Source organism: Streptomyces sp. NPDC020875, from assembly GCF_040641415.1.
Lineage (GTDB): Bacteria > Actinomycetota > Actinomycetes > Streptomycetales > Streptomycetaceae > Streptomyces.
Genome location: NZ_JBFADP010000049.1, coordinates 1 through 55,980 on the forward strand (window position 1 = coordinate 1; position 55,980 = coordinate 55,980).

Consider the following 55,980-nt stretch of genomic DNA (forward strand, 5'->3'; position numbering starts at 1 on the left):
CACCAGGAGGAACCATGACTTCGGCAAAGGAACGGCAAACCCGCCCCTAAAGCGCAGGTCAGAAAGAGTCCCTCCCCACCGCGTGGGGGTGTTCCGCCGGGTGCGGGAGGGCGTGGTGGATCCGGTCCGTCCCTCCCCACCGCGTGGGGGTGTTCCGGGGTCTGAATCCCTCCGTGGCGCACTGCACGCAGTCCCTCCCCACCGCGTGGGGGTGTTCCGCCGGGCCCCGGCCGCCGGACCCCTCGAACCCCGTCCCTCCCCACCGCGTGGGGGTGTTCCGCTGCGATGACCACCGACCCGCCGATGACGAAGGTCCCTCCCCACCGCGTGGGGGTGTTCCGCCACCGTCCCGCCGGAGTCCCGCGTCGTGCTTGTCCCTCCCCACCGCGTGGGGGTGTTCCGCCGACTCCGACTGTCCCGGAGATCCCGGCACCGTCCCTCCCCACCGCGTGGGGGTGTTCCGTCGGGGTCAGTGTCCGGACTCCCGGGGGTGACGTCCCTCCCCACCGCGTGGGGGTGTTCCGCTCCCGGGTCTCGACCGGGCCGCACGCGTATAGTCCCTCCCCACCGCGTGGGGGTGTTCCGTGGAGGTCGAGGACGGTCACGAACTCGTCGCCGTCCCTCCCCACCGCGTGGGGGTGTTCCGTCGGACATCTGGTTGAAAACCTCGTCCGGGCTGTCCCTCCCCACCGCGTGGGGGTGTTCCGGCGGGATCGGATACGTCACCGACCGGCGCCAGGTCCCTCCCCACCGCGTGGGGGTGTTCCGTCGAGTGCAGTAGCCAGCTACACGACCATGGTGTCCCTCCCCACCGCGTGGGGGTGTTCCGCAACTGGAGCGCAAGATCCGTCGTATCGCCCGGTCCCTCCCCACCGCGTGGGGGTGTTCCGCGGGCGTGCTTCCGGGTCAAGGGCGCCTCCTCGTCCCTCCCCACCGCGTGGGGGTGTTCCGATGCGCCAGGTCACGCGGAAGTTGAGGGCCCAGTCCCTCCCCACCGCGTGGGGGTGTTCCGGCGGGCCGGGATCTCTCGCAGGTAAAGCCCAAGTCCCTCCCCACCGCGTGGGGGTGTTCCGTACGGCGACCGCGGGTTCCGGTTGTCGTAGAGGTCCCTCCCCACCGCGTGGGGGTGTTCCGCACGAGGAGCGCGCCAATAAGGCGCCCAGTGCGTCCCTCCCCACCGCGTGGGGGTGTTCCGGTGGCGTGTACCTGGTCGGCGGCGTCGGCGGCGTCCCTCCCCACCGCATGGGGGTGTTCCGCTGGGGCGGCGGGTCGGGCGGCGGGTCGGGGCGTCCCTCCCCACCGCGTGGGGGTGTTCCCGTGGTGGTCTCGGTGGTCATGGCTTCGGGTCCGTCCCTCCCCACCGCGTGGGGGTGTTCCGACGCGGGTGTCGAACGGGTGTTGACGGCTGGTGTCCCTCCCCACCGCGTGGGGGTGTTCCGTCAGTGGAACTCGGGGTCGAGCCTCCCTCAACGTCCCTCCCCACCGCGTGGGGGTGTTCCGTAGGCGTCCAGCAGGCTGAGGCCGACGCGCTTGCCCCTCCCCACCGCGTGGGGGTGTTCCCGCGAATCGCTCCTGGGCCGCGGATGGGTGGCGGGTCCCTCCCCACCGCGTGGGGGTGTTCCGTTTTGACCCTTACTCAGATCGGTGCATCGGTTGTCCCTCCCCACCGCGTGGGGGTGTTCCGACCCGGTGCCCGGCGGAGCTGGCCCCTGGGCGTCCCTCCCCACCGCGTGGGGGTGTTCCGCAGTCCAAGCCCCCGCAGCCGATCGACCGGCCGTCCCTCCCCACCGCGTGGGGGTGTTCCGGAGGAGCGGTGATCCCCGAGCACGGTACGTACGTCCCTCCCCACCGCGTGGGGGTGTTCCGCTGGTGACCGCGGTCGACCGGGACCGGCCGGGGTCCCTCCCCACCGCGTGGGGGTGTTCCGATGCACAGGTCGAACTCCAGGTCGCGGGCTGCGTCCCTCCCCACCGCATGGGGGTGTTCCGTCGACCTGTTCCAAGCTGATCGCCGGACTGTAGTCCATCCCCACCGCGTGGGGGTGTTCCGTATTTGGCCCACTGACCAGCACTGATGCCTACGTCCCTCCCCACCGCGTGGGGGTGTTCCGCAGGCGATCGAGGCGCAGGCCGACTACGCCCGGTCCCTCCCCACCGCGTGGGGGTGTTCCGACGGCCATCGGGATCGGCGCCGCCGTCCTCGCGTCCCTCCCCACCGCGTGGGGGTGTTCCGGTCGGACGCTCCCATGTCACTCTCCGAGGGTGGTCCCTCCCCACCGCGTGGGGGTGTTCCGGCCCTGGCCGACCATGAGGCCCGGCTTGACGCGTCCCTCCCCACCGCGTGGGGGTGTTCCGCTTGGCGTATACGTTAAATGCCTAGGGAGTCGGTCCCTCCCCACCGCATGGGGGTGTTCCGAAAAAGGGCCGCGCCCGCGACTCCTTCGTCCTGTCCCTCCCCACCGCGTGGGGGTGTTCCGCCGCGAGCATCAAGTGGGGCGACGACGGGCTGGTCCCTCCCCACCGCGTGGGGGTGTTCCGCCTCCAGACCGTCGCGTCAGCCCTTGTCGAGGGTCCCTCCCCACCGCGTGGGGGTGTTCCGGCGAAGAAGCCGCCCGAGCCGTAGGTGGTGGTGTCCCTCCCCACCGCGTGGGGGTGTTCCGTCGGTGGCGCCCGACGCGAAAGTGAACCAGCCGTCCCTCCCCACCGCGTGGGGGTGTTCCGCCGCTCCGGCGCCTCAGCTCCATGGCCAACCCGTCCCTCCCCACCGCGTGGGGGTGTTCCGGGCAGCCGATCACGGCCACGGAGTACGAGGGCGTCCCTCCCCACCGCGTGGGGGTGTCCCGCCTCTCCTTCTCCCCGCCCGCCTCCAGCGAGGGTCCCTCCCCACCGCGTGGGGGTGTTCCGACCGTCTGCACCGGATCTGCGGCATCGAGGGAGTCCCTCCCCACCGCATGGGGGTGTTCCGTAGGCGCCCATCTCTACGCAGACGGCGTGGTCGTCCCTCCCCACCGCGTGGGGGCGTTCCGCAGAAGGCCCGCTACGCCACCGCCGAGGCCGCCGTCCCTCCCCACCGCGTGGGGATGTTCCGGACACCGGATGACCACCGCGCAGCCCGTTGACGTCCCTCCCCACCGCGTGGGGTGTTCCGTCCGGAGCCGCCTCTGCCCGTCTGCGTGCCGAGTCCCTCCCCGTACGCCCCCGCCGCAGCCGGCAGGCGGCGGCGCCTCGGGCCCACTGCCCCTCACCGACCAACCGAGCCGGACTCCACACCATCAGGCCAGCCGCGCGGCCCGATGATCCCGGACCCCACCGGGCCCGTGCTCAGTCCGACACCACCTCCAGCACCCGCGCATTCCCCACCGACCGGTCGAACGACTTCTGCGCCGCACCCCCACCCCCGCGCCCGACACCACCTGGTGCGCGAGAAGCCGGCCCTGCGGTGGCCTCAGCCAGCGTCCGGGCCGGGCCCCGGTAGGGCGGTGGTGTGGCGGAGGGCGGAGCGGCGGTAGTCGGTGGGGGAGGTTCCGTAGGCTGTGCGGAAGGACCGGCTGAAATGGGCCGGTGCCGTGAAGCCGGAGCGGGTGGCGATGGTGTGGACCGGGGCGGCGGCGAGGGCCGGGTCGGCGAGGAAGCGTCGTGCCTGCTCCAGCCGCTGGTGGTGGATGAGTCCGGCGACGGTGACGCCCTCCGGCTGGAACAGGCGGTGCAGCTGCCGGGGGGAGACGTGGTGGGCCGCCGCGACGGTGCGGGCCGTGAGACCGGGGTCGCGGAAGTGCCGGCCGACGAAGGAGCGGACGGCCAGGACGAGATGGCGGTCCCGGGTCTGTGGCGGCAGGGCGGCCTGGGAGTCGAGTTCATGGGAGATCGGGCCGGTGACCAGATCGAGCAGAACGCCGTTGAGCCGCGGCGCGTCCGAGGACCGGTAGGTGTCACTCTCCTCGGAGAGCTGGGTGAGGAACCGGGTCAGCAGCCCGCCGAAGCCCCGGCGGCCGGAGATCCGCCGCCCGAGGACACCCGTCAGCGCGCCGTCACCGACGGCGCCGAGCCGGGACCTGGGGATCTCCACCCCCACCCCCACCAGCCGCCGCTCGTCGTCCGAACAGACGTCGTAGGGGCGGGAGGTGTCGAGGAAGTAGAGGTCGTACGGCTCGTTGACACTGCGGTGCCCCGCGTGGTCGACCCGGATCGTGCCACTGCCCGGCAGGACCAGCGTCATATGCAGCAGCCCGGGGTCGGACCGCCGGATCAGCCGGGGTGTGCGGCGGTAGCGCGAAGAGCCGGGATCGGTCGGCCACAGAGTGATGTCGTCCAGGTACAGCAGCCGTTTGCGGGCCCGGAACTCGCCCGGCCGCGGCGCGCTCATCTCCATGGGCGCCATGGTGCGTGTCATGCACTCCTGCCAGAAGGCGAACCGGTCGCGCGGCGGCACGTCGTCGGTCCGGATCACCGCTTGGGTCAGCAACGGCCCTCCCCCTGCTCGTACGTCGGGCCGAGTCTGCCATCCGGTACGAGCCCCGGGCGCGCCGCCCGGCGCGGCCGGGGCCGGGCGCGTCGCACGCCCGGCCCCGAAGAGAGCGTCAGCCGGTCACGGGCTGACGTAGTACGGACCCTTGTTGGTGGTCCAGCCCGTGGTCATCCAGGGGGACCACTTCCCCTTGCCGTCGGCGCGGGCGGTGACGATGTTGTGCCCGTCCCTGCTGACCGTGGCGATCGAGGGCCAGCCGTCCAGCCGGGTGTCCTTGGTCCGGATGGATACCCGGTGCTTGGAGCCCTCCTTGCAGCCCTTGTACTCCGTGATGCCGTAGTCGTCCGAGACCGTACGGACCTCGCAGTCGAACCGCACCCCGACATGCTTCCCCGCGGCAACGGCCGGTCCCGGTACGGCCAGCAGCATGCCGAAGACGGCGCCCGAAAGCCCGGCGACGGCGCCCGCCCTGGTGTTCATACCCATGGTTCCCCTTCCGTCCCGCCCCGGACCGGTCGGCGGACTCGGCCCCGGGCAGAACCGATCATGGCCGAAGCCCCGGGCACGACGATTGACGATCCGCGCCACACCCTTGACCGTACGAGCCGGACCGGACCGGGCAGACCGGGCACCCCTGTTCCCGGTTCGGCCTTCTGCCTGCGGTCACCCGGCGCCGACCTCCGTCCCGCGTAACCGTCGCAAGACCAGTGTGCACGTGTCTGCACAGCCCAATACAAGGCGGAAAGATCATCCATTGGCGCTGGGAGTCACCTGGGACTTTTCTGGGACTTTCGGCTGCATCAACAGACAAGAGCGCGAAACAATCGAAAGAACATTCCCGCAGGTCAGCGCCCCCTGACCACACATCGCGGCAGATCACAAAGCTGGCTGGTCTCTTCCGCGACATCTGATCAGGGCAATCCGACTCCGCTTCATTCCGTATCCCCGACGGCAGGAGGGCGCCACTGCCCACGGTCCGCCCCATTGCGGCGCCCCGCATAGACCCTTCACTCACGGTTAACCCACAGCGCGGCCTAGGTGTATTGCCCCGGGAGGTTGTGGACGGGTGAGCGAGGTCTCGGCTGTGGGGTCTTGAACGGGTGAGGGCCTTCCGGGTTCGGTGTGGATTGCGACATCTCCACCGAACGACAGAAGGCCCTCATGCCCCACCGTAATGCACCCCTGACCGAGACCGGACGGCTGCGGCTGGCCCGGTGCGTGGTCGAGGACGGCTGGCCGCTGCGGCGGGCCGCCGAACGCTTCCAGGTCTCACCGACCACGGCTCAGCGGTGGGCGGCCCGCTACCGGGCCCTGGGCGAGGCCGGGATGAACGACCGCTCCTCCCGCCCGCACCACAGTCCCGGACGGACACCGACACGGACCGAGCGTCGGATCATCAAGGTTCGCCTCGCGCGGCGGTGGGGACCTGCCCGCATCGCGCATCTGCTGGGTCTGGTGCCCTCGACCGTCCATCGCGTCCTGGCCCGGTTCGGCCTGGCCCGGCTCACGCATCTGGACCGGGCCACCGGGACCGTCATACGCCGCTACGAACGCGACCGGCCCGGCGAGCTCGTGCACGTGGACATCAAGAAGCTCGGGAACATCCCCGGCGGCGGCGGCCACAAGGCACTGGGCCGCCAGGCGAGCCGGAAAACCAAGTCCGGCGTCGGCTACCAGTACATCCACACCGCCGTCGACGACCACTCCCGCCTGGCCTACAGCGAGATCCACGCCGATGAGAGGAAGGAAACCGCCACCGCCTTCTGGGCCAGGGCACAGGCCTACTACGCCGGCGTCGGGATCACCGTCGAGCGTGTCCTGACCGACAACGGCTCCTGCTACAAGTCCCACGCCTGGCGCGACCTGCTCACGGCGGCCGGGATCACCCACAAGCGAACCCGGCCCTACCGCCCGCAGACCAACGGCAAAGTCGAACGCCTCAACCGCACCCTCCTGGACGAGTGGGCCTACGCCCGCCCCTACCAGTCAGAAGCAGAACGCCGGGCAGCGTTCCCGCAGTGGCTCCACACCTACAATCACCACCGCGGACACACCGCGCTCGCAGGCAAACCACCCACCAGCCGCGTCCCCAACCTCACAGGGCAATACACCTAGGCCAACCCCTTCCCCATGACGCACCACGTGGAGCAATGACGGCATTACGTGACCGGAGTTAAGTCACGTCGACGGTGCACAACAAGACGGTGAATCAACCATCTTCGCGGGCAGCGGAGCCTTATAGCACGGCTTCCCCTTTTACCGAAATCGGGGATTCCTCGAACACTTGCGAGAAAGAAAGCGCCCTGTCCGGCGCATCCAGCCACCCCCTTCCCGCAAGGAATTCATGCCCCGCCGTTCCACCCCGCCCGCTCCCGACTCATGCCCCGATGGTGATCCGCTGCTCACCGCCGGCTGGTACACCACCGAAGAACTCGCAGCCCTGCTCCGCGTCGATCCGTCCACCCTGCGCCGCTGGCGCACCGCCCGTCCCCGCCAAGGGCCGCCCCATGTCCCTCTGACCGGCCGGGTCACCCTCTACAGCGCCGCGGATGTCGAACGGTGGCTGCGGCAGCGCCGCGTCACCACCGGCACGGGGACCTGATGGCCAACACCGAGAGCATCCCCCTCGGAGTGCGGCTGTCCACCGATGTCGAGCACCGGCCCGACCGCCGCAGCCCCTACCGAGCACGGGTCCGCTGGTCCGACCCCGAAACGGGACGCCGCCGTTCCCTGTCCGTCGGCAAGGACAACCAAGACGAGGCGGACCGCTGGATCAGAGGCATCACCGAAGCCGCCGCCATCGGCATCACACCCGATACGGCGACGACTTCGCTCACCGACTACGGCACAGCCAACATGGACCTGGCCCTGCGCGGCCTGGAACTCAAAACCCACGACCCCTACCTCGCCGGCTGGCGCCGACGGGTCATCCCGTCCCTGGGACACATACCCGTACGCCTGATTACCAACGGGGCAGTCGACCGCACCGTGCACGGCTGGATCGCCGACCAGCAGAGCCGCTCGACGGTGAAGAACAGCCTCGCCGTCCTCGTCCGTGTGATGGAGCAGGCGGTCCGGGACGGGCTCATCACCGTCAACCCGGCCCGGGTCACCGGCTGGCAACGCGAGTACAAGCAGGCCGAGGACGAACTCGACAACCCCCGCGCCCTCGCCCTGCGCGACTGGCCCACCCTGCTCCGCCTCGCCCACGCACTCGTGGAACGTTCCCACGGCAACTACCAGGGGTGGGGAGAGGTCGTCGTCTTCGCCGCCGCGACCGCCGCCCGCATCGGCGAGGTCTCCGGCGTCCGCGTCTGCGACATCGACACCACCAACTGGATCTGGACCGTCCGCCGCCAGACCACCCCCGCACCCGGCGGGCTCATCGACAAAAACACCAAAGGCAAGCGCGCCCGACACGTCCCCATCGTGGAAGACATCCGGCCCCTCGTCGCCGAACGTATCCTCGCCGCCGGTCCCGACCCAAACGCACGGCTCTTCACCGGGCCTCGCGGCGGGCGGATCTCCACCGCCGTGCTGCGCGACGCCACCCACTGGGACGAAGTCGTCACCTCACTCGGCCTCGAACACCTGCGACGCCACGACCTGCGCCACACCGGACTCACCTGGTTCGCCGACGCCGGCGTCCCCGCCCACGTCCTCCGCAAAATCGCCGGACACGGCTCCCTCCTCACCACCCAGCGCTACCTCCACCCCGACATGTCCCAGATCACCGGCGCCGGAACAGCCCTCACCGCCCACCTCAACCCCGTCCACGCACCCCTCAGCCTCACCCTCCAACCCGTCCCCGCAAGACGCCGCTAGACCGTGTGGTCCCCAAATGGTCCCCAAGAAACACCGAAAGGCGGTACCGAAATACTCCGATACCGCCTACGACCTGCGAAAACACAAGTCGGGACGACAGGATTTGAACCTGCGACCCCTTGACCCCCAGTCAAGTGCGCTACCAAGCTGCGCCACGTCCCGTTGTCCGTCTGACCTGGGGTTTCCCCCGGCCTGGTGGACATGAGAACCATACCGCACTCGGGGCCGTGGTCACGAACCGCTTTCGTGGTGCGGCGGGCGGGGGCGAAGGGGTCAGGGGGGTGGCGGGGCGGCAAGGTCGGGGTGGGCCGTGAGGAGTTTGCGCGGGGCCGCCTGGCGCCAGGAGTCGAGCAGGATCGCGTACAGCTCCGCCTCGTCCTCCAGGGCGGCGAGCCGGACCCGTAGCCAGGCGTAGTTGTCGTCGTGGCCGGGGCGGAGGAAGAACTTCGCGGGTTCGGCCGCGATCAGCTCCGCCCGGTCCTCTTTGGGGCATTTCACCCCCATCGACTGATCGTCCTCGCCGAGGGCCGCGAAGATCCGGCCGCCGCCGTCGATACGGAAGGTCGGCATGCCCCAGGCGAGCTTCTCCACGGCGCCGGGGAGGGAGAGCGCGACCCGGCGGACGTCGTCGGCGGTGGCCATGGCACGACGGTACGACGGCCCGCGCCCGGCCGCCCGGAATATCACCCGGTGCGACCGGGGAATCACGGCGCACTACCGCCGTACCGGGGTCGGAGCAGGCCGTCCTCCCGGCGGTGGATGTCGTCCACCAGCTCTCCCGCGAGCGCCTTGATGTGTTCGAGGCCCGCCCGGCCCCATGGTCGCGGCTCGGTGTCGAAGACGCAGATCGTGCCGAGGGCCGTGCCGGTGCGGTCGATCAGCGGCGCGCCCAGGTAGGAGCGGACCCCGATCTCGTCGACGACGGGGTTCCCCGCGAACCGGGGGTAGTCGCAGACGTCCTCCAGGACGAGCGCCTTGCGGCGGACCACCACATGGGGGCAGTAGCCGTGGTCGCGGGCGACCACGCGGGCCGCCGGGCCCGGTGACCCGGCCGCAGCGGCGGCCGTGGCCGTCAGATGGCGGCCGGTGTGGGTGCCCGCGGGGGTGTGGAGCCCGGCGAAGTACTGCCGGTTCTCGTCGATGAAGTTGACGATGGAGTACGGCACCGCGAAGACATCGGCCAGCCGGTCGGCGAAGGCGTCGAAGCCGGTGTCGGGGCGGTCCCCGAAGCCGAGGGCCCGCAGCCGCCGGGAGCGCTCGGGGGCCTCCCGGTCCAGCGGGGTCAGCAGCAGGGTGCTGGTCGGCTGGTAGCTCACGACGGCACTCCGCGGCTCGGCCGGGGGGCCGGGACGGCGGCCGTGGTCAGCAGGTACTGGACCAGGGTGACCAGGGCTCCGATCCCCGAGCTGGCGATCCGGGCGTCGCACCGTACGACCGGTACGTCGGGTTTGAGGTCCATGGCGGTCCGCACCTCGTCGGGGTCGTACCGGAACGCCCCGTCGAACTCGTTCACGGCGACGGCGAACCCGATGCCCCGGGCCTCGAAGAAGTCGACCGCGGAGAAGGAGTCCTCCAGCCGCCGGGTGTCGGCGAGGACGACCGCGCCGAGCGCGCCCTCGCACAGCTCGTCCCACATGAACCAGAACCGTTCCTGGCCGGGGGTGCCGAAGAGGTAGAGGACGTGGTGGGCGTCGAGGGTGATCCGGCCGAAGTCCATGGCGACGGTGGTGGTGGTCTTGGACTCGACCCCGTCGAGGCGGTCGGTGGCCACTCCGGCCTGGCTGAGCAGTTCCTCGGTGCTCAGTGGGTCGATCTCGCTGACCGCGCCGACGAAGGTGGTCTTGCCGACGCCGAAGCCGCCCGCGACAAGGATCTTGAGCGCGGTGGGGAAGGGGTCGCCGGGCCCGGTGTCGCGGGCCGTCCCGCTCCGGGCGGCGGGCGCGTCCGGGCCGGGGGCCGGGGGGTACGGCACGGGGTACGGCGTCGCGGGGTCGGTCAGGACCGGCGGGACGGCCGTCTCCGGTGGTCGTCCGTCCGGTTCACAGCCGTCGTCGTAGGCCATCGAGCACTGCCTCCAGCAGGGAACGGTCGGTGGGGTTGTCGTAGTGGCTGGGCGCCCGGACGGTGACCGCGCCGGCTTCCACCAGGTCGGAGACGACGACCTTGGTGACGGCCACGGGCAGCCGCAGATGGGCGGAGAGCTCGGCGACCGACAGCGGGCCCCGGCAGAGCGCGAGGGCGTGGGTGTGTTCGGGTCCCGCCCGGTCGCCGGGAGCGGCCCCGGTGGCCATGACCAGGGTGAGCAGATCCAGGGCGGCCGTCGGGCGGGTCCGTCCGCCGCTGACGGTGTACGGACGGATCAGCCGGCCCGCGGCATCGTCCAGCAGCGGGCCTTCGAGGGGCAGCGGCACGGTCAGCGCCCCGGTGTACCGACGGCCCCGGCGATCCCGGTGCGCTGCCGGGCCGGGGTGACGAGATAGGGCCGTACGCTCTTGACCAGCATCGCCATCTCGTAGCCGAGGACGGCGGCGTCCGCCTCCCGGCCCGCGAGTACGGCGATACAGGTCCCGGATCCGGCGGTGGAGACGAACAGCAAGGTGGAGTCCAGCTCCACCACCACCTGGCGGACCTCTCCCCCGTCGCCGAACCGCGCCCCGGCGCTGCGGCCGAGGGAGTAGAGGCCGGAGGCGAGTGCCGCCATGTGGTCGGCGGCGTCCGGGTCGAGGCCGTGGACGGACCGCACCAGCCCGTCGGAGGAGAGCAGGACCGCGTTCCGGGTGTACGGCACGCGCTGGACGAGGCCGCTGAGCAGCCAGTCGAGATCCGGGACGGGGCCGTTCGCCGCATCGCTCGCCATGGTGCATCTACTCCTTGGTCGTGGTGTCGTGGCGCCGCGGTTCGGCGGTCGCGCCGGGGGCGTGCGAGGTGCTGGGGTGGTCGTCGGGCGGCGCGGCGGGGCGCTGCTGGGTCTCGGCCGACTCGGCGAGGGTGATGCCGCGCCGGAAGGCGGCCATCAGTCCGGGGTCGTGGACGGTGTTCTCGCCGGGTTCCCGGGGGGTCGGGGGCGTCCGCAGCTGGGGTACCAGGTGTTCCTGGACGCGGCGGCGGGGCAGCAGCGGCCGGTCGGGGTCGGCCGGTGCGGCGTGGCGGGGCGCGGGCCGGGGTTCGTACGACCCGGGGGTGCGGTACGGCTCCGGGTCCGGCTCGGGCAGCCGGGGGCGGGGTGTCGTCCTCGGCAGGGCGGCGGTGGCCGGATTGGGCCGCCCGGGGTCGTCGGAGCGGACCGGCAGGGGTCCGGGGGGCTGGGGGCCGGGGCGGGCGGGCCGCCGGTATCCCGGTCCGGCGGTCCGGGCGGGCGCCGGAACGGTCGCGGGCGGTACGGCTCCGGGCGCGGGCTCGGTTCCCGGCCCCCGTACGGCCCCGGGGCGTACGACCCCGGGGGCCGGGGTGTCCGGAGCCGTACGGGCGCGGCGGGTGCGGCCGGAGGCGGCGGGGTCCAGGGCGCCGGTCACCCCCAGTCCCTCGGGGTCGGTGCCGAGCAGGCCCCGGGGCAGCACGAGCACGGCCTGGACGCCTCCGTAGATATTGCTCCGCAGGCGTACGGCGATGCCGTGGCGGCGGGCCAGGGCGGACACGACGAAGAGGCCGATCCGGCCGTCCTGGAGGAGATGGGCCACATTGACCTGGTCGGGGTCGGCGAGCAGGGCGTTCATCGCGGCCTGTTCGTCGGCGGGCATACCGAGCCCGCGGTCCTCGACCTCGACGGCGAGCCCCGCGGTGACGTACTGGGCGCGGAGCAGTACCTGGGTGTGGGGGGCGGAGAAGAGGGTCGCGTTCTCCACGAGTTCGGCCAGCAGATGGATCACGTCGGCGACGGCGTGGCCCCGGAGGGTGCCGTCGACCGGGGGGACCAGTTTGACCCGGGGGTACTGCTCGACCTCGGCGATCGCGGACCGCAGGACCTCGGTCATGGTGACGGGGTTGGACCACTGGCGGCGGGAGACCGCGCCGCCGAGGACGGCCAGGTTCTCGGCGTGGCGCCGGATGCGGGTGGCGAGGTGGTCGACGTGGAAGAGGCCCTTGAGGAGTTCGGGGTCCTCGACCTCGTTCTCCAGCTCGTCGAGGAGCTGGATCTCGCGGTGGACGAGGGACTGGAGCCGCCGGGCGAGATTGACGAAGACCTCGACCTTCTGTTCGTTGCCGACGCTGGTGGAGAGCCGGGACGCCTGGACGACGGCGGCGACGGCGTGCTCGCGGAACCGGCCGAGTTCGCGGGCGAGCAGATCCAGCTCGTCCCCGTCGGGCGGGTCGGCGTCCGCCGGGGCGCGGGCTGGGGCCGGTCCCTCGCCCCGCCGGATGGCCTCGACCACGGCCGCCAGCTCGGCCCGCTCCCGTTCGACGGCCCGGCGCAGCCGGGCGGTACGGGACAGGACCGTTCCGGCCAGCCGGTCGGCGCAGATGGCCGCGGTGGCGACGGAGGCCATGGCCAGGACGGCGGAGGCGGCGAGGACGGCCCACAGGACGGTGGAGCGGTGGGGGCCGGTGGTCTGGACGGTGAAGGCGACGGCGGTGGCGCCGCTCAGCGCGGCGGTGAGGGTGGGGAGGACCGCGGTGCGCAGCAGCCGGGGGCGGAGCCGGACGCCGGGGCGGGGCCGCTTCCCGCGCGCCGGACGCCGTCCGCCGGCCGGTGGTACCGGCCGGTCGTCCGGCCCGCCGGGCCGCCCGCCGTCGGTGGGGCGGTCGGGCCGGGAGGCGGGTGCGCGTAGTTGAGACATCGGTGGTCCTCGGTGCGTGGTTCCCCAGGGCCCGGCGTACCGCGTTCTGGGAGCTGTGTGCGGTGGTCCGGTCCCGGGTGCGGCCGTTCGGCGGGGTGGGGCACCCCGGGTCGGTCGGCACACGGTGTTGATCACCGGCCACACACGGTAGTCGCCATGAAGGCGGGCGCGACGGGCAGTTGCCGAACTTGCCCGGCTTTCGTCCCGCTCCTGGATGAGGGCTCGCACCCCAGCCCGATTCCGGGCGCGGGGACGTGAGGGGGGCGGCGCCCGGCGCGCGGGGCACATGCCGAGGGCATGGGCGCGCGGGGCGGCCCGTGGGGGTGCCGGGGGTCGCGCGCCCATCCGGGTACGCGGAAGCCCGGCATCGCGGGGCCGGTGCGATGCCCCTCGGCGACGGGAGACACCGCCGCCGGGACGCGGGGTGCGGGCGGTGGGGGCGCGTACGCCCGGGGCCGCCGCCGGGGGCTCGGGCCGTACGGCCACCATCCGGGGTCATCCCTGACGGCCCGGCGCTCGGGCCCGGCGTTCGTCACGGAGCGTGACTCACTCGGACGAGGCGGAGGCCGCACCCGGGCGACCGTACGGCGGGACGGAAACGCCCGGCGGCCGAGGGCCCGGCGGCGGGGCCGGGCAGCCGGGCGGGGAACCGGGGCCGGGGCGGCGTCGCGGCTCAGGCGGTGGGGGCGACCTCGGGGCTGTCCGCGCCCGGCGTACGGCCTCCGGGGGCCGGGCTTCGCACCGGATCGGGCAGCCCGGCCTCGGCGGCGGAACGGGCCTCGGCGGAGAGCCGGGCGACGGGTCGCCACCAGGGCTCGTCCGGCACATCGGCACCGGTCGGCTCGAAGGGGCGGCCGGGCACCGGCAGGGCGAGCCGAGCGCCCTCGCGGGCGGCGACGCTCACGGTCCCCTCACCGGGTTCCGACCAGGGGTGCGGGGCGAGATTGAAGGTGGCCCAGTGGATCGGGAGCATCACACCGGCGGGTTCGCCCCGCTGGAGGTCGAGATGGGCGCGCATACCCTCGTCGGGAGTCATATGGATATCAGGCCAATGCTCCGAATATGCCCCGATTTGAATCATGGTGGCGTCGAAGGGGCCGTGTTCGGTACCGATATCGCGGAAGCCGTCGAAGTAGCCCGTGTCCCCGCTGTGATAGATCCGGTGCTCCGGTCCGGCGACCACCCAGGACGCCCAGAGGGTGTGCTGCTGATTGCGCAGACCGCGACCGCAGAAGTGCCGGGCGGGTGTGGCGGTCAGCCGGACTCCGGCGATCTCGGTCGACTCGTGCCAGTCCAGCTCCCGCAGCCGGGCGGCCGGGACGCCCCAGCGCTCCAGATGGGCACCGACCCCGAGAGGTACCGCGAAGACGGTATCGGTCGAAGCCAGCGCCTTGATCGTGGGCAGATCCAGATGGTCGTAGTGATCGTGGGAGATCACGACGGCGTCCACCGGGCCGAGCGCGGCGAGCGGCAGCGGCACCGGGTGCAGCCGCCGGGGTCCGACGAAGGCGAAGGGGGAGCAGCGGTCGCCCCAGACGGGGTCGAAGAGGATCCGGCGGCCGTCGATCTCGGCGAGGACGCTGGAGTGTCCCATCCAGGTCAGCCGGAGCCCGGTCGCGGGCGGGCGGGCCAGGTCGGCGGCGGTCGCGGGATGGAGCGGGATCGGCCCGGCGGGGGCCCGGCGGGCCCGCGACTCCTTGTCGAAGTAGATCTTGGCCATTTCCCTCATGGAGGCGCCGGACGGCCGGGTTCTCGCTCCCACGGGGTTGCGGAAGGACCCGTTCTCGAAGTGGGGCGAGCGATGGATCCGCTCAAGCCGTGCTCCGGCGGGGTCCGCGCCGAACGCTTCGGTGCGCAGCGCGCGCAGCCGGGTTCGCAGCGTACGGGGTGAGCCGGCTCCGGACACGGCACCTCCTGGTCTCGGGATCCTCTTCATTATGTGCCGAGGGGACGACAGCGGGGGGTGGGAATCCGCCGCACGGGCGGCCCTTACGGCGCCGGGCCCGGCGAATCCGCTGGTGAGGCGGGGGGTCGTGATTTTCCCCGGGGTTCCGGGGAACCGGGGCGGGAGCGGCCCGGGCCCGGTGGCGGGCGGGCTGCCGGGCACGTGCGGCCGGGGCCGCCGGGGCCCCGCGCCGGGCCGGGCGCACCACCCGCCACCCCCGTCCCGTCGCCCTCTCACGGTGGAGCCGCGATCGCATTGACACGCGTCGACCTGGCTTCCGATACTGAACGGCGATTCAGTCGGGTGGTTGTGCGGCCACCCGGCGTCCCGCCGTCACTGGAGCCCTCACCATGACCGAAAACCCCTTCCTGTCGCTGACCTGGACCGACCCGGTGACGGGGCGGCAGGGGCATCTCGTCGTCGACCGGCTCGTCCGCGGCGTGGCCAGCGGCGGACTGCGGATGCGGCAGGGCTGCACCTTGCGGGAGGTGGCGGGGCTGGCCCGGGGGATGACCATGAAAGAGGCCCTCCACTACGACCCCGACGCCCCCGCGGGCCGGTACATTCCGCTGGGCGGCGCGAAGGGCGGCGTGGACTGCGATCCCCGGGATCCGGCGGCGTACGGGATCCTGGTCCGCTTTCTGCGGGCCGTCCGGCCCTACGTGGCGACGATGTGGGCCACCGGGGAGGATCTGGGGCTGACCCAGGACACCGTCGACCGGGCCGCCCGTGAGGCGGGCCTGGTCTCCACGATCCAGTCCGTCTATCCGCTCCTCGACGACGAGGCGGAGGCCAGGCGGCGGCTCGCGGCGGCCTTCGCCGTGGAGGTCGACGGCATCGGTCTCGACGAACTGGCGGGCGGCTGCGGAGTCGCCGAGGCCGTACTGACGGCCCTCGACCGGGCGGGCACCGGCCACGCGGGGACCCGGGTATCGATCCAGGGCCTGGGCACGATGGGCGGCGCGACGGCCCGCTTCCTGGCCCGCGCGGGGCTGCGGATCGTCGCGGTCGCCGATGTGAAGGGCACCGTCGCCAATCCGCGCGGCCTCGACGTGGAGACCCTGCTGGCGGCCCGGGACGGACACGGCACGATCGACCGGTCGGCGCTCCGCCCGGACGACACCGAACTGCCGGGCGACGCCTGGCTGTCGGTTCCGGCCGAGGTCCTCGTACCGGCGGCGGTGTCGTACGCGATCGATCCGGACGACGCGGCCCGGATCGGGGCCCGCTGGGTCGTCGAGGCCGCCAATATGCCGGTTCTGCCGGAGGCGGAGGCGCTGCTCACCCGGCGCGGGGTGACCGTTCTGCCGGACGTGGTGGTCAACTCCGGGACGAACGCCTGGTGGTGGTGGACCCTCTTCGGCGACATCGGCGCGGACGCGGACCAGGCGTTCACCCGCCTGCGCGGCTCGATGCGGGAGCTGGTGGGCGCGATACTCGCCCGGGCCGAGGCCGACGGCACGACGCCGCGCGCGGCGGCCCACGCGATCGTCGCGGAGCGCCTGCCACTGATCGCGGAGCGCTTCGGCGGCACCTGCTGACATCCGGGACCGGCCGGGGTACGGGTCGCCCCGGCCCCGTCGTGACGGCGGGAGTCGCCCCCGGAGCCGAGGCTTCCGCGAATGGCCGGAGGGCGACCCGTACCCCGGCCGGGGCAAGATCCGCTGTGTAGGCTGAGCCCGTGGCAAGAGTCCGGTTGAGCGTGGCGCAGCGGCGTGAGGACCTCCTCAACGCCGCGGTCGAGCAGATTCAGCGACGGGGCGCCGCGGAGGTGCGGATCGCCGATGTCGCCGCCGCCCTCGGGGTGAGCAACGCCCTGGTCCTGTACCACTTCTCCACCAAGGAGAAGCTCGTCGCGGCGGCGTTCACCCACGCCGCCGACGCCGATCTCGCCCATCTGCGCAAGCTGCTGGGCCGCCGGACGTCGGCGGTACGGCGGCTGCGGACCGCGGTCCGCTGGTACGCGCCCACCGGGCCCGCCAAGGGCTGGCGGCTCTGGATCGAGGGCTGGGCGGTGTCGCTGCGGGAGCCCGCCCTGCGCGAGGTCGCCCGCGATCTCGACCAGCAGTGGAAGGCCGCGCTCACGGAGGTCATCGCCGAAGGGGCGGCCGCGGGCGAGTTCCCGTGCCCCGACCCGGCCGCCGCGGCCTGGCGGCTGACGGCCTTTCTGGACGGACTCGCCGTCCAGATGACCTCGTACGCGGGCTCGCTCTCCCGGGCGGCGATGCTGGAGTGGACGGACGAGGCGCTCGCCCGTGAACTCGGTCTTGAGCGCGCGGCGCTGACCGAAGCCCTCCACTGACCGCCTCTCCGGCTCCCCCTGTTCATGTCCCGCGGGCACTGTTCTTGCTTGTCATGTGCCTGACATGCCGTCGTCCCACCCGCTTGAGCGATCGCTCAAACCCCGCTACGGTCCTTTTGAGCACTCGCTCAAACGACTCCTTGACGAGGGGAGAACGGCCATGGGTCTCTATGTCGAGACACTGATCCGGACCGATATGGAGACACTCTGGGACCGGACCCAGGAACCGGACGAACATCGGCGCTGGGACGTACGGTTCACCCGGATCGACCCGCTGCCCGGACCGCCGGACGCGCCCCGGCGCTTCCGGTACGCCACCCGCGTCCTGCCCTTCCTCACCATCAGCGGTACCGGCGTCAGCGCCGGCGAACGGACCCGCCCCGACGGAGGACGGGTCTCGGCGCTCCGGTTCGCCTCCCCGCATCCGCTCTCGCCGATCCGGGAGGGCAGCGGGTACTGGCGTTACGTCCCCACGCCGGACGGCATCCGCTTCCTCACCGGCTACGACTACCGGCCGCCCCGGGGCCGGTTCGGGCGGGTGGTCGACCGGCTGCTCTGGCGGCCCCTGCTCGGCCGGGCCACCGCATGGTCCTTCGACCGGCTCAGGCTCTGGTGCGAACGGGGCGTCAGCCCCGAACACGCCCTGGCCCGCTCGGTCGCCGACGCCCTCGTCCGGCTGGGCGCCGTCGCCCTCACTGCTGTCTTCATCGGTGTCTTCGCCCTGCCCGCCGCGATCGCGGCGGCCCTGCTGATCCCGCCACCGCCCGGTACGCCGTCGGCCCGCCGCTGCCGACGCGTCCCGCCCGCCCCGATCCGCGACCCCGCCCTGCTCACCTCATTGGAGCGCCATGACCTCGATCTTCCGGACCGCCATGGGGGACGCCGCCTTCGAACGGCTCCATCCCGCCCTGCGCCGCCGGTTCTCCGTCGGACTCGACAGCGGCGAGTCCTGCACCGGCCGGGGTGTCATGGACCGGATCTGGCACGGCGGCTCCCCGCTGATCGCACCTCTGCTGAAGCCGTTCCTCGCCCTGGGGGCGAGCCGTCACATCCTGCTGCCGCGCACCGGCCGCCGGATCCCGTTCGTGATCGAGAACGTGCCGTACCTCGATTCCTTCGGCCGTGAGACCGTCACCTTCGTCCGGACCTTCGCCTTCCCCGGCGGGCCCCGCAGATTCGACGCCACCATGGTCCTCGACCCCCGGGGCGACCGGGTCCTGGACTATCTCGGCACCCATCAGCATCTCGCCTCCGAACTGCTGCCCAGCGCCGAACCGGACGGCTCCCTGCTGATCCGCGCCTGGTCCCACCGCTTCCGCGAGGGACCGGTGGACGTCCGGGTACCCGAGCTGATCGGCGCCGACGCCGAGGTGAGGGAGTCGTACGACGACACCACGGACCGGTTCCGGATCCGGGTCCGGGTGACCAACCGGCGATTCGGACCCCTCTTCGGCTACGAGGGCTCGTTCACGGCCACCTATCAGGACATAGGCTCGTCCGGGGTGCGCGCCGGGCTGCGCCCGGTACGCGAGGAGATACGGGCGTGAGCCAGGAGACCAGGGTGAAGCTGCTGGAGGGCGCGCTGCGCACCCTCACGGAACACGGCATCGCCAAGGCGTCGGCCCGGAACATCGCCGCCGCCGCGGGGGTCAACCAGGCCCTGGTCTTCTACCACTTCGGCTCCGTGGACGAACTGCTGGCGGAGGCGTGCCGACACGGCGCCCGGCAGCGCGTCGAGCGCTACCGGCCCCGGCTCGACTCCGTCGGCTCCCTCGCCGAACTGCTCGCCTTCGGGCGGGAGATGCACCGGGAGGAGCGGGAGCACGGCGGTGTCGCCGCCCTCGCCCAGCTGCTCGCCGGTGCCCAGACCCAGCCCCGGCTCGGCCCCGCCACCTCGGCCGGTCTGGAGCTGTGGATCAACGAGATCGAGAAGGTGCTCGTCCGGGTACTGGGCGAGACGCCGCTCGGCGAGTTCGCCGACCCGCCCGGACTGGCCCGGGCGGTCTCGGCCGCCTTCGTCGGTCTGGAGCTCTACGAGGGCGTCGATCCGGACGGCGCGGACCGGGCGCTCGACGCGCTGGCCGGGCTCGCGGAACTCGCCGCCGTCCTCGACGAGCTGGGCCCGCTGGGCCAGCGCGCGGTACGCCACCGGCTCCGGCGGCACACCTCCGGCTGACGCCCCGCCCGCCTCGCGCACCCGGCTCGTCGCCCCCGGCCCGCCGCCGGGCGAGCCGGAACCCGGCCGGGCCCTCAGGTCTGGCGCAGCGGCTCGTACTCCCCCTCCTCCAGACCGAAGGTCCAGGCGACGCCCTCCTTGGCGGTCGCGGTGCGCGGGGGCACCCGCAGCCAGTACGTCTTGTGGCTGCCGTCCGGCTCCGGGGTGCTGTTGACCACCTCGACCATGGCCACGTCCTCGTCGCCGGTCATCGGGATCCGCCACAGGACACCCGTCTCGTCGCGGTGCACGGGGCGGGCACCGGACTCGGCGAGATAGCGGTCGTACCCGTAGAACTCCAGCATGACGCGGCGCAGCTCGGCGTTCTCCTCGTCCCGTATCCGGGCCGGGTCGAGCGACGTCAGTTCGTCCAGGAAGGCGGCGGGCACGGGCATGCCGCGCCAGGCGTGCAGGGCGAATCCGTCGGGGAAGAGCAGGGCGGGCCCGGAGCCGCTGTCGAGCCGTCCGGCCTCGTCACGGTGGAGCTCGACGGGCCGCTCGCAGATCACCGCCGTCTTCTCGTACGGCCACCACCAGCCGGCGGCGGCGGCGATGTCCGCCAGCGGGGCGAGCCGGTCGCTGCGGCCGTCGAAGGCGGCCAGCCAGGCGGCGTCGTGCTGGCCGAGCACCGCGTCGAGGAGGATCTGGCGCAGTTCGGTCTCCAGCTCCCGGAGGGCCTCCTGAAGGGCGGCCTCCTCGTCGCCGGGGATCCCCTCCGCGAGCCGCTCCAGGATCCCGGCCCGGATGCGGTCGGCGAGGGCGCGGGTGGTGTCCCAGAGCCGGGCGCCGGTCGCGCTCCACAGCTCGGTCCAGCCACCGGGGCCCAGTTCGTCGTGGACCCGGCGGCGCTCATCGGCCCAGGGCCGGGTGCGGACCCGGTCCCGTACCGATAGGCCCGGCTCGTCGCCGAGGGTCCGGAGCAGGACCACCGCCTCCAGCGGTGATCCCGCCCAGACGATCCGCTCCGGCGCGGTCAGCCCGGCGTCGCGGTAGGCGCGGCGCACGCCGTCCTCGGCCGCGGCCCGGTCCGCGGGTCCGGTCGCCGCCGCGATCGCCCGCCACTTGCCCATGATGTCGACATCCTCGACCTGAAGCATCGGTCTCTCCCCGTCCCTGTCGCCCGGCCCCGGCCCGGGACCGACTCTCGTTCGCTCCGCTGTTCCTGTGTTTCCGCTACCGCGTGTGGTGCTGTCGTACTGATGGCGCTGTGCTGTCGCGCTCCGGCCCTCCCGGCGAACCGCCGTCGTGCGCCGTGCCGGTGTCCCGGGGTGCCGCGCGGGTGGATCGTGGTCCGGCGGCGCGAGGTCAGTCCGCGACGATGCGCACCGCGCCCGGCAGATACTCGCGCTGGCGCACGACCCGGTACCAGCCGCGGGGGAGGTCGATGGCGGCATGCTCCTCGTGGACGACCTTGCCGCCCTGGGGCAGATGGAGCACCAGCGGCCCGAACGGCCCCGGCTCGCGGACCAGCCGTCCGCCGCCCAGCACCGCGTGGGCGTGGCCCGTGACCTCGCCCAGCGCCAGCACCATCCGGCCGCGAGGGTCCCGCGGTTCGGCCGGGGCATCGGCGAGATGGGACGGGACGGACTCCTCCGCGACGGGCGCGATCAGCACGTCTCCTTGCCGGTACATGGCTCTCCCCTCGTCGTTCGGCGCCGAGTGCGGCGAACTGAGTTGAACGCTAAGGGGAGGGTCTGACAATCGCCCCGGACGACGGCCCGGCCCCGGCCCGGCCCACCGCCGGGTGCTCGTACCGGCTCCGGGCCGGGCGACGGTGCGACCACCCCCGTCGGCCGGTTGTCAGTGGCGCTTGGTACAACTTCTCCCCATCGAACCGATCACGCGATCGACCACCCTCGGTGTCTGGAGTTCTTCCATGAGCGATTTGCAGGAGTTGTTCGGCCTGCCCGTCTTCGACTTCCCCGACGCGGGCACCGAGGTCGCGTTGCCGCCGGTCGAATCGGTGGCCTGGCGCGTCGCCGTGGAAGCCTACGAGAGCAAGGTGGAGTGGGAGGACGAGTTCGCCCGCTTTCTGACGGTCGTCGATCCGTCCCGGGTCCGCGCCCTGATCGTGGGCGCCTGGTCGGACGTCTACGACACGGACCCGGGCCCGGTCGTGGAGGCGCTGGTCGGGGCGGTGGACCGGTTCCCGGAGCTGCGGTCGCTCTTCGTCGGCGACATATCGTCCGACCAGTGCGAGATCTCCTGGATCAACCAGGGTTCGCTCACCCCGCTGCTGACGGCCTTCCCCGGGCTGGAGCAGTTCGGGGCGCGCGGCGGTCAGGGCCTGGAGCTGAAGCCCGTCCGGCACGAGTCGCTGCGGCGGCTGGAGATCGAGACGGGCGGCCTCGACGCCCAGGTCGTCCGGGACATCGCCGCCTCGGACTTCCCTGCGCTGGAGACGCTGGACCTCTGGCTGGGGACGTCGGAGTACGGGGCGACGTCCGCGATCGAGGACCTGGAGCCGTTCCTGACCGGGGCCCGGCTGCCGAAGCTGCGCCATCTGGCGCTCCACAACAGCGATATGCAGGACCAGATCGCGGCGGCCTTCGCGGGCGCGCCCGTGGTCGCCCGGCTGGAGGTGCTCGATCTGTCGATGGGCACCCTCAGCGACGAGGGCGCCCAGGCCCTGCTGGAGGGGCAGCCGCTGACCCATCTGAAGCGGCTCGACCTCTCCTACCACTATCTCTCCGAGCCGATGGCGCAGCGGGTGGCCGCCGCCCTGGAGGGCACCGGCGTCGAGGTGAACCTCGACGAGAGCATGTTCGACGAGTGGGAGCAGGACGGGGACTGGGACAACCGCTACGTCTCCGTGGGCGAATGACGCCATGACCGCGACGACGTCCGCCCCGGCGCCCCGGCTCGCCGTGGTCGCCCATGCCGAGAGCCGCCGGGCGGGTCTCTTCTCGGCGGCGGCCCGGGCCGCCGGGCTGCCGCCGGTCCGGGTGGTGCCCTGGATCCTGGTACTGCGCGGCCGGGCCGAGTTCCTGCGCGGCGAGTGGGTGCGGATCGACTCGCCCGGCGAGGACCCCTATGTGGACGGGGTGCTGCGCGGCGGAGACGATCCGGCCCGGGTGGAGGGGACGGCCCGCTGGTACGGGCGGTTCGTCGGCGCGGTCCGTGAGGTGTCCGCCGCCGTGACGGCGGCGGGTGCCGTCCCGCTGGACGATCCGGCCGAGCTGGCCGTCCTGTTCGACAAGCGGCTCTGCCACGGGGTGCTGCGGGAGGCCGGGATACCGGTGCCCGAGTCCCCGACGTCGGGGCCAAAGGCTCCGCAGGTGCACGGCTGGGACGATGTGCGGGCACTGGCCCGGGACGCCGGTATGCACCGGGTCTTCGTCAAACTGGCGCACGGCTCGTCGGCCTCGGGGGTGCTCGCGGTGGAGACCGCGAGCGGGGGCCGGGTCCGGGCGACGACGTCCGTCGAGCGCGACGAGCGGGGCAGGCTCTTCAACTCCCTGCGGGTGCGGCGGTACACCGACGAGGCCGAGATCGCGGCGATCGTGGACACCCTCGCCCCGGACGGACTGCATATCGAGCGGTGGCTGCCGAAGGCGACCCAGGACCGGCGGAGCGCCGATCTGCGGATCGTCGTCACCGACGGCCGGGCCGGTCACGCGGTCCTGCGGACCAGCCGCTCCCCGATGACCAATCTCCATCTGGGCGGTGCCCGGGGCGATCTGGCGGCGGCCCGGGCCGCGATCGGGCGCGCGGGCGGCGACTGGGACGAGGCACTGGCGATCTGCGAGCGGGCCGCGGCCCTGTTCCCCGCGGCGCTGCGGGTCGGGGTCGATCTGCTGCCGCTGCGGGACTGGCGGCGGTTCGCCGTCGGGGAGGTGAACGCCTTCGGCGATCTGCTGCCGGGGCTCACCGGGCTGCCCGGTGGCGGGGCCGAGGGTTTGGACACCTACGGGGCGCAGATAGCCGCCGTCCGGGCCCGGGCCTCGCGGGGCGTCCCGCCTCCGGCCGCCCGTACCGCATCGCCGTCGGCGACGGTCGCACCACCGAGTACAGCACCGAGAGCAAGGAACGAACGTGCCGAAGCCTGACACCGCCCCCGGGCCGTCGCGAACCGCCGGGCTCCCGGAGCCTGTGCCCGGGTCCGCCGGGTCCCGCGAGCCCGGCTCCGGAGTGCCCGGTTCCGAGGGGTTCCCGGAGCCGGATATGAACGAGGTGGTCGGCCGGGACGATCTGCTGATGGTCACCCTCGACACCCTGCGGTACGACGTGGCCCAGGAACTGGCGGAGCAGGGCAGGATCCCGCATCTGGCCCGTCATCTGCCCGGGGGCCGCTGGGAGCGGCGGCACGCGCCCGGCAGCTTCACCTACGCCTCCCATCAGGCGATGTTCGCGGGCTTTCTGCCCACCCCGGCGGCCCCGGGTCCGCATCCCCGGCTGTTCGCGGCCCGGTTCGCGGGCAGCGAGACGACCGCCGGGGACACCTATGTCTTCGACACCCCCGATCTGGTGTCGGGTCTGGCCGCCGCCGGATACCGCACGGTCTGTATCGGCGGGGTCGGCTTCTTCAACCGGCAGGGGCCGCTCGGTTCCGTACTGCCCGGCCTCTTCCAGGAGAGCCACTGGGAGCCCGAGTTCGGGGTGGCCTCGCCGACCTCGTTCGCGTCGCAGGTGGACCGGGCGGCGGAGATCGTCGCCGGACTCCCCCGCGAGCGGCGGCTCTTCCTCTTCGTCAACGTCCCGTCGCTGCACCAGCCGAACTGGTTCCATCTGCCCGGTGCCACCCGGGAGGCCGGTGACTCGCGCGCCACGCACGCGGCGGCGCTGGAGTACGTGGACCGGCACATCGGCCGGCTGTTCGCCGCCGCCGCGAGCCGTCGCCGCTGTTTCGCGATCGTCTGCTCCGACCACGGCACCACCTACGGGGATGACGGCTACACCGGTCACCGGCTGGGGCACGAGGCCGTGTGGACCGTGCCGTACGCCCATTTCTTCCTGGAGCCCCCGGCCCGCGCGGCCGCTCTCCCCGCACCGCTGGAGACCGCCGTATGACTCTCGCACCGGCCGCGCACCCCCGGCCGTACCAGCACTACGTCTATGCGTATCCCCATAAAACCGCTTACCGCCCGCTGGGCGACGACCGTCCGGCGCTGCGCGAGCTGTGGGCCGGGGAGCGCAAGGACGCCCTTTCCCTCTATCTCCACATACCGTTCTGCGAGATCCGCTGCGGATTCTGCAATCTCTTCACCCGGATCGGCGCCCCCGACGAGCTGACCACCCGCTATCTGGACGCCCTGGACCGGCAGGCGACAGCGGTACGGGACGCGCTCGGGGACGACGGTCCGGTCCGGTTCGCAGCCGCCGCGTTCGGCGGCGGTACGCCGACGTTCCTCACCGCCGACGAACTGGAACGGCTCTGCGACATCGCCGAGAAGCGGATGGGCGCCGATCTGGCGGCGGTCCCGCTCGCGGTGGAGACCTCCCCGTCGACGGCGACCGCCGACCGGCTCGCGGTACTCGCCGCCCGGGGGACGACCCGGCTCTCCATCGGGGTGCAGAGCTTTGTCGCACAGGAGGCCAGGGCGGCGGTCCGCCCCCAGCGGACGGCCGAGGTGGAGGCGGCGCTGGGGCGGATCCGGGAGAGCCGGATCCCGGTCCTCAACATCGATCTGATCTACGGGATCGACGGCCAGACCGAACGCAGCTGGCGCTACTCCCTGGAGACGGCCCTCGCCTGGCGGCCGGAGGAGCTGTATCTCTACCCCCTGTACGTCCGGCCGCTCACCGGTCTCGACCGGCGGGCCCGGGAGAGCGACCGGGAGTGGGACGCCCGGCGGCTGGCGCTCTACCGCCGGGGCCGGGATCTGCTGCTCGGCCAGGGGTACGAACAGGTGTCGATGCGGATGTTCCGGCGGACCGACGCCCCGGGCGCCGGGGCGGCGCGCGGCCCCGACGACTACGCCTGCCAGACCGACGGGATGATCGGCCTGGGCTGCGGGGCCCGTTCCTACACCTCCGGGCTGCACTACTCGTTCGACTACGCGGTGGCCGCGTCCGAGGTCCGGGGCATCATCGACGACTACACCGGGACCGAGGACTTCGGCCGGGCCGAGGTCGGTTTCGCGATGGACCCGGCGGAGTCCCGCCGGCGCCATCTGCTGCAGTCGCTGCTCCAGGCGCGGGGCCTGGCCGTGGCCGAGTACCGGGAGCGCTTCGGCCGGGACCCCGGGGACGACTTCGGTCCCGAGCTGGCCCGGTTCACGGCCCTGGGCTGGCTGGACGGGTCGGCGCCCGCCGGTCTGCTGCGGCTGAGCCCCGAGGGGCTGGCGCACTCGGACGCGCTGGGCCCCGAGCTGTTCTCCCCCGCCGTACGGGCGCGGATGACCGCGTACGAGCCGAAGTGAGGCCGTCGTCATGGATCTGACGCTGCTCTACCGGGGGCCGCTGGCCTCCTGCGACTACGACTGTCCCTACTGCCCCTTCGCCAAGCGCCGGGACACCCCGGACCAGCTCCGGGCCGACCGGGCGGCGCTGGAACGTTTCTCCAACTGGGCCGCCGCACAGACCGGGGACCGGCTCTCGGTCCTCTTCACCCCCTGGGGGGAGGGTCTGGTCCGGTCCTGGTACCGGCGGACCCTGGTGGAGCTGTCCCGGCTGCCGCATATCCGCCGGGTGGCGATCCAGACCAACCTCAGCTGCCGTACGGAGTGGCTCGCCGACGCCGACCCGGCGAAGCTGGCCCTCTGGTGTACGTACCATCCGGGCGAGACGCCGTACGACCGGTTCCTGGCCCGGACCCGTGAACTGGCCGACCGGGGCATCCGGTTCAGTGTCGGGATCGTGGGGCTGCCCGAGCACCGCGAGGACGCCCTGCGGCTCCGCGCCGACCTTCCGGAGCAGGTCTATCTCTGGGTCAACGCGGCGGAGGGCCGGACTTACGAGGACGCGGAGGCCGACGCCTGGACGGCGGTCGACCCGCTGTTCCCGTACAGCAGACGCCCCCACCGCTCGGCGGGGCTGCCGTGCCGGACGGGCGAGTCGGTGATCTCCGTCGACGGCGAGGGGACGGTCCGGCGCTGTCATTTCGTCCGGGCCGAGCTGGGCAATCTGTACGACGGCTCCTACCGGGCGGCGCTCCGGCCGAGGGCCTGTCCGCTGGCGCTCTGCGACTGCCATATCGGCTATGTCCATCTGGAGTCTCTGCCGCTGTACGACGTCTTCGCCGGTGGCGTACTCGAACGGATCCCGGCCCCGGGGATCTCACCATCCGGGACATAACCCCCGGAAGCGTGGCCCGATTTCCGGCCATGTTCCGATCATGGGCGGGACCTCCGGCATCGCCTCACCACCGAAGGATCTTCATATTTGCCCCGCCTTCACGACAGAATCTTCACCACAGTGGGCGACGGCTCCTGGCGCCGGGCACCGAGAAGCACCGGCTGCAACGCGATGACCTGCGAAGACATGACCCAATGGCAGCCAACCGACCTCGGCGGCCTACTGCGAAGCCGAAGGCCCGGGTAGTCATGGCCGCGGCGCTTCCGGGACATCCCCGGGGCCGCCCTCCACCACCATTCCAGGAGGTCGTTTCGTCATGTCCAGATTCACCCGACGCCAGGTCATCGGGGCCGCCGCAGGCGCCGCCGCGGGCACGGCACTGATCGGGGTCGCCACCGCGACCGCCGTCGGTTCCTCCGGCGGCCACGGCTCGCACGACGTCGCCAAGGGACTCGGCTCCTTCGACGAGGTCTTCCAGGGCCGCCGGATCCAGGGGCTGCCCGCCGAGGGACACGCCGCCAAGTCCCATGCCGCCCACGGCGGCTACCGGGTTCTGATCGACGGCCGTGAGCTCCACATCATGAAGCACGACAAGTTCGGCTGGAGCAGCGCGATCAACCACTACTCACGGTTCAAGACCCCGCTCGACGCCGCGCGGGCCGCGGTCGAGAGCCTCAAGGGCGCCCAGGTCGTGCCGTTCATGTCCGCCGTCTGAGCCGGGAGCCCCTGAGATGACCGTACGGAAGAACCAGGCGAGCCTCACCACCGCCGAGAAGAAGAAGTTCACCGACGCCGTGCTGGAGGTGAAGCGAATAGGCGTCTACGACCAGTTCGTCGAGGCCCACCGGCTCCGCTTCGCCCTCGATATGAACACCAGCGTCTACGTGGGCCACTTCGGCGCGTCGTTCCTGCCCTGGCACCGCAAGTACTTGATCGACTTCGAGTCCGAACTGCAGAAGGTCGACCCGACGGTGTCGATCCCCTACTGGGACTGGACGGTCGACAACACGGCCTCCTCGTCGCTCTGGGCCCCGGACTTCCTCGGCGGCACCGGCCGTGCCCAGGACGATCAGGTCATGGACGGCCCGTTCGCCCACTCCGGCGGCAAGTGGAACATCACCGTCGGGGTCGACACCGGGGTGTACCTCCGGCGCGCCCTCGGGTTCTTCGTACCGACCCTGCCCACCGCGGCGCAGGTCGCCGACGCGCTGACCCTGACCACCTACGACTCCGCCCCGTTCCGGGACGGTTCGACGGGCTTCCGGGCCCGGCTGGAGGGCACGGACGGCTACTACAGCATGCACAACCGGGTCCACAGCTGGGTCCGGGGTCATATGGAGGGCGCCACGTCCCCCAACGACCCGGTGTTCTGGCTGCACCACGCCTATGTCGACAAGCTCTGGGCCGACTGGCACGCGCTCCACCCGACCAGCGCCGAGTACCTGCCCAGCACCAGCACCACGGGGGCGGTCGCCCTCAACGAGAACATGGCGCCGTGGACCAACACCACACCGGCCAGCCTGCTGGACCACACCCAGTGGTACACCTACGCCTGACGGTCCCGGCGTGACCGGATGACGGGATGACCGTGTCCGAGGGCCCGCTCCCGGTACGGGCGGGCCCTCGGACACGGCGTCACAGCGGCAGCAGATCGGGCCGCTTGGCCTCCACATGGTCGCCGGAGCTCTCGCCCCGCAGTCGCCGCCCGATCCACGGCGCCAGATACTCCCGGGCCCAGTGGATGTCGTCGCGCCGTACCTCCAGCGTGCCCCGCAGCGGGGTCGGCGGCCACGGCTGGTCGGGGTCGGCCGGGATGTCGAGCCCCAGTACCTGACCCGCCCGCAGGGCGACCCGGGTATGCCCCTCCGGCGACAGATGGAGCCGGTCGGGGTCCCAGGCCCGGCGGTCCTGCACGGACCGGAGCGACCACAGGTCCAGCACCGGACAGTCGTAGCGGTCGGCGATGGCCCGGACATGAGCCGTATAGGTCGCGATCTTGCCGCGCAGATGGCGCAGTACCGGGATGTCACGGGTGTCGAAGCCGGTGGTGACCAGGACGGTGCCGACGGCCCCGGTCAGTTCGGCGACGGCCCGTTCGAACCGCTCCGCCACGTCGTCCGGGTCGCTGCCCGGGCGGATGATGTCATTGCCCCCGGCGCAGAACGACACCAGGTCCGGGGCGAGCGCCCGCGCCCTGGGCACCTGCTCCGCCACGATCTGGTCGAGGAGTCGGCCGCGTACGGCCAGATTGGCGTACCGGAAGGTGCCTTCCGGTACGCGGTCGGCGAGCAGTACCGCGAAGCGGTCCGCCCAGCCGACGTAGGTTCCATCGGGTCCCGGGTCCCCCACGCCCTCGGTGAAGCTGTCACCGATCGCCGCGTACGACCCGATCCCGCCGGTCATCACTGTGCTCGAATCGTCTGCCACGGCAACCATCCTCCCCTCGGGGATGTGACCTACGCGACCGTAGGGAGGGGTTGACGGGCCGTGATCTATCACACCGTGATCCCGCGACCGGCCGGGAATACACCGCGTCCCCCACGACAGGGGTGTCGTGGGGGACGCGGTGGCCGCTCCGGACGGGCGGTCCGGGGCGCGGGACGAGCCGGGTTCAACGCGCTCGGCGGGCTCAGAGGTTGACGCCGTGGCTCCGCAGATGGGCGACGGGGTCGATGTCGGAGCCGTAGCCCGGTCCGGTACGGACCTCCAGGTGCAGATGCGGGCCGCTGGAGTTGCCGGTGGAACCGGCGAGGCCGATCTGCTGTCCGCCGCTGACGGTCTGGCCCGCGGCGACGGAGAGGGAGGAGAGATGGGCGTACTGCGAGTAGGTGCCGTCGGTGTGCTTGATGACGACCTCGTTGCCGTACGCGCCGGCCCAGCCGGCGGAGACGACGGTGCCGGGGCCGATGGACTTGATGCCGGTCCCGGTGGGCACCGCGAAGTCGACACCGGTGTGGTAGCCGCTGGACCACATGGCGCCGGAGGCGCGGTACGGGGTGCTGACGGCGCCGTCGACCGGGGCGGACCAGCCGCCGGTGGCCGGGGCGGACTCGGGGGCGGGCTCCGCGGCGGCGGGCTCGGCGGCCGGGGCGGCCTGCTTCGCCGGGGCGGGCTCGGCGGCGGGGGCCGGGGCGGTGGCCCGGGCGCCGTCGCGGGAGGCGCGGTCGGCCTTGCCGGTCTCCGCCTTCTTCTCGGCCTTCGCCGGCTTCTCGCCGGTCCCGGACTGCGGGCGCTCGGCACCCTCGCCGTTCAGGGTGAGCTTCAGACCGGGGTGGATCAGGGACGGGTCGTCGCCGACGGCCGTACGGTTGTCGGCGTACAGCTGCTGCCAGCCGCCCTCGACATCGCGCTCGACGGCGATCTTGGACAGGTGGTCACCGGCGACGACGACATAGGTCGTGGCTCCGGCGGCGGTCTTCTCGGCGGCGGCCGGGGTCACCTGGGCGGCCGGGGCGACGGCGGCGGTCACCGGGGCGGCGGGTTCGGCGGCGTGGGCGCCGGTGGCCCCGATCAGGGGCAGGGCGATGGCGGCTCCGCCGGTACCGGCGGCGACGATGCCGCGTGTGATGACCGTCGTCCGGGGACGGCGGTGCTTACCCTTTCCGGGCATGGCGCGTTTCCTCTCCGGCGCCTGCGAGGTGAGCTGTCGGGTTCGGGCTGGAGTTGCCCGGCCGCGCCCGTCGGGCACGGCTTCACCCCGAGCCGTCCGGTCGCCCGGATCGGCGTACTACCTGGGTCCCCCGCTCCTGCCACGTGGTTCGGGTGAAGGAAAGTCCGGGCGGCGGCAGGATTCGGCGGTCCGTCCGGAGTTCGGCGACCGTAAACCGGCCATGTCGCCAGGAACAAGCCAAGCGGTACGGCAGCGACCGGGGTCGATCTTGCGGGGGCGCCGGAGCCGGTCACCCTCCGTGGAGACCCCCGGGCCAACTCCCCACCGCCGGGGGCGTCCCGCCCGGCGGCCCCCGCCACACAACGTCACGATTGTGATCCTGCTCATGAGGAGCGCCCATCTACCCATGAGGCGGGGCATGTTCGACGAAGCACCTATTGGGCATGAATACGGACAGAACCCTACGATCCTCTGCCGGTTCGGCCGTTCTCCGGCCCGGCTCCGGCACCCTCGCGGCACCACTCAGGACCGGTCCGACAAGAAGATCGCCCGACGGAACCGATGTCGTATCGTCGGGTTCACGCCACCGTCGGCGTCCGGGCCGACGGCAGTGACGCCTCAGGGAGCCCTCAGTGACGCAGCAGGTGCCGCAGGTTCCGTCCACCGAGCCCGAGCTGGCCGGGGTCCGCAACTTCCGCGACGTCGGCGGCATGCCGACCGGCGACGGGCGGACGGTGCGCCACGGACGGCTCTACCGCAGCGGCCATCTGGCTCATGCCACCGGAAGCGACACCGCCTTCCTCGCCGGTCTCGGCCTCCATACGATCTTCGACTTCCGCAACGCGGCCGACATCCGGATCGAGGGCCCGGACGTGACCCTGCCGGGGGTGCGGAATCTCAATCTGCCGCTGAGCGATCCGGCCGACGGCGCCGAGTTCTGGCAGGTGGTCCACCGGGGCGATCTGCCCCAGCTGCGGTCCCTGCTGGCGGACGGCCGGGCGGCGGACCGGATGGTGGAGTCGTACCGGACCCTGATCACGGGCCGGACCGGCGAGCACGGGCGGGTCCTGAGGGCCCTGGCCGAGGACAGCGTCCCGGCCTTGATGCACTGCGCGGCGGGCAAGGACCGGGCGGGTCTTTCGATCGCGGTGGCGCTGCTGGCGGTCGGGGTGGAGCGGGAGGCGATCGAGGCCGACTATCTGAAGTCCAACGACCCGCACCGCCGCTATCTGGTCCGGCGGGCCGACGACGCGCCCGCCGGGACGTCCGGCGAGGTGATGGAGCTGCTGAGCCCGCTGTTCGACGCGCGTCCGGCGTATCTGCGGGCCGCTTTCGACACCATCGACTCGACCTGGGGCGGGACCGAGGAGTATCTGTCCCGGGGGCTGGGCCTGGCCCCGGAGACCCGGGACCGGCTGCGGGAGCGGCTGCTCACCACGGCCTGACCGGCGGCGCGGCGGCGCCCCCGACCGGGGCCCGCGACTACTTCGCGCCGACCTCGAAGAGGAGATAGAGGAAGCCCGCGAAGACATGTCCGGCGACGAGATAGGCGAAGAGCCGGATCCAGATCCCCTTGGGGAACTTGCCCTCCTCCTTGCGCTCCCGGACGGGACGGTCGGCGGGGAGTGCCGCACCCTCGCCCGCGGTGGGGTTCTCGACCATGACGGCCTCTGCTTTCTCCGGCCCGGGGCCGGGGCTGTCCCCCGGCCGGGCCGGGAGGGGTTCCCGGCCGGTCACCGGGACCGGTCGGGCGGTTCTGACGGTCGTCGGGGGCCGGGCGGCGAAGCCGGACCGGCACGGGGCGCCGTCAGAAGTGCGGATGGAAGATATCGGGGCTCTGGAGCAGCGTATGGACGAAGATCATCTCTGCTCCGTCCCTGGTCGCGGCGGTGATCCGGTGCGGGGTGAGGGAGTCGTAGTGCGCGCTGTCACCGGGTCCCAGCTCGTGCACGGTGTCGCCGAGCGACAGCCGGACCCGGCCGTCGAGGACATAGAGCCACTCCTCGCCGGGGTGCTGGCGGACCAGCTCGCCCTGGGCGCCGTAGGGCACGATCAGCCGTAGCGACTGCATCGCCCGGCCCGGCCCGCCGACCTGGTGGTACGTCCACCCGTCGGCCTGGGACGGCTCCCGGCTCCCGGCCCTGATCACCGGGTCGTGCTCCGGCGACGACTCCCCCAGCAGCTCGGAGACTGTCGTACCGTAGATCCTGGCGAGACCGAGCAGCATCGGCAGCGACGGCTGGCGCCGGCCGGTCTCCAGCCGGGAGAGATGCGCGGGCGAGAGCCCCGCGCGATGGGCCGCGGCCTCCAGGGTCAGTCCGCGCCTGCGGCGCAGATCGCGGAGCCTGGGCGCCACGTCGGGCAGCGACTCCGGCTCGTCCGGCGGCCCGCCGGGCGCCGTGGATCGGGGGTCCGGGGGGTGGCCCCCGGGAGGACTCTGCATGAGTCCATTGCGCCAGGAAAATGCCTCTGAGGCAACTTTCTTGCCCCAGAGGCAAAAACTTCTCGGACGTATGGCCTTCGAACTGATGGTCAGCGCTGTGCCATGGCCTGTTTGACCAGGGTTTTCCCGAAGTCCCAGAGCAATCCGCCCCCGCTGTGGGCCTCGTCCATGACCGCAGTGAAGGCGGTGACGAAGCGGTCCACCTCCGGCTCGCCGATGATCAGTGGCGGAATCAGCTTGATCACTTCCAGATGATCGCCGGAGACCTGGGTGAGGATCCGGTGCTTGTGCAGCAGCGGTACCACCACCATCTGAGCGAAGAGTCCCTTGCGGGCGGTCTGGAGCATCGCCCAGCGGCCCCGCAGGGCGAGCGACGAGGGGCGGCCGAATTCGATCCCGGTCATCAGGCCCCGGCCGCGGACATCGGCCAGGAACTCGTACCGGTCCACCAGCCCGGCCAGCCGGGTACGCAGCAGATCGCCGGTGGTCCGGGCCCTGGCCACCAGCTTCTCGTCCTCGATCACCGAGAGCACCGCGAGCCCGGCGGCCATGGCCTGGGCGTTGGAGCCGAAGCTCGCGGAGTGCACCAGGACCCGGTCCATGGCGGAGTAGACCTTCTGGAAGATCCAGTCCTTGCCGAGGGTGGCGCCGACCGGGACGTAGCCGCCGGAGAGCGCCTTGGCGACACAGATCAGATCGGGTTCTACCCCGGGTTCGTGCTGATGGGCGTAGAAGTCGCCGGTCCGGCCGAGGCCGGTCTGCACCTCGTCGGCGATCAGCAGCGCCTTGTGCCGGTGGAGCAGTTCCGCGGCGGCCGGCAGATAGCCGGGCGGGGCCTCGTACACGCCCTTGCCCTGGACGGGTTCCACCACGAGGGCGGCCACATCGCCCCGGCGCAGCTCCCGCTTCAGCGCGTCGAGGTCGCCGAGGGGGACGGCGGTGTCGGGGAGGAGCGGGGCGAAGCCGTCGCGGAAGCCCGCCTCGCCGTTGACGGAGAGGGAGCCGGTGGTCAGCCCGTGGAAGGCGTGGTCGCAGTAGAGGACCCTGGGTCTGCCGGTGGCGCAGCGGGCGAATTTCAGCGCCGTCTCCACGGCTTCCGTACCGCTGTTGGAGAAGAACACCCGGTCCAGATGGGGGCTGTACGCGAGCAGTCGCTCGGCGAGCAGTCCGGGCAGCGGCTGGCAGTCGAAGCGGGTGAGGTCGGCCAGGGACGCGTCGAGTACGTCGTGCAGGGCCTTGCGGACGACGGGGTGGTGGCGGCCGAGGCCCATCACGCCGAAGCCCGCGAGCATATCGAGATAGTCGTGGCCGTCGGCGTCCCAGAAGTAGGCGCCTTCGGCGCGTTCGTAGACCCGGTCGAAGCCGATGGTACGGAGCATCCGGGGCAGTTGGTGGTTGAGGTGCCGGGTGTGCAGGGCGTATCGCTCGCCCCCGCGTTCGGCGAGCAGCCGGTTCAGGTCGAAGCCGCCGTCCGGGTGCGGGGGGTCGGCGGCCGTCCGGTGCTGCGGTGGCTGGGTCATGTCGTTTCGGCTCTCCTCGGCTGCCGGTGCGGTGTCGGCGCGGCGCGCGCCGGTCCCGGTGTCGTTCGGTCCCGGCCGGATCCGGTCCGGGTGTCCGCCCCGGGTCGGCACGGCCGTCCTGTCGGCGTACGGCGGTCCGGTCGGCGGTGGCGGCGGGGGTACGGGCCGTACGCCGGTCCCGCCGCCACCCGCCGCTCCGGGCCACCCGGGCCCGGGGCGGGTGTGCCGGTCAGCCCCGGTTGCCGGTGACGGTCTCCCGGGCGGCCCGCAGCGACTCCTTGAGGGAGCCCATGGTGGCCAGGACGGCGGTCGGTTCGTAGCCGCAGTGGGCCATGCAGTTGGCGCACCGCGGGTCCTTGCCCCGGCCGTACTTCTCCCAGTCGGTCTCCTCAATCAGCTGGCGGTAGCTGGGGACGTATCCGTCGCTCATCAGATAGCAGGGCCGCTGCCAGCCGAAGAGGGAGTAGTTGGGGATCGCCCAGGCGGTGCAGGGGAAGTCCGCCTTGCCTTCGAGGAAGTCGAGGAAGAGCGGGGAGTGATTGAGCCGCCAGCGGGCCCGGTTGCCGCCGGAGAACGCCTTGCGGAACAGCTCCCGGGTCTGTTCGACGCCGAGAAAGTGCTCCTGGTCGGGCGCCTTCTCGTAGGCGTAGGCCGGGGAGATCATCATCTCGTCGACCCGGAGGTCGTCATTGAGGTAGTTCAGGACCTCGATCACGGTCTGCGGGGTGTCGGTGTTGAAGAAGGTGGAGTTGGTGGTGACCCGGAAGCCGCGCCGCTTGGCCTCCTCGATCGCCGCCACGGCCTCGTCGAACACCCCCTCCTTGGCCACGGACTCGTCGTGCCGTTCGCGCAGTCCGTCGATGTGCACGGCGAAGGCGAAGTAGCGGGAGGGGGTGAACTTCTCGATCTTCTTCCGGAGCAGCAGGGCGTTGGTGCAGAGGAAGACGTACTTCCGGCGGGCCACCAACTGCCGGACGATCTCGTCGATCTGCGGATGCATCAGCGGTTCGCCGCCCGCGATGGAGACCATCGGGGCACCGGACTCCAGGACCGCCCCGACGGCCTGGGCGACCGGCATCCGCTGCTTGAGCACCCCGGCCGGGTGCTGGATCTTGCCGCAGCCCTCGCACTTGAGATTGCAGGCGTAGAGCGGCTCCAACTCGACGATGAGGGGGAACTTCTCCCGCCGGCGGAGCTTCTGTTCGAAGAGATAGGTCCCGACCCTGATGGACTGACGGAGCGGCATGACCATCTGGCTCACCTCCTGGGGAGCGACAAAGAACGGTGCCATTCATGAAAAGCGGGAAGTACGGCACGAAGAACACGGATGGCTGATATTCCACCGCGTACCGTGCCAATACGGACTAGTTCATGCTCCGGGGCGTCCACGACCACCCGGACGGCGGCAACCGGACGGGGCCCGGCCGCCAGCGCGCCCCGCAGGGTGGCCGCCGACTCCATGTCGACGGCGATCGCGCCGGTGGCCCGCAGTTCGGCCCGCTCGGGGCCCCGGACGACATGGTCGGATCCGGTCAGCGGGCCGGTGTGCACCCGGCGGCCCGGCAGGGCCCTGGCGACCGCGTCGGCCAGCCGGGCGGTATCCGTACAGGGCGTCGCCGTGCCGTCGATCCTGGTCTCGTCGGCGATCACCAGATCACCGGGGTGCATCCCGGCGGCGAGACCGGCGCAGAACCCGGACGCCACCACGGCGGCGTCCCGCAGCGGGCCGCCGTCCAACGCGGCCCGGACCGCGCGTTCCGCGTTGACCGGGCCCATCCGGGTCCGCAGTACGGTCACCGGGCCCCGGGCGCCCCCGTGGTCGCCGCCGCGCAGGGCCAGCCGCTCGATGCCGAGCGCACAGGCGATCAGCAGCGGCGCCCCGGGGCCTTCCGGGGCCGCCGGGCGGGCCATCAGCTCCCCTCGCCGCCGGTCGGGGCACCGGCCGTCACCGGCCGCGCGCCGGTGGCCGCCCGGCCCGGGACCGGCTCGCCGTGGAGATAGCGCCCCAGGGCGGTCAGCGGGAACACCTGCCGGTACAGGTGGTAGTTGATCGAGAAGTCCCAGGGGAAGCCGGTACCGGTGAAGTACGGCTCGTCCCAGCCGCCGTCCTCCCGCTGGGTCCCGGCCAGCCAGCGCACCCCGCGCGCCACGGACTCGCTCTCCCGCTCCCCCGCCGCCAGCAGCGCCAGCAGCGCCCAGCCGGTCTGGGAGGCGGTCGATGCGCCCTTGCCGACCCAGTCGTCGTGGTCGTACGAGCGCAGGTCCTCGCCCCAGCCGCCGTCCGGGTTCTGGACGGACCGCAGCCACGCGACGGCCCGCCGGACCGCCGGATGGGACGCCGGGATCCCGGCGGCGATCAGGGCCGGGACCACGGAACCGGTGCCGTAGAGGTGATTGACGCCCCACCGGCCGAACCAGGCGCCGCTGGGCTCCTGGTGGGAGAGCAGCCAGTCGATGCCGCGCCGGGCCCTGGGGTGGTTCGCCCGGCCCTCGTACGCCAGCATCTCCACCACGTGCGCGGTGACATCGGCCGACGGCGGGTCGATCACCTCGCCGAAGTCGCAGAACGGCAGCCGGTTGGGGAAGGGGCTGGTGTTGTCGGCGTCGAAGGCGCCCCAGGCACCGTCCCGGGACTGCATGCCGAGGGTCCACCGCCCGGCCCTGGCCACCGCCGCGTCGACCCGGGCCGGATCGGGATGCCGGACCCGGCGCAGCGCCAGGATCACCTCGGCGGTGTCGTCGATATCGGGGTAGACGTCGTTGTGGAACTCGAACGCCCAGCCGCCCGGGGGCAGGCCCGGCCGCCGCACCAGCCAGTCACCGGTCCTGACGACCTCCTCGCCGAGCATCCAGTCGGCGGCCCGGACCAGCGCCGGATGGTCGGCCGGGAGCCCGGCGTCGGCGAGGGCGATGGTGGCGAGACAGGTGTCCCATACCGGGGACTGGCACGCCTCGATCATCCGGACCGGCGCGCCGGTCTCCGTGGCGTCCCAGACCGCGAACCGGTCCAGCGACTCCAGACCGGCCTTCATCACGGGGTGGTCCAGGTCGTAGCCCAGCAGATGGAGGGCGATCAGGGAGTAGACGGCGGGCGGCTGGATCCCGCCCCAGCAGCCGTCCTTCTCCTGCCGCTCCACGATCCACCGCGACGCCTCCTTGATCGCGGCCTCCCGCAGCGGCCGCACGGCCAGCCGGTGGTAGCGGTGCAGCATCCGGTCCGCGCGCTGGAAGAGACCGCCCCAGGTGTGCGGGGGCGCCAGGCGCCGGGGCGGACTGGGCACCCGGGGGTCGGTGTGCAGTTCGTCCAGGGGAAACGGCGCCGGGCGCACCGGGCGGCGGGCCGAGACGATGGTGAGCGGCACGATGGTCTGCCGGGCCCAGCAGCCGAAGTCGTAGATATTGAGCGGGAACCACTTGGGCAGGAAGACCAGCTCGGGCGGGACGACCGGCAGGTCCTCCCACCGCCACCAGCCGAACAGCGCCAGCCAGATCCGGGTGAAGACCCGGGTCGCGGCGATGCCCCCCTGGTCCCGGATCCAGGCGGCGGCCCTGGCCATATGGGGGTCCTCGGGCAGATCACCGGCGAGCCGGAGGGCGACGTACGCCTCGACGGTGGTGGAGAGTTCGCCGGGGCCGCCGTAGAAACTGGCCCAGGTGCCGTCGGCGCGCTGCTGCCCCCGGACGAACCGGGCCGACGCCTCGGTGGTCGCCCGGTCCTCGATCCCGAGGAACTGCCGCAGCAGCAGGTCCTCGGCGTCCATCGTCACATTGGTCTCGAGATCGCCCTTCCACCAGCCCTCGGCGTCCTGCCGGGCCAGCAGATGGGCCACGGAGCGTTCGACGGCCCGGTGGGCCAGGGCGGGCGGCCCGTCCGCGAGGTGCTCCCCCACGGCCGTACTCCCCGGGGCGAGTCCGTTCGCCGGGGGGAGGGCCGTCGCTGTCTCGGTCTCCGCGGTGGTACGGGCCCGGGCGGGCCCGCCGCTTCCGTCGGTCGTCGCTGTCATGGCTTCCCCTTCGGTGCAGTGATTCGTCTGCGCTGTGCTGGGGTATGCCGTCGGCGGGTGAACGGGTACTCAGGTCACCTGCCGGCGACTGCGATGCGTATCGGCGTGTAGGTGATGGCGATCATCTCTTCCATGGATTTTCCGTCATAGTTGCCCGGGGCGGGATTGTCGAGGCTTTCGCCGGGTGGATTGACCACCTATCAGCCCTCTCGCCCCGGTGAGCGGGCCCGGCCACCGGGCCGGTGCGGTCGGCCGCGCCGCGGGCCCGGCGCCGACGGGCCGTACGGCCGGATCGCGGTCGCGGACCGGCCGGGGGCGCCCGCTCCGGCTGCCGCCGTCGGCGCCCGCGGTCAGCGCTTGCGGACGACCACGAAGTCGGCGAGGGCGACGAGCTGCTCCCGCACCGGGCCCGGCATGTCGACCGCGTCCAGCGCCTCGACGGCGATGGTGTGCTGACGACGGGCCTCCTGCGAGGTCCACTCCCGGCCGCCCGCCTCCTCGATCAGCGCCGCGCGGGTGGCGAACTCCTCCTCCGAGAACGAGTCGAAGTCGGAACTCTTGGCGTCGGCCGCGAGCAGTTCGCCGAGCCGCCGGGACGCGGGGCCGCCCTCGGCGAGCGCCGCCACGACCGGCAGGGACTTCTTCCGCTGCCGCAGATCGCTCCAGGTCTGCTTGCCGGTGGTGACCGGGTCGCCCCAGATCCCGAGCAGATCGTCGACGGCCTGGAAGGCGAGGCCGAGGTGGTAGCCGTACCGCTCCAGGACGTCGGCGGTCCGGTCGTCGGCCCCGCCGAGTACGGCGCCGATGGAGACGGCGCAGGCCAGCAGCGCTCCGGTCTTGTTGCCCTCCATCTCCAGGCACTCCTCGACGCTGACGCGCTCGCGGTGCTCGTAGGAGATGTCCTGGGCCTGGCCGTCGATCAGTTTGCGGGTGGCGGTGGTCAGCCGCCGGGTGGCCCGGCCCGCCTCCACCGTGCCCAGCTCCAGCAGCACCTCGTTGGCGAGCGCGAAGAGCGCGTCGCCGACCAGGATGGCCTGGGCGGGCCCGTGCACCTTCCAGACGGTGTCCCGGTGGCGGCGCTGCTCGTCGCCGTCCATCAGATCGTCGTGCAGCAGGGAGAAGTTGTGCACCAGCTCGACGGCGACCGCGCCCGGGACGCCGACCTCGGGCCGGGCGCCCGCCGCCTCGGCGGAGAGCAGGGCGAGCGCCGGGCGGACGGCCTTGCCGCCGTCTCCGTCGGCGGGCCGCCCCTCGACGTCGATCCAGCCGAAGTGATAGGCCGCGACGGTGTCCATGGGCGGGGCCAGCCGTCCCACGGCGGCCCGCAGCTCCGGTGCCGACATCTCCCGGCCGCGCTCCAGCAGTGCGGCGATGTCCACACCGCCGGTGCCGCCCGCGCCCGGCGCGCCGCCGGGCGCTTGGTCTTCCGCCGGGTTCGCCGAGGGCACTGTCGGCACGGTCTCTCCCCTGAGTTCGGTGGGTTCTGTCGGTTCGGTCGTCGCGGTGACGAGGCTCACGCCGTCTCCTTGAGCGGATGTTCGTGGGGGCGGCCCAGTTCGGTGAGGGCGGCGCCCGCGGCGGTCAGTCCGCTGCGTACGGCGCCCTCCATGGTGGCGGGCCAGCCGGTGGCGGTCCACGCACCGGCCAGATAGAGGCCGGGCGCGCGGGTGCGGGGGCCGGGGCGCAGCCGTCCGACGCCCGGCGTGGGGGCGAAGGTGGCGGTGCGCTCCCGGGTGACGAAGAAGTCGCGGACCTCGGCGTCCCGGGAGAGCGGCAGCAGCCGGGCCAATTCGGGCAGATAGCGGGCGCGCAGTTCGGCGACGGGCGCGTCGATCTCGTGCTCGACGGCGGACTGGGAGAGCGCCAGGTACTGGCCGCCGTCGGTCAGCCCGGACGCCTCCGTACGGTCGAAGACCCACTGCACGGGGGAGCCGACGGCGGCGAAGAAAGGCTGGCGGAGCACCGGGCGGTCGTAGACCACATGGATGTTGAGGATCGGCGCGGTGCCGATGTCGAGCAGCCGGTCCGGGGCGTCCAGGGCGCCCTCCGGGAGCAGGGCGTGGGTCTCCCGCTGGGCGGTGGCGAGGACGACGGTGTCGGCGTCCAGGGTCTCGGTCTCGGTCCCGACCCGCCAGCGGCCCCCGCCGGCCCGGGTGACGTCCTTGACCCGGGTACCGGTCTCGGTCCGTACCCCGGCCGCCGCGAGCCGCTCGCGGACCAGGGTGTCGTGGAGCTGGCCGAGCGGTACCCGGGCCCAGCCGATGTCGGCGGCGCCGGGCTCGGAGAGCAGCCCGGTCTTGAAGACCATGGCGGCCAGGCCCAGGGAGGCGTCGGCGGCGCGGGCGTTGAGGGTGGCCACGCCGACCAGGTCCCAGAGCGCGGCGACGGTACGCGGCGACTGCCCGTGGCGGGCGAGCCAGCTCGCGAAGTCGACTCCGTCCAGCGCCGGGTCGGCCGGGTCGAGGGCGCGCAGCGCGAGGGCGGCCCGTCCGACGGAGGCGCGCTCCGCGAGGGAGAGATGCGGGTACGTGGCGAGGCTGGCGGCGAGATGGAGGGGTACGGGCAGCGCGGCGCGCCGCAGCCGTCCCAGCCGCCTGCCCTCGGGGCGCGCGGGATCCACCACGGGTACGTCCAGCCGGTCCTGCACCGGGGCGAGATCCGTACCGCCGATCCGGTCCAGGAACCAGCGGTAGGCGGTACAGCAGCGGAGATAGACGTGCTGGCCGTTGTCGACGGTCAGCCCGCCGCGCTGGAAGGAGAAGGCGAGGCCGCCCAGCCGGGGCCGCCCTTCGAGCAGGGTGACGCGTACCCCCGCGTCGGCCAGCCGGAGCGCGGCGGTGGCCCCGGCGAGCCCGCCGCCGACGACGACCGCGTCGCCCGTTCCGTCTCGCCGGATGTCGTGGTCGCTCATCCGGCCTCCCCTCGGGTCGTCGAGCACAGTGACGCGCCGCGGGTACCGGCGGTTGCCCGCGGCGCGGGCGCGTGCGGAGCGGATGCCGTACGCGCCGCCGCGAGCGCGCCGGGTCGGGTCCGGAAAGTCGCGCCGTCCGCTCGAAGGGCGGTGCCCGCGGCGTCCGGTGCCCGCCGTCGCGACGGCGGTGGGGGTCCCTCCGTGCCCGAAGGGCTACGGGGGAGAGCGCGCGGGCCGGGCGTCGCGGGCCGGGCGAGACTCTCCGGACCCGGCTTACGGCCCCGGCGCTCGCCTCGTACGGGCTCGGGGAACCATCCCCGCGGACGCGGGGAACACGGCGAGTACGAGGACACGACCGATCCGGCCGCTGGACCGTCCCCGCACGCGCGGGGACCGCGACGGCCCGGCCACCCGGCACACGTACCGGCGGGGACCACCCCCGCCCACGCGGGGACCACGTCCTCGAAGACGTCGTCTCCGGCATCAGCCGGGGACCATCCCCGCTCGCGCGGGGAGCGCGCCACGGCGGGTGTCGCTGCGCCTGGACACACCGACGGGCGCGAGAACGACGACAGGTCGCCGCCGGTGCGGAAGGCCGGGGCCGGACCTTCCCCGCACGCGCGGGGAAGGGACATCGGGCAGGTCGAGCCCGTAGCCGCCGGCCGCACCGTCCCCACGCGCGGGACGCGGGCGGACGTGCTGGCCTGGGCGGAGACGAGGGCTTCGGGGTGATGGGGCATCAGGCGCGTCCCCTCGGGATGCGGCGGCCGACCGTACGGGTGTCCAGGCCCGACAGGCCGCGGACCGCGACGTACGCCTTCTCCCGGCCGGGGAGCGAGACGCGGCCGCGGAGGACCGCCTCGGGGTCGCGTTCGATCCGGTCCAGCAGCCGTCGGTAGATCCCGGCCATGGCGGCCACACAGGCGCCGCTGCGGCGGTCGAGCATCGGCAGCAGCCGGTAGCCCTCGGCGAAGAGGGCCCGGGCCCGGCGTACTTCGAAGTGGACCAGGCCGGTGAAGTCGGCGCCGGGCGCCGGGGTGGCCGCGTGGAAGCCCGCGGAGCAGCCGAACTTGGCCAGGTCGTCGGCGGGGAGATAGACCCGCCCGTTGGCCGCGTCCTCCCGTACGTCCCGCAGGATGTTGGTGAGTTGCAGGGCGAGGCCCAGGGTGTCGGCGTACTCGGCGGCCCGTTCGGTGCCGGGCGCGCCGGGCTGGGTGCCGAAGACGCCGAGGGAGAGCCGTCCGATGGCACCGGCCACACAGCGGCAGTACGCCCGCAGATCGTCCCAGGTCTCGTAGGTGCGTCCGCGGACGTCCATCAGGACGCCGTCGATCAGTTCGTCGAGGGCGTCGAGGGGGATCGGGAAGCGCCGGGCGGCGTCGGCGAGCGCGACGGCGACCGGATCGGTGTCGTCGTCGGGTACGTCGCCGCGCCGGATCCGGTCGAGTACGGCCCGGGTGGCCTCCAGCCGGTCCCGCTTCTCGTCGGCCGCGAGCGGCCCGTCGCCGATGTCGTCCACCCGCCGGGAGAACGCGTACAACGCGCTCATCGCCTGGCGCTTGTCGGCCGGCAGGAGCCTGATGCCGTAGGCGAAGTTACGCGCCTGGGCTCCCGTGACCGCCTCGCAGTAGCTGTACGCGGCCCGCACCGCCGCCGACACGCCGGTCGGTCCTTCCATCGTCCTGCTCACCCCTCTCCTCGTGCTCGATGCAACACGGCCCCCACGGAGCGCAGCAACCGCGGTTTCGCGGGCTTGGGCGGTCCGGGCAGAACGTCGAATCCGGCGGCGGCGATCGCGTCCACGGCGGCGAGTCCGCCGCCGACGAAACCGGCGAGCAGCAGCCGTAGCCTGCCGTGCACACCGCCGACCAGCGGAATGCCCTCTTCCAGCAGTCGCCGGGCCCGGTCGGCCTGGTAGGCGAGGAGGCTGCGGACGGAGGCCGAGGCCGTCGGTGCGGCCAGATCGGCCTCGGTGACATGGAAGCGGCGCATGTCGTCGGCGGGCAGATAGATCCGGTCCCGGCCGAGGTCCTCGCGGACGTCCTGGAGGTGCTCGACGATCTGGAGGCCGGTGCAGACGGCGTCGGAGCGGCGCAGCCGTTCGGGGGTCAGTGTGCCGCTGACCTGGAGGACGAGGTTGCCGACGGGGTTGGCGGAGAGTTCGCAGTAGTCGGCGAGGGCCCGGTAGTCGGGGTAGCGGCCGACGGTCTGGTCCTGCCGGTTGGCGGCGATCAGGCCGAGGAAGGGCTCGGGGGTCAGTTCGTGGCGACGGATGACGGGGACCAGGGCGCGCAGCAGCGGATGGCGCGGCGGTCCGGCCACCGGGTCGCCGGGGCCGGAATCGGAATCCGACGCGGGTACGGGCGCGGGCAGCGGGCGGCCCGACGCGGCGAAGGCGCGTCGCAGATCGGTCTCGAACGCGTCGAGTACGGCGATCCGGTCGTCCCGGTCGCCGGGGGCCAGGCCGAGGGCGCGCAGGTCCGCGCCGCCCGGGTCGAGGTCCCCGTCGCCGATGTCGTCGACCAGGCGGGCGTAGCCGTAGAGCGCCATCAGGTCGTCACGCCAGGCGGCGGGCAGGAAGAAGGGCGCCACGGGGAAGTTCTCGGCCGCGGCCTTGTCGAGGGTGGAGCGGGTGACGGAGGCGGTACGGGTGACGCGGGCCGGGTCCGCCGGACGGGGCACGCGGTGGCGCGGGCGGCCGGTCATCCGGGACTGCCCGGTGCGGGGACGGCGAAAGCCTTACGGAGCTGGACATCGTCGATCATTGCCGTCACATCCCCCGTTCTACACTGCCGATCCAATCCATCCTATTTCGGACACGCCGCCGGGATTCGCTCCCACGCGGTGACCGCCCTCCCGAAGGGGCGCCGGGGACGGATCGCCCCACTTGCCGTGATTCGGCACCGGTCCAGCTTACGTCGTACAACACGGGGCGCCGAGCCGGGGCCCCGTGGTCACCGTCATCACACCGCACCGGTGATCGACCATCCTCTCACCACCACATGTCGAAACCGGTCCGGCCGTGGTCGGCGGGACCGGGAAGGCGGGCCGCACGGGGCTCGCCGGACGCGTCCGGGCAGGTCCGGACGCGCGAATCCGGGCCCCGGAGACATAGACGCGGGACGACCCCCGTCCGGATGTCACAGCGGGGGGCCGGGCCGCGTCGGACGTGTCCCGCCGGGGTCAGGCGCCCGTCTCGGCCTCGTACGCCGCCAGGACCCGCTCGGTGGGCCCGTCCATCGTCAGTACGCCCCGCTCCAGCCAGAGCACCCGGTCGCAGGTGTCCCGGACGGAGTCGAGGCTGTGCGAGACCAGGAAGACCGTACCGGCCTGTTCCCGCAGCTCACGGATGCGTTCCTCGGAGCGGATCCGGAACCTGCGGTCACCGGTGGCCAGCGCCTCGTCGATCATCAGCACGTCATGACTCTCGGCGGCGGCGATGGAGAACCGCAGCCGGGCGCCCATCCCCGAGGAATAGGTACGCATCGGCAGACTGATGAAGTCGCCCTTCTCGTTGATCCCGGAGAAGTCGACGATGTCCTGGTAGCGCTCCCGGACCCGGCGCCGGGACATCCCCGCCGCCAGCCCGCCGAGCACCACGTTCCGCTCCCCCGTCAGATCGCTCATCAGGGCCGCGTTCACCCCGAGCAGCGTCGGAGCGCCGTCCGTGTAGACCCGGCCCCGCTCGGTCGGCAGCAGTCCGGCGATCGCCCGCAGCAGGGTCGACTTGCCGGAGCCGTTGGAGCCGATCAGACCGATCGCCTCACCCCGGTAGGCGGTGAAGCTGACCCCGCGGACGGCGTGCACCGTACGCACCCCGCGCGCCTCGTCCCGGCCGCGGCCGAGCATCCGGCTCAGGGCGGCGGTGGCGCCGCCCCGGCCGGATGCCGCGCCGCGGACCCGGTAGACGATGTGCACGTCGTCGGCGACGACGGTGGGTACGCGCCCGCAGGGGCCGTCAGCCACGGCCGTAGCGCTCCTCGGCCTTCCAGAAGTAGACGAACCCGGCGACTCCGAAGAGGACCGCCCAGCCGAGGGCGAAGGCCCAGATGTGCGGCGGCAGGTACTGCGAGCCGTAGCCGTCGATCAGGGCGAACCGGATCAGGTCCATGTACACGGCGGCCGGGTTCCACTGGAGCAGCTCGGCGATCCAGGCGGGGTGGTCCTCCAGCATCACCGGGATGGAGAACATCACGCCGGAGGCGTACATCCAGGTCCGCATGATGAACGGCATCAGCTGCGCCAGGTCGGGGGTCTTCGCCCCGGCCCGCGCCATCATCAGCGCCAGACCGGTGTTGAAGAAGAACTGGAGCACCAGGGCGGGCACGATCAGCAGCCACGACAGCGACGGGTAGCTGCCGAACGCCACCGCGACCAGGGCCAGCACGATCATCGAGACCAGCAGCTGCTGGAGCTGCTGGAGCGCGAGGGAGATGGGGAGGGACGCCCGCGGGAAGTGCAGCGCCCGGACCAGGCCGATGTTGCCGGAGATCGACCGGACGCCCGCCATCACCGAGCTCTGGGTGAAGGTGAAGACGAAGAGACCCGTGACCAGGAAGGGAATGAAGACCTCACTGGTCATGCCCCGGCCGGAGTCCAGGATCAGCCCGAAGATCAGGTAGTAGACGACGGCGTTCAGCAGCGGGGTCACGACCTGCCACAGCTGCCCCAGCTTCGCCTGGCTGTACTGCGCGGTCAGCTTGGCCTGCGCGAACGCCATGATGAAGTGGCGCCGGCCCCACAGCTGCCGGATGTACTGGACCAGGGTGGGCCGCGCGCCGCTGACCGAGAGGCCGTACTTGGCGGCGAGCTGCGCCGGGGACAGTCCGTCGTCGACGGACGTACGACCGGTCGCCGTCGCGCCGGCGGGGGTTGTGTCGCTCACGAGGGGAACTCTCTCTTCGAGGTGCGGCGGGTGGGGCGCGGCCACGGGGCGGCCGGTACGGGTCCGGCGCGCCCGGGATCCTCCGGGCCCCCAGCTTGTCAGATCGCGGCGGGGCGGGCGGCCCGGCCGGGACGGCGGCCCCGGGCCCCGGCCCGGGATCGCTCACCAGTTCGGCCGTACGGGGCGGCCGGAGCCCGCTCCCCCGGGCGGGGGAGCGGGCCGGAGATCACTTCAGCCGGCTGGAGGCGAGGATCGAGACCAGGTGCAGCAGGGTCTGGACGACGGCGATCCCGGCGAGGATCGCGATCCCGAGGCGGGTGAAGAAGAGGTCGCCCTGGATCAGGTCGAGTACCGCGGCCGCCAGAATGAAGAGGCTGGCCTCGATTCCGCCGACGAGCCGGTGGAACTTGAGCGCCGCCGCCGCGCGGCGGGCCAGTGCCAGGCCCGAGGAGCGGGGCACGGACGCCTCGTCCTTGACCGCGGCGAGTCCGCTGCGGGTCCGGGCCACGTCGACCAGGTCCGTCTCGGCCTTGATCAGGATGGCGCCGAGCGCGGCGACCGTACCGAGGAACGCCCAGAGCCATTCGGCCCGGCCGTCGCCGAACACGTCGGCGCCCCGGATACCGAAGCCGACCAGCAGGGCGGCCTCGCACAGGTAGTGGCCGATCCGGTCCAGGTAGACCCCGGTGACGGAGGTCTGCTTGCGCCAGCGGGCCACCTCGCCGTCGACACAGTCGAGCAGCAGGTAGATCTGGAAGAGCACGGCCGCGAGGATCGCCCCGGTGAGTCCGGGGATCAGCAGCGCGGCACCGCCTATCACTCCCACCACGACCATGAGGTACGTGAGCTGGTTGGGGGTGATCCGGGTGTTGACCACATAGCGGTCGACCCGCAGGGACAGCTCCCGCATGTAGAGGCGGCCGGCCCAGTGCTCTCCGCTGCGCCGGTCCTTCACACCCTCCGGGTGCACGACCGGGCGGAGCTCAGCTACGGATGGTCTTGGCATAGTCGGCGTACGCGTCCCTGATCTGGTCGGTGGCGAGGTCGAGGTGTTCGAGGATGGTGAAGCGGCCCGGCCGGGTCTGCGGCGCGTACGCCACCGCCTCGACGAACTCGTCGACGCCGAACCCGATGTCCTCGGGGCGGACCGGAAGCTCGTGGCGGCGGAGCACCTCGGCGAAGAGACCGGCCCGCTCGTGGTCGCCGCGGAGATACATCGCGAAGGCGGCGCCGAGGCCGACCTGCTCGCCGTGGCTGGCGGCCCGCTGCGGGAACAGCAGGTCGAAGGCGTGGCTGATCTCGTGGCAGGCGCCGGAGGCCGGACGGGTGTCGCCGCTGATCGAGATGGCGATCCCGGTCAGGACGAGGGCTTCGGCGAGGGTGGTCAGGAACTCGTCGTCGCCGATGCCGCCGGGGTGGCGCAGTACGGACTCGCCCCCGGTCCTGGCCATGGCGGCGGCCAGTCCGTCGACCTTCTCGCCGTTGATCCGCTGGGACAGTTCCCAGTCGGCGATGGCGGAGATGTTGGAGACCGCGTCGCCGATGCCGGAGCGGATGTAGCGGGCCGGGGCGTTCCGGATGACATCGAGGTCGATCACGATCGCGATCGGGGTGGGCAGCCCGTAGGAGCCCCGCCCGTTGTCGTTGTCGAGGGTGGCGACCGGGGAGCAGATGCCGTCGTGGGCGAGGTTGGTGGCGACCGCGACCATCGGCAGGCCGACCCGGGCCGCCGCGTACTTGGCTACGTCGAGGATCTTCCCGCCGCCGAGGCCGACGACCGCGTCGTACCGCTTGCCCTTGATCTCGTCGGCCAGCTTGACGGCCGCGTCGATGGTGCCGCCCGCGACCTCGTACCAGTGGGCGCCGGGCAGCGCCGGTTCCAGCCGCTCCCGCAGGGCCCGCCCGGAGCCGCCGCTGATGGCGACCGCGAGCGTGCCGGAGGACGAGATCCGCTGATCGGCGAGGATGACCGCCAGCTCGTTGAGGGCCCCCGGCCGGATGTCGACGACGACCGGCGAGGGGATGAGCCGGGTCAGTACTGGCACGCGATCTCACGGCCCTTCGCGAGGTCGTCGTGGTTGTCGATCTCGACCCAGGTGACGTCCCCGATGGGGGCGACGTCGACGGTGAAGCCGCGGTTCACCAGCTCCTGGTAGCCGTCCTCGTAGTAGAGGTCGGGGTCGCGCTCGAAGGTGGTCTTCAGCGCGTCGGCCAGCTCCTCGGCGGCCTCGGGCTCGATCAGGGTGACGCCGATGTACTCGCCGGTTGCGGTCGCCGGGTCCATCAGCTTGGTGATCCGGCGGACGCCGAGGCCGTCCTCGGTGACGACCTTCATCTCCTCGTCGGCGAGGTTCTTCACCGTGTCGAGGGCGAGGATGATCTTCTGTCCGTTGCCCCGGGCGGCCAGCAGCGTACGCTCGACCGAGACGGGGTGGACGGTGTCGCCGTTGGCCAGGATCACGCCCTGCTTCAGCACGTCACGGGCGCACCAGAGGGAGTAGGCGTTGTTCCACTCCTCGGCCTTGTCGTTCTCGATCAGGGTGAGCTTCAGGCCGTACTTCGCCTCCAGCGCCTCCTTGCGCTCGTACACGGCCTCCTTGCGGTAGCCGACGACGATCGCGACCTCGGTGAGACCGATCTCGGCGAAGTTGGCCAGGGTGAGGTCGAGGACGGCGCGCTCGCCGTCGACCGGCACGAGGGCCTTCGGGAGGGTGTCGGTGTAGGGGCGCAGACGCCGTCCGGCGCCGGCTGCCAGTACGAGGCCGATCATGCGGGTTCTCCTTCGTCGTGTACTGCGGGCGCCGCGGAGGACACCCAGAAGCGGATGCTCTCCACCAGCACCACAAGGGCGACGGCGACCGCGAACGCCGTCAGCGCGATGGTGAGGTCTGTGGCCGTCAGCAGGGCTGCCAGCAACGTGGTGACCAGGGTCCGGCCCTCGTGCCCGGCGGTCAGCCGGACCAGCAGGCGCGGGGGCGCGCCGGAGCCGCCACGGATGCGGTACACCGTGTCGTAGTGATGGTAGGCGACCGCCGCGACCAGGCCGAAGGCCGCGGGCAGCGCCCCGGGGGCGTCGGCGCGGACGGCGACGGCGAGGATCGTGCCGTACTCGGCGGCCCGGAAGACCGGGGGGACCAGCCAGTCGAGGGAGCCTTTGAGGGGGCGGGCGACGGCGAGGCCGGAGGTCAGTACGTAGAGCCCGGCCGCGGCGACGGGGGCCCAGGAGCCGTAGTCGGCGAGGGCCGCGGTGGTGACCACGGCGGCGCCGCCGAGCAGGGCGAGCACCGGAGCGGCGAGGGCGGGCAGCTTGGCGACGACGGCCCGCCCGGCGCGGGCCACGGCCTCGGCCAGCGGCCCGGAGTCGGCGAGGTCGGCCAGCGCCTGAGCGGCCCGGTCGGTGCGGTGCGCCTTACGGGTCACCGAGCGCAGCAGCCGTCCCGCCGTGGTGTAGCAGGCGGCGAGCGCGCAGCCGATCAGCAGGGCGTAGAAGACGATCCGGGGGGTGGTGACGGCGGTGAGGACGGCGATCATGGCCCAGCGCTCACCGATCGGCAGCACGATCATCCGGCGGACCCAGACGGTCCAGCCGACGCTGTCGAGCCGGTCGGAGAGCGCGGCGGTGGGGCTGGTGTTGGAGACCGCGTCGTGGTTGGCCTCGTTGAAGGAGAAGTCGACCACATGGCGGACGGTCTGGAGGACCATGGCGGCCAGGGCCAGCGCCCAGACGTCGTCGCCGCCGCGGGCGGCGCCGAGGGCGAGCCCGGCGTAGTACGCGTACTCCTTGGCCCGGTCGAAGGTGGCGTCGAGCCAGGCGCCCATCGTGGAGTACTGGAGGGAGTACCGGGCGAGCTGTCCGTCGGCACAGTCCAGGACGAAGGAGAGCAGCAGCAGTACTCCGGCGGCGACGAAGCCGCCGCGGGTGCCGGTGGCCGCGGCCCCGGCCGCGATCAGGGCGGTGATCAGGGACGCGGTGGTGACCTGGTTGGGCGTGAGGCCCCGGCGGGCGCACCAGCGGGCCACATACTTGGAGTACGGGCTGATCGCGTACGTGGTGAAGAAGCCGTCCCTGGCCTTGACCGCCGAGCGCAGCCGGACGGCCTCGTCGTCGACGGAGGCGACGGCCTGCCGGGCCTCGTTGCGGGCCTGCGGGTCCTCGGGGACGGTGGCGACCAGCGAGCCCAGCTCGGGCCGGTGGACGGCGGTACCGGACTCCTCGATCGCGGCCGCGAGGGCGTCGGGGAGCGTACCGGCCCGTTCCGAGGTGCGTACGGCTCCGTCGGCGGCCGGGGTGTCTCCGGCGGCGGGCCCGGTGGTCAGGGCCCCGGTCAGCGCGGCCCGGGCCTCGGCCTGCGCCGTGACGGCTCCGGGGACGGCGGCGACGGGGAAGCGGGGGTCCGTGAGCGCGAGGCGCAGGGAGTGGACGTGCCCGACGAAGCGGGAGTCCACGACCGCGACCCGGTCGGCGGAGGGGACGGCGGCCAGCAGCGCGGCCGTCTCGTCGGGTCCCGGCGAGACCCGGACGTCGAAGCCCAGCGACCGCAGATCGCCCTCGAGCGACGATCCGGGCACGGGCGGACCGGTGAGGATGGCGGTCGACAGACGAACTCACTCCTTGGAACCGAGGGTGTGGTTGCGCGGCGGCTCGGCCCGTGACGCACGGGCGGCGGCTCGTCGGCAGAGGCTATCGGATGTACGGGAACGGGAGTTCACCCGGCCGCTCGCGCCCCGCGCGGTACGTACCGGCCCCCCGCGGACCCCGTCCGGAGATCATCATTGTCGATCCCGGCCGCCGCGACAAACCGTGGCCCCCTCCTTCTTCACGCACCGGACACAAGAGGGCGTCAACGGGTGTGCCGGACAGCCGGGAGAAGCCCTCGGCGGAATGCCGCGGCGGACCCGGAACCATCCCCTCCGCCACCGTGGCCTGGGATCTTCCGCCAAGCCGTACTGAACATCATTTCCGCAGGTCAGGGGAATGACAACGGTGTTCAGTGCCGTGTTGCCCGATACCCCCCACCCGTAGTTCACTGAGGTTCGGCAGGGCGATTCCCACCACGATCTGGAGGCCGTTTTCATGGGGGCTGGGCACGATCACGGACATACCCACGGCGGGCCGCCGCCGACCGGGACGGCCGCGGCCGCCTACAAGGGGCGGCTACGGATCGCGCTGACCATCACCCTCAGCGTGATGGTCCTGGAGATCATCGGCGGCATCGTCACCGGCTCGCTCGCCCTGGTCGCGGACGCCGCGCACATGGCGACCGACGGCATCGGGCTGACCATGGCCCTGCTGGCGATCCACTTCGCGAACCGGCCCCCGAGCACCAATCGCACCTTCGGACTGGCCCGGGCCGAGATCCTGGCGGCGCTGGCCAACAGTCTGCTGCTGCTCGGCGTGGGCGCCTTCCTGCTCTACGAGGCGATCCAGCGGTTCATCACCCCGGCCGAGACCAAGAGCGGCCTCACCATCGCCTTCGCCCTGGTGGGCCTGATCGCCAACATCATCTCCCTCTCCCTGCTGATGCGCGGCCAGAAGGACAGCCTCAATGTCCGCGGCGCCTATCTGGAGGTACTGAACGACGCCCTGGGCTCCGTAGCGGTCCTGGTGTCGGCCGTGATCATCCTGACCACCGGCTGGCAGGCCGCCGACCCGATCGCGTCGCTGGCGATCGGGCTGATGATCGTGCCCAGGACCGTGAAGCTGCTCCGGGAGACCGTGAACGTCCTGTTGGAGGCGGCGCCCAAGGACGTCGACATGGCCGAGGTACGCCGCCACATCCTGGAGCTGCCCGGGGTGGAGGACGTCCACGATCTGCACGCCTGGACCATCACCTCCGGGATGCCGGTCCTCTCGGCGCATGTCGTCGTCTCCCAGGACACCCTGGACGCGGTGGGGCACGAGCGGATGCTCCATGATCTCCAGGGCTGCCTGGGTGATCACTTCGACGTGGAACACTGCACCTTCCAGCTCGAACCGGTCGGGCACGCGGAACACGAGGCCAAGCTCTGCCACTGACCCCCCGGCGGACCCCGGGCGGTGCGCCGGTCGGATGATCGGTTCATCAGTTCGACATCCGTCCCGGGGTTCCGGCGGGCCGGGCCGGGGCACGATCCGGTTTCCGGGGGTCGCGGGCGCGCCCCGTACGGGCCCCGCGCGCCCGGCGCGGGTGCGCCGACAGGGACATGCCCGGTCGGCCGAAGTGCGGACAAGCCGCTTTTGTACGGCAGACTGGGCGGGCCTCCAGGGCCGAGCACCGATGCGAAGGATGGTTATGCCGACCTCACCAGCCACCGCCCCGAACAGCGCGTCTCCGGGAGCGTCGCCCGACGCGTCCGACGCGTCACCGGCGATCATGCTCGAACTGGTCGACGAAGACGGCACCACCATCGGCACCGCGGAGAAGCTCTCCGCGCACCAGCCGCCGGGCAGGCTGCACCGGGCGTTCTCCGTCTTCCTCTTCGACGAGCGGGGACGGCTGCTGATCCAGCGCCGGGCGCTGGGGAAGTACCACTCCCCCGGTGTCTGGTCCAACACCTGCTGCGGGCACCCCTACCCCGGCGAGGCGCCGTTCGCCGCCGCCGCCCGGCGCACCCACGAGGAGCTGGGGGTCTCGCCGTCGCTCATGGCCGAGGCCGGGACCGTGCGCTACAACCACCCCGACCCGGCGTCGGGCCTGGTGGAGCAGGAGTACAACCACCTCTTCGTCGGCATGGTGCAGTCGGCACCGGACCCGGACCCGGAGGAGGTCGGCGAGACGGTCTTCGTCACCCCGGCCGAACTGGCCGAGCGGCATGCCGCGGCGCCCTTCTCCGCCTGGTTCATGACGGTCCTGGACGCGGCCCGCCCGGCGATCCGCGAGCTGACGGGACCGGCCGGGGGCTGGTGACGCGGGGGCGGTCGCCCGCCGGGATCCACGAGACCCGGCCGTGCCCTCCGTTCAGCCGCAGCCCGCCTGTGACTGGTCGCGCAGTTCCGCCCCCTATGCCTTCGGCGATGGGGGGGACCCCCAGCGCCGCCTAGTGCTCTCCCAAGCACCGCCCCTGAAAGGGCCTCGCCTCCGGTGAGAGGGGCCTGCCTCTTTCGGAGGGCGGCCAGCAGGGCAACCAGGGGCGCGGGGAACTGCGCGACCAGCCACGACGGTGGTACAGACCGCCGACAACATCAGGCTGCCGGGCGCGGCCCGGGTCTTTCGGCGACGCCGTGGAGGGCCAAGGCGCTGTGGCCCCCATCGCCGAAGGCATAGGGGGCGGAACCGCGCGGCCGGGTCGCGGACCACGAACAACACCAGGCCGCCGGGCGCAGCCCACGGCGCGGCTCCGTACCGGCGGCGGCCGACGACGGTCCTTACCCTGGGGCCGTGCCCGAATCCCCTCTGCACCGCGTCGCCGTCCTCGTACTCGACGGTGCGAAACCGCTCGACGTGGGCATCCCCGCACAGGTGTTCACGACCCGGGCGAGCATGCCGTACGAAGTACGGGTCTGCGCCGCCGCCCCCGGCCTCGTCACCGGCGGCGACGGTCTCTCGTACGCCGTCGCCCATGGTCTGGAAGCGCTGGCCTGGGCCGATCTGGTCTTCGTCCCCGGCTACCGGTTCCCGGACCGCGACGACCCGCCGCCCCGGGTCGTGGCGGCGCTGGTCGCCGCCCATGACCGGGGCGCCCGGCTCGCCGCCATCTCGACGGGCGCCTTCGCCCTCGCCGCCACCGGACTGCTGGACGACCGGCGGGCCACCACGCACTGGCACTACACCCGCGCGCTGGCCCGGAAGTACCCGCGGATCCGGGTCGACGAGAACGTCCTCTTCGTCGACGAGGGCACCGTACTGACGTCGGCGGGCGCCGCGTCGGGTATCGACCTCTGTCTGCACATCATCCGCGGCGAGCTGGGCGTGGGCGCGTCGAACCACGCCGCGCGGCGGCTGGTCGCCGCCCCCTACCGCAGCGGCGGCCAGGCCCAGTACGTACCGCGGAGCGTGCCGGAACCGCAGGGCGAGCGGTTCGCCGCCACCCGCGAGTGGGCGCTGCACCGGCTCGGCGAACCGCTCGGTCTGGAGGTGCTCGCCCGGCACGCGGCGGTCTCGCCGCGGACGTTCTCCCGGCGTTTCGTCAAGGAGACCGGCTACACCCCGATGCAGTGGGTGACCAGGGCCCGGGTCGACCGGGCCCGGGAGCTGCTGGAGCGGTCGGAGCTGAGCGTCGAGCAGATCGCCGCCGAGGTCGGACTCGGTACCGGCGCCAATCTGCGGCTGCACTTCCAGCGCGTCCTCGGTACGACTCCGAGCGAGTACCGGCGCACCTTCGCCGGGGGCGAGTGAGCCGGGCCGGTGCGCCGGGGCCGGGTGTCACGATCCTTGCGGATCGTGGCGGTCGTGCCGCTGTCCGCGTCCGGTCCGGCCGACGAACCTGGACGGGACGACGGAAACACCGGGACACCGGGACGAGGGGACATAGCCATGACTCGTATCGCCATCAATGGATTCGGCCGGATCGGACGCAATGTGCTGCGCGCCCTGCTGGAGCGGGAGAGCGAGCTGGAGGTGGTCGCGGTCAACGACCTCACCGAGCCTGCCGTACTCGCCCGGCTGCTGGCCTTCGACACCACGGCGGGCCGGCTCGGCCGCCCCGTCACCGTCGACGGCGACACCCTCGTGGTCGACGGCCGCCGGATCCGGGTGCTCGCCGAACGCGAGCCCGTGAAGCTGCCCTGGGGCGAGCTGGGCATCGATGTCGTCCTGGAGGCCACCGGCCGTTTCACCTCGGCGGCGGCGGCCCGGGCCCATCTGATCGCGGGCGCGTCGAAGGTCCTGGTCGGGGCGCCGTCGGACGGGGCCGACATCACCCTGGCGTACGGCGTCAACTCCGACGCCTACGACCCGGCGGCGCACACCATCGTCTCCAACGCCTCCTGCACCACCAACGCGCTCGCCCCGCTGGCCGCCGTCCTCGACGGGCTCGCCGGGATCGAGCACGGCTTCATGACGACGGTGCACGCCTACACCCAGGAGCAGAACCTGCAGGACGGCCCGCACCGCGATCCGCGCCGGGCGCGGGCCGCCGGGGTCAATATCGTGCCGACGACGACCGGTGCTGCCAAGGCGATCGGACTCGTCCTGCCGAACCTCGACGGGAAGCTGTCGGGCGACTCGATCCGGGTCCCGGTCCCGGTCGGCTCGATCGTCGAACTGAATACGACCGTGGCCCGCGATGTGACGCGCGAGGAGGTCCTGGCCGCCTATCGCACGGCGGCGGACGGCCCGCTGGCGGGGATCCTGGAGTACTCGGAGGACCCGCTGGTCTCCTCCGACATCACCGGCAACCCGGCGTCCTCGATCTTCGACTCGGCCCTCACCCGGGTCGACGGGCGCCACATCAAGGTGGTCGCCTGGTACGACAACGAGTGGGGCTTCTCGCACCGGGTGATCGACACCCTGGAGCTGCTCGCCCGGGGCTGAACCCGTCCGGGCCGCGGGGAGTCGCCGGGGGGCGTGTCGCCGGGCCGGTTCAGAACCGGCCCAGCGGCAGCTCCGCCCAGATCACCTTGCCTCCGGAGGCAGTGTGCTCGACATCGCAGCGTCCCCCGGCCTCCCGGGTGACCTCCCGTACCAGCAGCAGCCCCCGGCCGCCGGTCTGGCCCCACTCGGCCTCCAGCGCCGTGGGCCGGTAGGGGTGGTTGTCCTCGACCGAGACCCTGACCAGGTTCCGGCCGAGCGCCACCTCGACGACCAGCTCGGGCGAGAGCAGTACGGCGTGTTTGACCACATTGGTGACCAGCTCGGAGACGATCAGCAGCAGTCCCTGTACGGTGTCGCCGACCGCGCCCCACAGGGGGACGCCCTGCCGTTCGA

Annotated in this window: 50 protein-coding genes, 1 tRNA gene, 1 pseudogene, 1 CRISPR repeat array and 1 riboswitch (1 of these 54 only partly in view); of the genes and pseudogenes, 20 read left to right on the forward strand and 32 right to left on the reverse strand. The window is 72.6% G+C overall.

Annotation, left to right across the window (positions count from 1 at the left end; translation table 11 throughout):
* The first annotated feature begins 67 nt into the window (after positions 1–67).
* Positions 68–3,148: direct repeats of the CRISPR family, unit length 29 nt; unit sequence GTCCCTCCCCACCGCGTGGGGGTGTTCCG.
* Between the two features lie 296 nt (positions 3,149–3,444).
* Entirely contained in the window at positions 3,445–4,461 is a 1,017-nt protein-coding gene (locus AB0G74_RS25535; protein ID WP_361150409.1) for a helix-turn-helix domain-containing protein, read from the reverse strand.
* Positions 4,462–4,584: 123 nt separating this feature from the next.
* Positions 4,585–4,944, reverse strand: coding sequence for a hypothetical protein (locus tag AB0G74_RS25540; RefSeq protein ID WP_361150411.1), 360 nt, complete (start codon positions 4,942–4,944; stop codon positions 4,585–4,587).
* A gap of 681 nt (positions 4,945–5,625) precedes the next feature.
* Between AB0G74_RS25540 and AB0G74_RS25545 the strand changes: the two genes are divergently transcribed.
* The 3 genes from AB0G74_RS25545 to AB0G74_RS25555 all read left to right on the forward strand — a co-directional run bounded on the left by AB0G74_RS25545 (position 5,626) and on the right by AB0G74_RS25555 (position 8,289).
* The gene (locus AB0G74_RS25545; RefSeq protein WP_361150413.1) at positions 5,626–6,579 is read left to right on the forward strand and encodes an IS481 family transposase; all 954 of its coding nucleotides are present in this window, start codon (positions 5,626–5,628) and stop codon (positions 6,577–6,579) included.
* A 229-nt stretch (positions 6,580–6,808) separates the two neighbouring features.
* The gene (locus AB0G74_RS25550) at positions 6,809–7,066 is read left to right on the forward strand and encodes a helix-turn-helix domain-containing protein (protein ID WP_361150415.1); all 258 of its coding nucleotides are present in this window, start codon (positions 6,809–6,811) and stop codon (positions 7,064–7,066) included.
* Positions 7,066–8,289: a tyrosine-type recombinase/integrase gene (locus AB0G74_RS25555; RefSeq protein ID WP_361150418.1), complete on the forward strand. Its 1,224-nt coding sequence runs from the start codon at positions 7,066–7,068 to the stop codon at positions 8,287–8,289. The genes AB0G74_RS25550 and AB0G74_RS25555 overlap by 1 nt, the downstream gene beginning before the upstream one ends.
* An 88-nt stretch (positions 8,290–8,377) precedes the next feature.
* On the opposite strand, the gene AB0G74_RS25560 is transcribed toward AB0G74_RS25555, so the two are convergent.
* From AB0G74_RS25560 to AB0G74_RS25595, 8 genes are all read right to left on the reverse strand, one after another.
* Positions 8,378–8,451, reverse strand: a tRNA-Pro gene (locus AB0G74_RS25560).
* A 111-nt stretch (positions 8,452–8,562) separates the two neighbouring features.
* A complete protein-coding gene (locus AB0G74_RS25565) occupies positions 8,563–8,931 on the reverse strand; it encodes an MmcQ/YjbR family DNA-binding protein (protein ID WP_361150421.1) in 369 nt (122 codons plus the stop codon).
* A 62-nt stretch (positions 8,932–8,993) separates the two neighbouring features.
* Positions 8,994–9,605: a GAF domain-containing protein gene (locus AB0G74_RS25570; protein ID WP_361150422.1), complete on the reverse strand. Its 612-nt coding sequence runs from the start codon at positions 9,603–9,605 to the stop codon at positions 8,994–8,996.
* The gene (locus tag AB0G74_RS25575) at positions 9,602–10,351 is read right to left on the reverse strand and encodes an ATP/GTP-binding protein (protein ID WP_361150424.1); all 750 of its coding nucleotides are present in this window, start codon (positions 10,349–10,351) and stop codon (positions 9,602–9,604) included. The genes AB0G74_RS25570 and AB0G74_RS25575 overlap by 4 nt, the downstream gene beginning before the upstream one ends.
* Entirely contained in the window at positions 10,329–10,700 is a 372-nt protein-coding gene (locus AB0G74_RS25580; RefSeq protein ID WP_361150426.1) for a DUF742 domain-containing protein, read from the reverse strand. The genes AB0G74_RS25575 and AB0G74_RS25580 overlap by 23 nt, the downstream gene beginning before the upstream one ends.
* 2 nt (positions 10,701–10,702) lie before the next feature.
* A complete protein-coding gene (locus tag AB0G74_RS25585) occupies positions 10,703–11,146 on the reverse strand; it encodes a roadblock/LC7 domain-containing protein (protein ID WP_358829163.1) in 444 nt (147 codons plus the stop codon).
* A 7-nt stretch (positions 11,147–11,153) separates the two neighbouring features.
* Positions 11,154–13,064 carry an ATP-binding protein gene (locus AB0G74_RS25590; RefSeq protein ID WP_361150428.1) on the reverse strand — a complete coding sequence of 637 codons (1,911 nt, stop codon included), beginning with the start codon at positions 13,062–13,064 and terminating at the stop codon, positions 11,154–11,156.
* A gap of 673 nt (positions 13,065–13,737) precedes the next feature.
* The gene (locus AB0G74_RS25595) at positions 13,738–15,000 is read right to left on the reverse strand and encodes an MBL fold metallo-hydrolase (RefSeq protein WP_361150430.1); all 1,263 of its coding nucleotides are present in this window, start codon (positions 14,998–15,000) and stop codon (positions 13,738–13,740) included.
* A 359-nt stretch (positions 15,001–15,359) separates the two neighbouring features.
* Here AB0G74_RS25595 and AB0G74_RS25600 point away from each other — a divergent pair, with 359 nt between their 5' ends.
* From AB0G74_RS25600 to AB0G74_RS25620, 5 genes and pseudogenes are all read left to right on the forward strand, one after another.
* Positions 15,360–16,550: a Glu/Leu/Phe/Val dehydrogenase dimerization domain-containing protein gene (locus AB0G74_RS25600; RefSeq protein WP_361150433.1), complete on the forward strand. Its 1,191-nt coding sequence runs from the start codon at positions 15,360–15,362 to the stop codon at positions 16,548–16,550.
* A 140-nt stretch (positions 16,551–16,690) separates the two neighbouring features.
* The gene (locus tag AB0G74_RS25605) at positions 16,691–17,311 is read left to right on the forward strand and encodes a TetR/AcrR family transcriptional regulator (RefSeq protein ID WP_361150436.1); all 621 of its coding nucleotides are present in this window, start codon (positions 16,691–16,693) and stop codon (positions 17,309–17,311) included.
* Between the two features lie 160 nt (positions 17,312–17,471).
* A pseudogene (locus AB0G74_RS25610) lies at positions 17,472–18,158 on the forward strand (hypothetical protein); the annotation flags it as partial.
* Position 18,159: 1 nt separating this feature from the next.
* Positions 18,160–18,858 (forward strand): DUF4166 domain-containing protein, encoded by a 699-nt coding sequence (locus AB0G74_RS25615; protein WP_361150439.1) that lies wholly within the window; start codon positions 18,160–18,162, stop codon positions 18,856–18,858.
* Complete coding sequence (locus AB0G74_RS25620; protein WP_361150441.1) at positions 18,855–19,487, forward strand: TetR/AcrR family transcriptional regulator; 633 nt, start codon at positions 18,855–18,857, stop codon at positions 19,485–19,487. Before AB0G74_RS25615 ends, AB0G74_RS25620 begins: the two co-directional genes overlap by 4 nt.
* A gap of 74 nt (positions 19,488–19,561) precedes the next feature.
* Here AB0G74_RS25620 and AB0G74_RS25625 read toward each other — a convergent pair whose 3' ends face one another.
* Positions 19,562–20,623, reverse strand: coding sequence for a DUF6745 domain-containing protein (locus AB0G74_RS25625; RefSeq protein WP_361150444.1), 1,062 nt, complete (start codon positions 20,621–20,623; stop codon positions 19,562–19,564).
* 208 nt (positions 20,624–20,831) lie between these two features.
* The gene (locus AB0G74_RS25630; RefSeq protein ID WP_361150446.1) at positions 20,832–21,158 is read right to left on the reverse strand and encodes a hypothetical protein; all 327 of its coding nucleotides are present in this window, start codon (positions 21,156–21,158) and stop codon (positions 20,832–20,834) included.
* A gap of 244 nt (positions 21,159–21,402) precedes the next feature.
* On the opposite strand from AB0G74_RS25630, the gene AB0G74_RS25635 reads away from it, so the two are divergent.
* The 7 genes from AB0G74_RS25635 to AB0G74_RS25665 all read left to right on the forward strand — a co-directional run bounded on the left by AB0G74_RS25635 (position 21,403) and on the right by AB0G74_RS25665 (position 28,318).
* The gene (locus AB0G74_RS25635) at positions 21,403–22,350 is read left to right on the forward strand and encodes an STM4015 family protein (RefSeq protein ID WP_361150449.1); all 948 of its coding nucleotides are present in this window, start codon (positions 21,403–21,405) and stop codon (positions 22,348–22,350) included.
* Between the two features lie 4 nt (positions 22,351–22,354).
* Positions 22,355–23,575 carry an STM4014 family protein gene (locus tag AB0G74_RS25640; RefSeq protein ID WP_361150452.1) on the forward strand — a complete coding sequence of 407 codons (1,221 nt, stop codon included), beginning with the start codon at positions 22,355–22,357 and terminating at the stop codon, positions 23,573–23,575.
* A 115-nt stretch (positions 23,576–23,690) separates the two neighbouring features.
* The gene (locus tag AB0G74_RS25645; RefSeq protein ID WP_361150455.1) at positions 23,691–24,536 is read left to right on the forward strand and encodes an STM4013/SEN3800 family hydrolase; all 846 of its coding nucleotides are present in this window, start codon (positions 23,691–23,693) and stop codon (positions 24,534–24,536) included.
* On the forward strand, positions 24,533–25,888 hold the full coding sequence (locus AB0G74_RS25650; protein WP_361150458.1) for an STM4012 family radical SAM protein: 1,356 nt from the start codon (positions 24,533–24,535) through the stop codon (positions 25,886–25,888). The genes AB0G74_RS25645 and AB0G74_RS25650 overlap by 4 nt, the downstream gene beginning before the upstream one ends.
* Positions 25,889–25,898: 10 nt before the next feature.
* Entirely contained in the window at positions 25,899–26,762 is an 864-nt protein-coding gene (locus tag AB0G74_RS25655; protein WP_361150460.1) for an STM4011 family radical SAM protein, read from the forward strand.
* A 316-nt stretch (positions 26,763–27,078) separates the two neighbouring features.
* Positions 27,079–27,477, forward strand: coding sequence for a tyrosinase cofactor (locus tag AB0G74_RS25660; protein WP_361150462.1), 399 nt, complete (start codon positions 27,079–27,081; stop codon positions 27,475–27,477).
* A 16-nt stretch (positions 27,478–27,493) separates the two neighbouring features.
* Positions 27,494–28,318 carry a tyrosinase family protein gene (locus AB0G74_RS25665; protein WP_361150464.1) on the forward strand — a complete coding sequence of 275 codons (825 nt, stop codon included), beginning with the start codon at positions 27,494–27,496 and terminating at the stop codon, positions 28,316–28,318.
* Positions 28,319–28,397: 79 nt separating this feature from the next.
* Here AB0G74_RS25665 and AB0G74_RS25670 read toward each other — a convergent pair whose 3' ends face one another.
* Both AB0G74_RS25670 and AB0G74_RS25675 read right to left on the reverse strand, forming a co-directional pair.
* Positions 28,398–29,198, reverse strand: a complete 801-nt coding sequence (locus tag AB0G74_RS25670) for an SGNH/GDSL hydrolase family protein (protein WP_361150466.1) — start codon at positions 29,196–29,198, stop codon at positions 28,398–28,400.
* 193 nt (positions 29,199–29,391) lie between these two features.
* Positions 29,392–30,372, reverse strand: a complete 981-nt coding sequence (locus tag AB0G74_RS25675; protein WP_361150469.1) for a LysM peptidoglycan-binding domain-containing M23 family metallopeptidase — start codon at positions 30,370–30,372, stop codon at positions 29,392–29,394.
* A 5-nt stretch (positions 30,373–30,377) separates the two neighbouring features.
* A riboswitch (cyclic di-AMP (ydaO/yuaA leader) is annotated at positions 30,378–30,537 on the reverse strand.
* A gap of 467 nt (positions 30,538–31,004) precedes the next feature.
* Here AB0G74_RS25675 and AB0G74_RS25680 point away from each other — a divergent pair.
* Complete coding sequence (locus AB0G74_RS25680) at positions 31,005–31,817, forward strand: tyrosine-protein phosphatase (protein ID WP_361150471.1); 813 nt, start codon at positions 31,005–31,007, stop codon at positions 31,815–31,817.
* A gap of 37 nt (positions 31,818–31,854) precedes the next feature.
* On the opposite strand, the gene AB0G74_RS25685 is transcribed toward AB0G74_RS25680, so the two are convergent.
* From AB0G74_RS25685 to AB0G74_RS25765, 17 genes are all read right to left on the reverse strand, one after another.
* Positions 31,855–32,034, reverse strand: coding sequence for a DUF6126 family protein (locus AB0G74_RS25685; RefSeq protein ID WP_361150474.1), 180 nt, complete (start codon positions 32,032–32,034; stop codon positions 31,855–31,857).
* A 145-nt stretch (positions 32,035–32,179) separates the two neighbouring features.
* A complete protein-coding gene (locus AB0G74_RS25690) occupies positions 32,180–32,815 on the reverse strand; it encodes an XRE family transcriptional regulator (protein ID WP_361150477.1) in 636 nt (211 codons plus the stop codon).
* An 89-nt stretch (positions 32,816–32,904) separates the two neighbouring features.
* Complete coding sequence (locus tag AB0G74_RS25695) at positions 32,905–34,335, reverse strand: aspartate aminotransferase family protein (protein ID WP_361150479.1); 1,431 nt, start codon at positions 34,333–34,335, stop codon at positions 32,905–32,907.
* A gap of 229 nt (positions 34,336–34,564) precedes the next feature.
* Complete coding sequence (hpnH, locus tag AB0G74_RS25700) at positions 34,565–35,587, reverse strand: adenosyl-hopene transferase HpnH (RefSeq protein ID WP_361150482.1); 1,023 nt, start codon at positions 35,585–35,587, stop codon at positions 34,565–34,567.
* Positions 35,588–35,592: 5 nt separating this feature from the next.
* Positions 35,593–36,246 carry a 1-hydroxy-2-methyl-2-butenyl 4-diphosphate reductase gene (locus tag AB0G74_RS25705; protein WP_361150485.1) on the reverse strand — a complete coding sequence of 218 codons (654 nt, stop codon included), beginning with the start codon at positions 36,244–36,246 and terminating at the stop codon, positions 35,593–35,595.
* Positions 36,246–38,339 carry a squalene--hopene cyclase gene (shc, locus tag AB0G74_RS25710; protein WP_361150488.1) on the reverse strand — a complete coding sequence of 698 codons (2,094 nt, stop codon included), beginning with the start codon at positions 38,337–38,339 and terminating at the stop codon, positions 36,246–36,248. Before shc ends, AB0G74_RS25705 begins: the two co-directional genes overlap by 1 nt.
* Positions 38,340–38,413: 74 nt before the next feature.
* On the reverse strand, positions 38,414–38,536 hold the full coding sequence (locus AB0G74_RS25715; RefSeq protein WP_361150491.1) for a hypothetical protein: 123 nt from the start codon (positions 38,534–38,536) through the stop codon (positions 38,414–38,416).
* Between the two features lie 153 nt (positions 38,537–38,689).
* Entirely contained in the window at positions 38,690–39,787 is a 1,098-nt protein-coding gene (locus AB0G74_RS25720) for a polyprenyl synthetase family protein (protein ID WP_361150533.1), read from the reverse strand.
* Positions 39,788–39,852: 65 nt separating this feature from the next.
* The gene (gene hpnE / locus AB0G74_RS25725) at positions 39,853–41,250 is read right to left on the reverse strand and encodes a hydroxysqualene dehydroxylase HpnE (protein WP_361150493.1); all 1,398 of its coding nucleotides are present in this window, start codon (positions 41,248–41,250) and stop codon (positions 39,853–39,855) included.
* A gap of 739 nt (positions 41,251–41,989) precedes the next feature.
* Positions 41,990–42,928 (reverse strand): presqualene diphosphate synthase HpnD, encoded by a 939-nt coding sequence (gene hpnD, locus AB0G74_RS25730; RefSeq protein WP_361150535.1) that lies wholly within the window; start codon positions 42,926–42,928, stop codon positions 41,990–41,992.
* An 8-nt stretch (positions 42,929–42,936) separates the two neighbouring features.
* Positions 42,937–43,956 (reverse strand): squalene synthase HpnC, encoded by a 1,020-nt coding sequence (gene hpnC / locus AB0G74_RS25735; protein ID WP_361150496.1) that lies wholly within the window; start codon positions 43,954–43,956, stop codon positions 42,937–42,939.
* A 477-nt stretch (positions 43,957–44,433) separates the two neighbouring features.
* Entirely contained in the window at positions 44,434–45,216 is a 783-nt protein-coding gene (locus AB0G74_RS25740) for an ABC transporter ATP-binding protein (RefSeq protein ID WP_361150498.1), read from the reverse strand.
* Entirely contained in the window at positions 45,209–46,135 is a 927-nt protein-coding gene (locus AB0G74_RS25745; RefSeq protein WP_361150500.1) for an ABC transporter permease, read from the reverse strand. Before AB0G74_RS25745 ends, AB0G74_RS25740 begins: the two co-directional genes overlap by 8 nt.
* Positions 46,136–46,361: 226 nt before the next feature.
* Positions 46,362–47,141 carry a CDP-alcohol phosphatidyltransferase family protein gene (locus AB0G74_RS25750; protein ID WP_361150503.1) on the reverse strand — a complete coding sequence of 260 codons (780 nt, stop codon included), beginning with the start codon at positions 47,139–47,141 and terminating at the stop codon, positions 46,362–46,364.
* A complete protein-coding gene (locus AB0G74_RS25755) occupies positions 47,119–48,180 on the reverse strand; it encodes an iron-containing alcohol dehydrogenase family protein (RefSeq protein WP_358824643.1) in 1,062 nt (353 codons plus the stop codon). The genes AB0G74_RS25750 and AB0G74_RS25755 overlap by 23 nt, the downstream gene beginning before the upstream one ends.
* Positions 48,168–48,905: a phosphocholine cytidylyltransferase family protein gene (locus AB0G74_RS25760; protein WP_361150506.1), complete on the reverse strand. Its 738-nt coding sequence runs from the start codon at positions 48,903–48,905 to the stop codon at positions 48,168–48,170. Before AB0G74_RS25760 ends, AB0G74_RS25755 begins: the two co-directional genes overlap by 13 nt.
* Positions 48,902–50,734: a DUF5941 domain-containing protein gene (locus AB0G74_RS25765; RefSeq protein WP_361150537.1), complete on the reverse strand. Its 1,833-nt coding sequence runs from the start codon at positions 50,732–50,734 to the stop codon at positions 48,902–48,904. Before AB0G74_RS25765 ends, AB0G74_RS25760 begins: the two co-directional genes overlap by 4 nt.
* A 475-nt stretch (positions 50,735–51,209) precedes the next feature.
* Between AB0G74_RS25765 and AB0G74_RS25770 the strand changes: the two genes are divergently transcribed.
* The 4 genes from AB0G74_RS25770 (at position 51,210) to gap (ending at position 55,587) form a co-directional block, all read left to right on the forward strand.
* Complete coding sequence (locus tag AB0G74_RS25770; protein WP_361150508.1) at positions 51,210–52,151, forward strand: cation diffusion facilitator family transporter; 942 nt, start codon at positions 51,210–51,212, stop codon at positions 52,149–52,151.
* Between the two features lie 256 nt (positions 52,152–52,407).
* Positions 52,408–53,022: an isopentenyl-diphosphate Delta-isomerase gene (idi, locus tag AB0G74_RS25775; protein WP_358824646.1), complete on the forward strand. Its 615-nt coding sequence runs from the start codon at positions 52,408–52,410 to the stop codon at positions 53,020–53,022.
* Positions 53,023–53,493: 471 nt separating this feature from the next.
* Positions 53,494–54,450 (forward strand): helix-turn-helix domain-containing protein, encoded by a 957-nt coding sequence (locus tag AB0G74_RS25780; protein ID WP_361150512.1) that lies wholly within the window; start codon positions 53,494–53,496, stop codon positions 54,448–54,450.
* Between the two features lie 138 nt (positions 54,451–54,588).
* The gene (gene gap, locus AB0G74_RS25785; RefSeq protein WP_361150515.1) at positions 54,589–55,587 is read left to right on the forward strand and encodes a type I glyceraldehyde-3-phosphate dehydrogenase; all 999 of its coding nucleotides are present in this window, start codon (positions 54,589–54,591) and stop codon (positions 55,585–55,587) included.
* Positions 55,588–55,636: 49 nt separating this feature from the next.
* Here the strand turns inward: gap and AB0G74_RS25790 are convergent, their stop codons facing one another.
* Positions 55,637–55,980 carry the 3' portion of an ATP-binding protein gene (locus AB0G74_RS25790; protein WP_361150517.1) on the reverse strand. 139 nt of this gene lie beyond the right edge of the window, so only the last 344 of its 483 coding nucleotides appear in the window; its start codon lies off the right edge, out of view; its stop codon occupies positions 55,637–55,639.

Bases quoted from the DNA above. Each gene is read 5' to 3' on its own strand.
- AB0G74_RS25540 (WP_361150411.1), bottom strand. From the start codon at position 4,944: ATGAACACCAGGGCGGGCGCCGTCGCCGGGCTTTCGGGCGCCGTCTTC.
- AB0G74_RS25545 (WP_361150413.1), top strand. From the start codon at position 5,626: ATGCCCCACCGTAATGCACCCCTGACCGAGACCGGACGGCTGCGGCTG.
- AB0G74_RS25550 (WP_361150415.1), top strand. From the start codon at position 6,809: ATGCCCCGCCGTTCCACCCCGCCCGCTCCCGACTCATGCCCCGATGGT.
- AB0G74_RS25555 (WP_361150418.1), top strand. From the start codon at position 7,066: ATGGCCAACACCGAGAGCATCCCCCTCGGAGTGCGGCTGTCCACCGAT.
- AB0G74_RS25565 (WP_361150421.1), bottom strand. From the start codon at position 8,931: ATGGCCACCGCCGACGACGTCCGCCGGGTCGCGCTCTCCCTCCCCGGC.
- AB0G74_RS25575 (WP_361150424.1), bottom strand. From the start codon at position 10,351: ATGGCCTACGACGACGGCTGTGAACCGGACGGACGACCACCGGAGACG.
- AB0G74_RS25585 (WP_358829163.1), bottom strand. From the start codon at position 11,146: ATGGCGAGCGATGCGGCGAACGGCCCCGTCCCGGATCTCGACTGGCTG.
- AB0G74_RS25590 (WP_361150428.1), bottom strand. From the start codon at position 13,064: ATGTCTCAACTACGCGCACCCGCCTCCCGGCCCGACCGCCCCACCGAC.
- AB0G74_RS25595 (WP_361150430.1), bottom strand. From the start codon at position 15,000: ATGAAGAGGATCCCGAGACCAGGAGGTGCCGTGTCCGGAGCCGGCTCA.
- AB0G74_RS25600 (WP_361150433.1), top strand. From the start codon at position 15,360: ATGACCGAAAACCCCTTCCTGTCGCTGACCTGGACCGACCCGGTGACG.
- AB0G74_RS25615 (WP_361150439.1), top strand. From the start codon at position 18,160: ATGACCTCGATCTTCCGGACCGCCATGGGGGACGCCGCCTTCGAACGG.
- AB0G74_RS25625 (WP_361150444.1), bottom strand. From the start codon at position 20,623: ATGCTTCAGGTCGAGGATGTCGACATCATGGGCAAGTGGCGGGCGATC.
- AB0G74_RS25630 (WP_361150446.1), bottom strand. From the start codon at position 21,158: ATGTACCGGCAAGGAGACGTGCTGATCGCGCCCGTCGCGGAGGAGTCC.
- AB0G74_RS25635 (WP_361150449.1), top strand. From the start codon at position 21,403: ATGAGCGATTTGCAGGAGTTGTTCGGCCTGCCCGTCTTCGACTTCCCC.
- AB0G74_RS25640 (WP_361150452.1), top strand. From the start codon at position 22,355: ATGACCGCGACGACGTCCGCCCCGGCGCCCCGGCTCGCCGTGGTCGCC.
- AB0G74_RS25645 (WP_361150455.1), top strand. From the start codon at position 23,691: ATGAACGAGGTGGTCGGCCGGGACGATCTGCTGATGGTCACCCTCGAC.
- AB0G74_RS25650 (WP_361150458.1), top strand. From the start codon at position 24,533: ATGACTCTCGCACCGGCCGCGCACCCCCGGCCGTACCAGCACTACGTC.
- AB0G74_RS25655 (WP_361150460.1), top strand. From the start codon at position 25,899: ATGGATCTGACGCTGCTCTACCGGGGGCCGCTGGCCTCCTGCGACTAC.
- AB0G74_RS25660 (WP_361150462.1), top strand. From the start codon at position 27,079: ATGTCCAGATTCACCCGACGCCAGGTCATCGGGGCCGCCGCAGGCGCC.
- AB0G74_RS25665 (WP_361150464.1), top strand. From the start codon at position 27,494: ATGACCGTACGGAAGAACCAGGCGAGCCTCACCACCGCCGAGAAGAAG.
- AB0G74_RS25670 (WP_361150466.1), bottom strand. From the start codon at position 29,198: ATGGTTGCCGTGGCAGACGATTCGAGCACAGTGATGACCGGCGGGATC.
- AB0G74_RS25675 (WP_361150469.1), bottom strand. From the start codon at position 30,372: ATGCCCGGAAAGGGTAAGCACCGCCGTCCCCGGACGACGGTCATCACA.
- AB0G74_RS25685 (WP_361150474.1), bottom strand. From the start codon at position 32,034: ATGGTCGAGAACCCCACCGCGGGCGAGGGTGCGGCACTCCCCGCCGAC.
- AB0G74_RS25690 (WP_361150477.1), bottom strand. From the start codon at position 32,815: ATGCAGAGTCCTCCCGGGGGCCACCCCCCGGACCCCCGATCCACGGCG.
- AB0G74_RS25695 (WP_361150479.1), bottom strand. From the start codon at position 34,335: ATGACCCAGCCACCGCAGCACCGGACGGCCGCCGACCCCCCGCACCCG.
- hpnH (WP_361150482.1), bottom strand. From the start codon at position 35,587: ATGGTCATGCCGCTCCGTCAGTCCATCAGGGTCGGGACCTATCTCTTC.
- AB0G74_RS25705 (WP_361150485.1), bottom strand. From the start codon at position 36,246: ATGGCCCGCCCGGCGGCCCCGGAAGGCCCCGGGGCGCCGCTGCTGATC.
- shc (WP_361150488.1), bottom strand. From the start codon at position 38,339: ATGACAGCGACGACCGACGGAAGCGGCGGGCCCGCCCGGGCCCGTACC.
- hpnE (WP_361150493.1), bottom strand. From the start codon at position 41,250: ATGAGCGACCACGACATCCGGCGAGACGGAACGGGCGACGCGGTCGTC.
- hpnD (WP_361150535.1), bottom strand. From the start codon at position 42,928: ATGGAAGGACCGACCGGCGTGTCGGCGGCGGTGCGGGCCGCGTACAGC.
- hpnC (WP_361150496.1), bottom strand. From the start codon at position 43,956: ATGACCGGCCGCCCGCGCCACCGCGTGCCCCGTCCGGCGGACCCGGCC.
- AB0G74_RS25750 (WP_361150503.1), bottom strand. From the start codon at position 47,141: ATGCCAAGACCATCCGTAGCTGAGCTCCGCCCGGTCGTGCACCCGGAG.
- AB0G74_RS25760 (WP_361150506.1), bottom strand. From the start codon at position 48,905: ATGATCGGCCTCGTACTGGCAGCCGGCGCCGGACGGCGTCTGCGCCCC.
- AB0G74_RS25770 (WP_361150508.1), top strand. From the start codon at position 51,210: ATGGGGGCTGGGCACGATCACGGACATACCCACGGCGGGCCGCCGCCG.
- idi (WP_358824646.1), top strand. From the start codon at position 52,408: ATGCCGACCTCACCAGCCACCGCCCCGAACAGCGCGTCTCCGGGAGCG.
- gap (WP_361150515.1), top strand. From the start codon at position 54,589: ATGACTCGTATCGCCATCAATGGATTCGGCCGGATCGGACGCAATGTG.